At 73.3% G+C, this 56,681-nt stretch carries 53 protein-coding genes and 2 tRNA genes (2 of these 55 running past the window's edge); 25 read left to right on the top strand and 30 right to left on the bottom strand.

Annotation, left to right across the window (positions count from 1 at the left end; translation table 11 throughout):
- The 3 genes from CLV63_RS09200 to CLV63_RS09190 form a co-directional block, all read left to right on the top strand.
- Positions 1-726 carry the end of an ABC transporter permease gene (locus tag CLV63_RS09200; RefSeq protein WP_106582516.1) on the top strand. It extends 912 nt beyond the left edge of the window, so only the last 726 of its 1,638 coding nucleotides appear in the window; its start codon lies beyond the left edge, outside the window; the stop codon is at positions 724-726.
- A gap of 124 nt (positions 727-850) precedes the next feature.
- Positions 851-1,291, top strand: coding sequence for a MarR family winged helix-turn-helix transcriptional regulator (locus tag CLV63_RS09195; protein WP_245928676.1), 441 nt, complete (start codon positions 851-853; stop codon positions 1,289-1,291).
- Positions 1,278-3,761, top strand: a complete 2,484-nt coding sequence (locus tag CLV63_RS09190) for a PEP/pyruvate-binding domain-containing protein (protein ID WP_106582515.1) — start codon at positions 1,278-1,280, stop codon at positions 3,759-3,761. Before CLV63_RS09195 ends, CLV63_RS09190 begins: the two co-directional genes overlap by 14 nt.
- A 40-nt stretch (positions 3,762-3,801) precedes the next feature.
- Here the strand turns inward: CLV63_RS09190 and CLV63_RS09185 are convergent, their stop codons facing one another.
- The 16 genes from CLV63_RS09185 to CLV63_RS09110 form a co-directional block, all read right to left on the bottom strand.
- Positions 3,802-4,986, bottom strand: coding sequence for an FAD-dependent monooxygenase (locus tag CLV63_RS09185; RefSeq protein WP_106582514.1), 1,185 nt, complete (start codon positions 4,984-4,986; stop codon positions 3,802-3,804).
- Positions 4,983-5,462, bottom strand: a complete 480-nt coding sequence (locus CLV63_RS09180) for a GbsR/MarR family transcriptional regulator (RefSeq protein ID WP_170134181.1) — start codon at positions 5,460-5,462, stop codon at positions 4,983-4,985. The genes CLV63_RS09185 and CLV63_RS09180 overlap by 4 nt, the downstream gene beginning before the upstream one ends.
- Before the next feature lie 80 nt (positions 5,463-5,542).
- Positions 5,543-7,117: a fluoroquinolone export ABC transporter permease subunit gene (locus CLV63_RS09175; protein WP_106582513.1), complete on the bottom strand. Its 1,575-nt coding sequence runs from the start codon at positions 7,115-7,117 to the stop codon at positions 5,543-5,545.
- Positions 7,114-8,001: an ABC transporter ATP-binding protein gene (locus CLV63_RS09170; RefSeq protein WP_106582512.1), complete on the bottom strand. Its 888-nt coding sequence runs from the start codon at positions 7,999-8,001 to the stop codon at positions 7,114-7,116. The genes CLV63_RS09175 and CLV63_RS09170 overlap by 4 nt, the downstream gene beginning before the upstream one ends.
- Positions 7,994-8,581 (bottom strand): TetR family transcriptional regulator, encoded by a 588-nt coding sequence (locus CLV63_RS09165; protein WP_211301225.1) that lies wholly within the window; start codon positions 8,579-8,581, stop codon positions 7,994-7,996. Before CLV63_RS09165 ends, CLV63_RS09170 begins: the two co-directional genes overlap by 8 nt.
- Before the next feature lie 83 nt (positions 8,582-8,664).
- Positions 8,665-10,080, bottom strand: a complete 1,416-nt coding sequence (locus CLV63_RS09160) for an Nramp family divalent metal transporter (RefSeq protein ID WP_106582511.1) — start codon at positions 10,078-10,080, stop codon at positions 8,665-8,667.
- Between the two features lie 97 nt (positions 10,081-10,177).
- Complete coding sequence (locus tag CLV63_RS09155; RefSeq protein WP_106582510.1) at positions 10,178-11,338, bottom strand: enolase C-terminal domain-like protein; 1,161 nt, start codon at positions 11,336-11,338, stop codon at positions 10,178-10,180.
- Between the two features lie 118 nt (positions 11,339-11,456).
- Positions 11,457-12,407, bottom strand: a complete 951-nt coding sequence (locus CLV63_RS09150) for a phosphoglycerate dehydrogenase (RefSeq protein ID WP_106582509.1) — start codon at positions 12,405-12,407, stop codon at positions 11,457-11,459.
- Positions 12,404-13,633, bottom strand: coding sequence for a sialidase family protein (locus CLV63_RS09145; protein ID WP_106582508.1), 1,230 nt, complete (start codon positions 13,631-13,633; stop codon positions 12,404-12,406). The genes CLV63_RS09150 and CLV63_RS09145 overlap by 4 nt, the downstream gene beginning before the upstream one ends.
- Positions 13,630-14,403, bottom strand: a complete 774-nt coding sequence (locus tag CLV63_RS09140; protein ID WP_106582507.1) for an HpcH/HpaI aldolase family protein — start codon at positions 14,401-14,403, stop codon at positions 13,630-13,632. The genes CLV63_RS09145 and CLV63_RS09140 overlap by 4 nt, the downstream gene beginning before the upstream one ends.
- A 35-nt stretch (positions 14,404-14,438) precedes the next feature.
- Complete coding sequence (locus tag CLV63_RS09135) at positions 14,439-15,443, bottom strand: aldo/keto reductase (RefSeq protein ID WP_106582506.1); 1,005 nt, start codon at positions 15,441-15,443, stop codon at positions 14,439-14,441.
- Positions 15,440-16,300, bottom strand: coding sequence for an ATP-binding cassette domain-containing protein (locus CLV63_RS09130; RefSeq protein ID WP_106582505.1), 861 nt, complete (start codon positions 16,298-16,300; stop codon positions 15,440-15,442). The genes CLV63_RS09135 and CLV63_RS09130 overlap by 4 nt, the downstream gene beginning before the upstream one ends.
- A complete protein-coding gene (locus CLV63_RS09125; protein ID WP_106582504.1) occupies positions 16,297-17,187 on the bottom strand; it encodes an ABC transporter ATP-binding protein in 891 nt (296 codons plus the stop codon). The genes CLV63_RS09130 and CLV63_RS09125 overlap by 4 nt, the downstream gene beginning before the upstream one ends.
- Positions 17,184-18,137 carry an ABC transporter permease gene (locus tag CLV63_RS09120; RefSeq protein ID WP_106582503.1) on the bottom strand — a complete coding sequence of 318 codons (954 nt, stop codon included), beginning with the start codon at positions 18,135-18,137 and terminating at the stop codon, positions 17,184-17,186. The genes CLV63_RS09125 and CLV63_RS09120 overlap by 4 nt, the downstream gene beginning before the upstream one ends.
- Positions 18,134-19,069, bottom strand: a complete 936-nt coding sequence (locus tag CLV63_RS09115) for an ABC transporter permease (protein WP_106582502.1) — start codon at positions 19,067-19,069, stop codon at positions 18,134-18,136. The genes CLV63_RS09120 and CLV63_RS09115 overlap by 4 nt, the downstream gene beginning before the upstream one ends.
- A gap of 3 nt (positions 19,070-19,072) precedes the next feature.
- On the bottom strand, positions 19,073-20,653 hold the full coding sequence (locus CLV63_RS09110; RefSeq protein ID WP_106582501.1) for an ABC transporter substrate-binding protein: 1,581 nt from the start codon (positions 20,651-20,653) through the stop codon (positions 19,073-19,075).
- A gap of 513 nt (positions 20,654-21,166) precedes the next feature.
- Between CLV63_RS09110 and pdxA the strand changes: the two genes are divergently transcribed.
- Both pdxA and CLV63_RS09100 read left to right on the top strand, forming a co-directional pair.
- Positions 21,167-22,174 (top strand): 4-hydroxythreonine-4-phosphate dehydrogenase PdxA, encoded by a 1,008-nt coding sequence (pdxA, locus tag CLV63_RS09105; protein ID WP_106582500.1) that lies wholly within the window; start codon positions 21,167-21,169, stop codon positions 22,172-22,174.
- A 10-nt stretch (positions 22,175-22,184) separates the two neighbouring features.
- Positions 22,185-22,970 (top strand): DeoR/GlpR family DNA-binding transcription regulator, encoded by a 786-nt coding sequence (locus tag CLV63_RS09100; protein WP_106582499.1) that lies wholly within the window; start codon positions 22,185-22,187, stop codon positions 22,968-22,970.
- Between the two features lie 15 nt (positions 22,971-22,985).
- Here CLV63_RS09100 and CLV63_RS34995 read toward each other — a convergent pair whose 3' ends face one another.
- Positions 22,986-23,111 carry a hypothetical protein gene (locus CLV63_RS34995; protein ID WP_281260708.1) on the bottom strand — a complete coding sequence of 42 codons (126 nt, stop codon included), beginning with the start codon at positions 23,109-23,111 and terminating at the stop codon, positions 22,986-22,988.
- On the opposite strand from CLV63_RS34995, the gene CLV63_RS09090 reads away from it, so the two are divergent.
- A complete protein-coding gene (locus CLV63_RS09090) occupies positions 23,112-23,438 on the top strand; it encodes a hypothetical protein (protein WP_211301242.1) in 327 nt (108 codons plus the stop codon). It abuts the gene before it with no gap.
- Between the two features lie 135 nt (positions 23,439-23,573).
- On the opposite strand, the gene CLV63_RS09085 is transcribed toward CLV63_RS09090, so the two are convergent.
- Positions 23,574-23,649 (bottom strand) — tRNA-Arg (locus CLV63_RS09085).
- 383 nt (positions 23,650-24,032) lie between these two features.
- Here CLV63_RS09085 and CLV63_RS09080 point away from each other — a divergent pair.
- Positions 24,033-25,085: a D-alanyl-D-alanine carboxypeptidase family protein gene (locus CLV63_RS09080; protein WP_245928675.1), complete on the top strand. Its 1,053-nt coding sequence runs from the start codon at positions 24,033-24,035 to the stop codon at positions 25,083-25,085.
- A 55-nt stretch (positions 25,086-25,140) separates the two neighbouring features.
- Here the strand turns inward: CLV63_RS09080 and CLV63_RS09075 are convergent, their stop codons facing one another.
- The 4 genes from CLV63_RS09075 to CLV63_RS09060 form a co-directional block, all read right to left on the bottom strand.
- Entirely contained in the window at positions 25,141-25,557 is a 417-nt protein-coding gene (locus CLV63_RS09075) for an MscL family protein (RefSeq protein WP_106582498.1), read from the bottom strand.
- A 160-nt stretch (positions 25,558-25,717) separates the two neighbouring features.
- On the bottom strand, positions 25,718-26,383 hold the full coding sequence (locus CLV63_RS09070) for an SAF domain-containing protein (RefSeq protein ID WP_106582497.1): 666 nt from the start codon (positions 26,381-26,383) through the stop codon (positions 25,718-25,720).
- Positions 26,384-26,504: 121 nt separating this feature from the next.
- Positions 26,505-26,864 carry an FmdB family zinc ribbon protein gene (locus CLV63_RS09065; protein WP_106582684.1) on the bottom strand — a complete coding sequence of 120 codons (360 nt, stop codon included), beginning with the start codon at positions 26,862-26,864 and terminating at the stop codon, positions 26,505-26,507.
- A gap of 177 nt (positions 26,865-27,041) precedes the next feature.
- Positions 27,042-27,617, bottom strand: a complete 576-nt coding sequence (locus CLV63_RS09060; protein WP_170134180.1) for a 5-formyltetrahydrofolate cyclo-ligase — start codon at positions 27,615-27,617, stop codon at positions 27,042-27,044.
- Positions 27,618-27,802: 185 nt separating this feature from the next.
- Here CLV63_RS09060 and galU point away from each other — a divergent pair, with 185 nt between their 5' ends.
- The 9 genes from galU (at position 27,803) to CLV63_RS09015 (ending at position 35,608) form a co-directional block, all read left to right on the top strand.
- Positions 27,803-28,732, top strand: coding sequence for a UTP--glucose-1-phosphate uridylyltransferase GalU (galU, locus tag CLV63_RS09055; protein WP_211301224.1), 930 nt, complete (start codon positions 27,803-27,805; stop codon positions 28,730-28,732).
- Positions 28,733-28,823: 91 nt separating this feature from the next.
- Positions 28,824-30,035 carry a molybdotransferase-like divisome protein Glp gene (gene glp, locus CLV63_RS09050; protein WP_106582494.1) on the top strand — a complete coding sequence of 404 codons (1,212 nt, stop codon included), beginning with the start codon at positions 28,824-28,826 and terminating at the stop codon, positions 30,033-30,035.
- A gap of 52 nt (positions 30,036-30,087) precedes the next feature.
- Entirely contained in the window at positions 30,088-30,576 is a 489-nt protein-coding gene (gene moaC / locus CLV63_RS09045; RefSeq protein ID WP_106582493.1) for a cyclic pyranopterin monophosphate synthase MoaC, read from the top strand.
- Positions 30,573-31,091 carry a MogA/MoaB family molybdenum cofactor biosynthesis protein gene (locus CLV63_RS09040; protein ID WP_211301223.1) on the top strand — a complete coding sequence of 173 codons (519 nt, stop codon included), beginning with the start codon at positions 30,573-30,575 and terminating at the stop codon, positions 31,089-31,091. Before moaC ends, CLV63_RS09040 begins: the two co-directional genes overlap by 4 nt.
- Positions 31,092-31,312: 221 nt before the next feature.
- Positions 31,313-31,999: a GNAT family N-acetyltransferase gene (locus tag CLV63_RS09035; RefSeq protein ID WP_106582492.1), complete on the top strand. Its 687-nt coding sequence runs from the start codon at positions 31,313-31,315 to the stop codon at positions 31,997-31,999.
- A gap of 489 nt (positions 32,000-32,488) precedes the next feature.
- Positions 32,489-33,151: a divisome protein SepX/GlpR gene (gene sepX, locus CLV63_RS09030; RefSeq protein ID WP_106582491.1), complete on the top strand. Its 663-nt coding sequence runs from the start codon at positions 32,489-32,491 to the stop codon at positions 33,149-33,151.
- Between the two features lie 65 nt (positions 33,152-33,216).
- Positions 33,217-33,290 (top strand) — tRNA-Ala (locus tag CLV63_RS09025).
- Between the two features lie 461 nt (positions 33,291-33,751).
- Positions 33,752-34,027, top strand: a complete 276-nt coding sequence (locus tag CLV63_RS09020) for a hypothetical protein (RefSeq protein ID WP_106582490.1) — start codon at positions 33,752-33,754, stop codon at positions 34,025-34,027.
- A gap of 243 nt (positions 34,028-34,270) precedes the next feature.
- Entirely contained in the window at positions 34,271-35,608 is a 1,338-nt protein-coding gene (locus CLV63_RS09015) for an MFS transporter (protein ID WP_245928674.1), read from the top strand.
- Positions 35,609-35,651: 43 nt separating this feature from the next.
- Here the strand turns inward: CLV63_RS09015 and CLV63_RS09010 are convergent, their stop codons facing one another.
- Entirely contained in the window at positions 35,652-36,908 is a 1,257-nt protein-coding gene (locus CLV63_RS09010) for an ROK family transcriptional regulator (protein WP_106582488.1), read from the bottom strand.
- Between the two features lie 258 nt (positions 36,909-37,166).
- Here CLV63_RS09010 and CLV63_RS09005 point away from each other — a divergent pair, with 258 nt between their 5' ends.
- From CLV63_RS09005 to CLV63_RS08995, 3 genes are read left to right on the top strand one after another with little or no spacing between them, the layout of a single operon-like run.
- On the top strand, positions 37,167-38,366 hold the full coding sequence (locus tag CLV63_RS09005; RefSeq protein WP_106582487.1) for a Gfo/Idh/MocA family protein: 1,200 nt from the start codon (positions 37,167-37,169) through the stop codon (positions 38,364-38,366).
- Positions 38,363-39,520, top strand: coding sequence for a xylose isomerase (xylA, locus tag CLV63_RS09000; RefSeq protein ID WP_106582682.1), 1,158 nt, complete (start codon positions 38,363-38,365; stop codon positions 39,518-39,520). The genes CLV63_RS09005 and xylA overlap by 4 nt, the downstream gene beginning before the upstream one ends.
- A 35-nt stretch (positions 39,521-39,555) precedes the next feature.
- Positions 39,556-40,566 carry a sugar phosphate isomerase/epimerase family protein gene (locus CLV63_RS08995; RefSeq protein WP_106582486.1) on the top strand — a complete coding sequence of 337 codons (1,011 nt, stop codon included), beginning with the start codon at positions 39,556-39,558 and terminating at the stop codon, positions 40,564-40,566.
- A gap of 8 nt (positions 40,567-40,574) precedes the next feature.
- Here the strand turns inward: CLV63_RS08995 and CLV63_RS08990 are convergent, their stop codons facing one another.
- Complete coding sequence (locus CLV63_RS08990) at positions 40,575-40,895, bottom strand: sec-independent translocase (protein ID WP_106582485.1); 321 nt, start codon at positions 40,893-40,895, stop codon at positions 40,575-40,577.
- Positions 40,896-41,068: 173 nt separating this feature from the next.
- Between CLV63_RS08990 and CLV63_RS08985 the strand changes: the two genes are divergently transcribed.
- Positions 41,069-41,944, top strand: coding sequence for an ion transporter (locus CLV63_RS08985; protein ID WP_106582484.1), 876 nt, complete (start codon positions 41,069-41,071; stop codon positions 41,942-41,944).
- Positions 41,945-42,032: 88 nt separating this feature from the next.
- Here CLV63_RS08985 and CLV63_RS08980 read toward each other — a convergent pair whose 3' ends face one another.
- Both CLV63_RS08980 and CLV63_RS08975 read right to left on the bottom strand, forming a co-directional pair.
- Positions 42,033-42,236 carry a cold-shock protein gene (locus tag CLV63_RS08980; protein ID WP_106582483.1) on the bottom strand — a complete coding sequence of 68 codons (204 nt, stop codon included), beginning with the start codon at positions 42,234-42,236 and terminating at the stop codon, positions 42,033-42,035.
- A 256-nt stretch (positions 42,237-42,492) separates the two neighbouring features.
- Positions 42,493-44,127, bottom strand: a complete 1,635-nt coding sequence (locus CLV63_RS08975; RefSeq protein ID WP_106582482.1) for a dolichyl-phosphate-mannose--protein mannosyltransferase — start codon at positions 44,125-44,127, stop codon at positions 42,493-42,495.
- Between the two features lie 139 nt (positions 44,128-44,266).
- On the opposite strand from CLV63_RS08975, the gene rsmI reads away from it, so the two are divergent.
- Positions 44,267-45,136 (top strand): 16S rRNA (cytidine(1402)-2'-O)-methyltransferase, encoded by an 870-nt coding sequence (gene rsmI / locus CLV63_RS08970; protein WP_245928673.1) that lies wholly within the window; start codon positions 44,267-44,269, stop codon positions 45,134-45,136.
- A 92-nt stretch (positions 45,137-45,228) separates the two neighbouring features.
- Here rsmI and secD read toward each other — a convergent pair whose 3' ends face one another.
- Entirely contained in the window at positions 45,229-47,946 is a 2,718-nt protein-coding gene (secD, locus tag CLV63_RS08965; RefSeq protein ID WP_106582480.1) for a protein translocase subunit SecD, read from the bottom strand.
- 113 nt (positions 47,947-48,059) lie between these two features.
- Positions 48,060-48,449, bottom strand: a complete 390-nt coding sequence (locus tag CLV63_RS08960; RefSeq protein ID WP_146165535.1) for a hypothetical protein — start codon at positions 48,447-48,449, stop codon at positions 48,060-48,062.
- Between the two features lie 275 nt (positions 48,450-48,724).
- Between CLV63_RS08960 and metG the strand changes: the two genes are divergently transcribed.
- Both metG and CLV63_RS08950 read left to right on the top strand, forming a co-directional pair.
- Entirely contained in the window at positions 48,725-50,542 is a 1,818-nt protein-coding gene (gene metG / locus CLV63_RS08955; RefSeq protein ID WP_106582478.1) for a methionine--tRNA ligase, read from the top strand.
- A 115-nt stretch (positions 50,543-50,657) separates the two neighbouring features.
- Positions 50,658-51,581 carry a TatD family hydrolase gene (locus tag CLV63_RS08950; RefSeq protein ID WP_106582681.1) on the top strand — a complete coding sequence of 308 codons (924 nt, stop codon included), beginning with the start codon at positions 50,658-50,660 and terminating at the stop codon, positions 51,579-51,581.
- 66 nt (positions 51,582-51,647) lie between these two features.
- Here CLV63_RS08950 and CLV63_RS08945 read toward each other — a convergent pair whose 3' ends face one another.
- The gene (locus CLV63_RS08945) at positions 51,648-52,751 is read right to left on the bottom strand and encodes a CaiB/BaiF CoA transferase family protein (protein WP_106582477.1); all 1,104 of its coding nucleotides are present in this window, start codon (positions 52,749-52,751) and stop codon (positions 51,648-51,650) included.
- A 359-nt stretch (positions 52,752-53,110) separates the two neighbouring features.
- On the opposite strand from CLV63_RS08945, the gene CLV63_RS08940 reads away from it, so the two are divergent.
- Positions 53,111-54,310: a resuscitation-promoting factor gene (locus CLV63_RS08940; protein ID WP_245928672.1), complete on the top strand. Its 1,200-nt coding sequence runs from the start codon at positions 53,111-53,113 to the stop codon at positions 54,308-54,310.
- A gap of 560 nt (positions 54,311-54,870) precedes the next feature.
- Positions 54,871-55,899: an ArsR/SmtB family transcription factor gene (locus CLV63_RS33160; protein ID WP_170134179.1), complete on the top strand. Its 1,029-nt coding sequence runs from the start codon at positions 54,871-54,873 to the stop codon at positions 55,897-55,899.
- A 12-nt stretch (positions 55,900-55,911) separates the two neighbouring features.
- On the opposite strand, the gene CLV63_RS08930 is transcribed toward CLV63_RS33160, so the two are convergent.
- Positions 55,912-56,681 carry the end of a thioredoxin domain-containing protein gene (locus CLV63_RS08930; protein ID WP_146165533.1) on the bottom strand. It continues 1,084 nt past the right edge of the window, so only the last 770 of its 1,854 coding nucleotides appear in the window; the start codon falls outside the window, past its right edge; the stop codon is at positions 55,912-55,914.

The raw sequence follows: 56,681 nt of genomic DNA, 5'->3' as shown, positions 1-56,681 counted from the left end.
TGGCGGTCGACCCGCGGTCCGCTCGCCGCCTGGCTCGGGGCGGTCGCGGTCATGGGCGCGGCAATGGGCTACGTGGGTGCGGGGGCGATGGCCGAGTACGCCGACGCGGAGTGGGTGCGCGTCCTCGCCGCAGGGCTCGGCGTGCCGCCCGCCGACAGCTTCTTCGTCTACGTGGTGTTCGTCGCCGTGTTCCCGATCGCCGCGCACGCCATCCTCACCGCGTTGCGCATGCGCACCGAGGAGGCCGCGGGCCTGGGCGAGCTGCTGCTGTCCGGTCCCACGGCGCGCACCCGCTGGGCGCTGGCCCACCTGGGTGCCGCGTTCGGCTGCCCCGTGCTGCTGCTCGCGACGTTGGGCGCCGCCGTCGGCGCCGGTTCGGCGCTGGCCGGCGGCCCGGTCGGCGACATCGTGCGGTTCGCCGCGTTCACCGTCACCCTGGTGCCCGCGGTGTGGGTGGTCGTCGGCGCGACCGTTCTGGCGTTCGGCCTCGCCCCGCGCGCGTGCGCCGTCGTCGCGTGGGCGGTGCTGGGGGTCGGCATCGGCACCGAGATCGCCGTCAAGCTCGGCGTGCTGCCCGAGTGGACGTTCCTGGTCGTCTCCCCGTTCGCCCACGTGAACCCGTACTTCCAACCGGTGCCGGTCGGCTATCCGCTGCTGGTGCTGCTCGCCGCGGCACTCACCGCTGCGGGCCTGGCAGCGCTGCGCCGCCGCGACCTGCCCGCCTGAACGTCCACCCCGGGCCTGGACCGGGCCGGGACGGCGGCGCCGGACGGACGCGCGAACGCCTCTGGACGGCGCCGCCGCGGCGGCGTAGGTTGAATGCTAGTTGGCAACTAATGCGGAGGCGCAGGTGGATGATCGGGAGCGTCTGCTGGAGCTGCTGGGCTCCATGCGGCGCGACATGGTGCCGGGCCTCATGCAGCTGCACGAGGACGACGACCTCCGCTTGCTGCATTCGGCGATGCTCCACGTGTTGGACCGCGGCGGCCATCCGACCGTGAAGGAACTGGCCGCCGCGGTCGGCCGGTCGGAGTCCCGGACGAGCCGGGTGGTGGACCAGTTGGTGCGGCGCGGGCTGGTGGAGCGCTACGAGGATCCCGGCGACCGCCGCGCCCGGCGGCTGCGCATCAGCGACGAGGGCACCGCACTGCTGCTCCGCATCCGCGAGGTGCGCAACAACGCGCAGATGGAGCTGTGGGACTACCTGACCGAGGAAGAGCAGCAGGTCGCCATGCACGCCATGGAGCTGTTCGCCAAGGCCGCGAGGAGGTACCGGGATGACCATCATTGAACTCGACCGCGTCGATGCCGGCATGATCGGGCTGGTGGGCGGCAAGGCCGCCGGGCTGGGCGCGATGATCCGGGCGGGGGAGCGCGTCCCCGCCGGGTTCTGCGTCACGACCGACGCCTTCGACGCGGCGTCGAGCGTCCAGGCCGGGCCCGATTCGGGCGGTCTCGGCCCCGGACTGCGCCGCGCGATCGCCGACGCCTACGCGGAACTGGGTGCGGGCCCGGTGGCCGTGCGCTCCAGCGCCACCGCCGAGGACCTGCCCGACGCCAGCTTCGCCGGACAGCAGGACACCGTCCTCGGCGTCGAAGGCGTACCCGCGCTGCTCGACGCCGTCCAGCGCTGCCGGGACTCCCTGCACAACGAGCGCGCCACCGCCTACCGCGACGCCAACGGAATCGACCACGCGGCGGTGCGGATCGCGGTCGTCGTGCAGCGCATGGTCGACGCCGAGGTCGCGGGGGTGCTGTTCACCGCCAACCCGGTCACGGGCAGCCGCGAGGAGATGACGGTCGACGCGGCGCCGGGACTCGGCACGGCGGTGGTCGACGGCAGCGTCATCCCCGACCACTACGTCCTGAACGGCGCTACCGCCGCGGTGGCGCGGGACGGGTGCCTCGATGCCGCGCGGCGCGAGGCCCTGCACGCGGCCGGCCGGCGCCTCCAGGACCGCTTCGGGTCGCCCCAGGACATCGAATGGGCCTTCGACGCCGACGGCACGCTCTGGCTGCTGCAATCACGGCCGATCACCACGCTGTACCCGCTCCCGCCGGCGAACGGCCGCCCCCTCCCGCGGGTCTACCTCAACATCGGACCCATCCAGGGCATGCACCGGCCGTTCACACCCATGGGCATGGCGGTGCTGCGCATGGGAGCCGCGACCGTCGTCAACGCCTCCGGCGGCCACGTCGACCCCATCGACGGCCCCGACGGGGTCGTCGACATCGGCGGACGCATGTTCATCGACATCACGGCCGTCGTGCGCAGCGAACGCACCCGCAAGAGGCTCGCGGTGCAGATGATGGTCCAGGGACCGCGCGTCGCCGCTGCGGTCGAGCGGGTCCTTGCCGACGCGCGGTTCTCCCCGCAGCGCGGGCTCCCGTTCCGACCGGGCGCGGTGGCGCGCGTGGCGCTGCGCTACGCCTTCCCCGCGCTCAAGGGGCTCGTGGGTTCGCTGGCCCGCCCCGAGGCGGCGCGCGCCGGGGCGTTCCGCGGCGCCGAGGAGATCCGCGTCCGCGTGCAGCCTCCGCCGGGACCGGCGACGGCGCACGAGCGGCTGCGGTACTGCACCGGGAACGGCGACGTGCTCATGGGGCCGGCCATGCTCCGCACGTCCTGGCCGATCCAGGCCGGACTCATCGCCGCCAAGGCCCCGGTCGCCCTGCTGAAGGGCGTGGCGGGCGAGTCCGAGATCGACACCGTGCTGCGCGGCATGCCCCACAACGTCACCACCATGATGGACCTGGAGCTGTGGCGGCTCGCGTCCGGCGCCGCAGCGCACCGCGACCTGCTGACCGCGACCCCCGCCGCCGAACTCGCCGCCATGTACCGGGACGGAAGCCTGCCCGACATCGGCCTGGCGGGATTCCTCGCGGCCTACGGGCACCGCGCGGCCGCCGAGGTCGACGTCGGACTGCCCCGCTGGGCCGAGGACCCTACCCCCGTCTTCGCCGCCATCGCGAACTACCTGCGGGTCACCGACCCCGACCAGGCGGCCGACCGGCGCTTCGCCGCCGCGGCCCGCGAGGCCGAGGAGAAGATCGGGGAACTGGTGGCCCGCGCGCGCCGCACGCGGCCGGTGCGTGCCGCACTGGCAGGGTTCCTGCTGCGCCGGGCCCGCGCCCTCGGCGGCCTGCGCGAGCTGCCCAAGTTCGCCTGGATCCACCAACTGGCGGCGATGCGGCCGCAACTGCTGCTGGTCGGCGCGGAACTGGCCGACCGGGGCCTGCTGGAGACCGGCGGGGACATCATGTTCCTGGACTTCCGCGAGGCGATGGCGGCCGTCGACGGCGCCGACCTGCGGGAGCGGGTCGCCGCGCGCCGCGCGGCCTACGCCAGGGAGATGCGGCGCCGCCACGTCCCCGACGTGCTGCTCTCCGACGGAACCGACCCCGAGGCCATCGCGCCCCGGCCCGATTCGGCCGACGGGAGCCTTCAGGGCATGTCCGGCGCCCCGGGCACCGTCACCGGACCCGCGCGGGTGATCCGCGACCCGTCCGGCGCGCACCTGGAACCGGGCGAGATCCTGGTGGCACCCTCCACCGACCCCGGGTGGACCCCCTTGTTCATGACGGCGGGCGGGCTGGTCACCGAGACGGGTGGGCCCAACGCCCACGGCCCCACCGTCGCACGGGAGTACGGCATCCCCGCGGTCATCGGCATCGCCCGTGCCACCGAGATCATCACCACCGGGCAGCGGATCACCGTCGACGGCTCCGCGGGAACGGTCGCCGTCGAGCCGGACGGCGCCTGAGGGAGCCGGAGCGCCGGCGGCCGGTGCGGCGCGTCCGGTGTCAGGCGGGCGCGCCGGAACCGGGCTCGGGCAGGTCCGGTGGTGTCCATCCCCAGAGGGCGGAGAGGGCCCGGGCGGACCAATCGGGCCACCGTTTCGACGGGACCAGGGAAACCGCGGCGACGCGGAAGCCGTACGCGAGGCGGCTGGACGAGAGGTTGCTCCGGGCGTTGCGGGCGGCCTCCTTCGCGACCCACTGCGACCGGGGCCGCCGTTCCCGGTCGTAGCGGAGCAGCGCGGCGTCGATGTCGGCTGTTCCGGCAAGGGCCGCGCCGAGGACCACGGCGTCCTCGATCGCCTGCCCCGCGCCCTGTCCGAGGTCGGGGTACATGGGGTGGGCGGCATCGCCCAGCAGCGCCACCCGGCCCTTGACGTAGGTCGGCAGGGGGGCGAGGTCGGTGATGTCATGGTGCAGGACGGCCTCTGGGGGCGTGGCCGCGAGGAGCCGCCGCACCTCGGCGTGCCACCCGGCGAGGCGGCGGCGCAGTTCGGCCGGTTCGTCGCGGTGGCGGATCCCCTGCGCGGCGGCCCGGGCGACGTGGGCCCAGTAGACCCGGCCGCCGCCGACGGGCATCGCCAGGAAGTAGCCGCCGCGGCCCAGGGTCATGGACCCCTCGACACCCTCGGCGCGGGCGATGCCCCGCCACACCGTGTGCCCGCGGAACCGGGGCGGATCCGCCCGGGGCCACAGCAGGCGCCGGGCGGTGCTGTTCGCGCCGTCGGCGGCGACGATGAGGTCCGCACGGGTCTCCACGCCGTCGACGACGGCCGCGGCGGCCCCGGCGCCCGTGCGGACGTCCGCGACCCGCGCGGCCGGCCGCACCCAGGACGGGGGTACCGCGTCCAGGAGGACGCGGTGCAGGTCGGCCCGGTGGAAGCCGAGCAGTGGCGTCGGCGTTCCGGGCACGACCCGCATGAGGTGGCGGCCGGAGGGGGTGCGCAGATTGAGGGTGCCGTAGAACGGCCGTCCGGCGGCGCGGGCCCGTTCACCCACGCCCAGGGCGTCGAGAGCGCGCAGCGCGTTGGGCGCCTGCGACATGCCCGCCCCGATCTCACTGAGAGCGCTGCCGCGCTCCAGTACCGTCGCGGTCCAGCCGATGCGGCGCAGCGCGACGGCCGCCGCGAGGCCGCCGATCCCGCCGCCGATGACGACGGCGCGGCGCTCCGGGCCGCCGATGGCGGTCATCGCCGGCCGTCCGGGGCCGCCGGGCCGCGCAGCCCGGCGGCGAGGGTCTCTTCGAGCCGGCCGAAGACCTCGTGGGCGTCCCTGACCCGCTGGGAGCGGCCCGGCGCGGCGCCGAGCAGGTCGATCCCATCGGAGGCGATGGCGCGGAAGGCCCCGAGGGCCGCGATCTGGCGCTGGACGACTACGTCCCACGCGTCCTCGACGAGCCGGTAATGGGCCGTGCGCCGCCCCGGCCGCGTCACCCGCTGGACGAACCCCAGGGCCGACAACTGGCGCAGGTTCGTGGTCATGGAGCCGCGGCTGGCGCCGATCGCCGCGGCGATCTCGCCCGCGGACTGCTCCGCCGGCTCGCACACCATCAGCCAGCCCAGGATCCGCCCGGTGATCGGCGGGAGGCCGTCGACCTCGGACAGATGGTTCGCCATGCGCTCCACCCAGGCCAGGAGCCGCTCCCGCTCGGACTGGGGATCCGCCATTACTCCTCCTTGCGACTGTAATTTTAGTAATGACTAAAATTAGAATCAGAAGCGCACGCCGGTCAACCCTCCGCGGTGCCTCAAGAGTCGAGGCGTGCCCGTGCCCGGTGGGCGAGCAGCAGACCGGCCACCACCGCGGCGGCCGCGCCGCAGAGCACGGCCGCCCCTGCGGGAAGCAGACCGGGGGCGTGGCCGGACAGGGGGAGCAGCGCCCAGGCCGGGGGCACGGCGAGCACCGGCCACCACCATGGGGAAGGCAGGGCCCACACGAGGCCGGGCAGCAGGACCGAGAGTGCCCCGACACCCTTGAGCACCACCAGCGCCTCGACCTTGTTGCCCGCGAACGCGGCGGCGGCGAGAACGATCAGCGGGGCGTAGCCCGCTGCCAGGACGACCGCCGCGACCAGGCCCGGCGACGCCGGGGGCGCGAGTCCGGACAGCGGCACCGCCGCCGCGAGCCCGATCGCCGAGAACGCGGCCGCCACCGCCATCCGGTACCCGAGGTAGCTCCGCAGGGTCAGCGGGGAGACACGCACCACCAGCAGCGTGTTGTCGTCGATGTCCTCGGCGACCCGCAGCGCGACGACGGATCCGAGCATCGTCGGCACGTGCAGCAGCACCAGCGCGCCGAACAGCGGTGCGGCGTAGGGGGTGAGCCCGACTCCGTAGGCGCCCTGAACGTAGGCGTCGACCGGGGGGAATCCCCACCGCAGCGCCAGAGCCAGTGGCACCGGCGCCGCCGCGACGACGAGGAGGAGCGGGTCCCGGCCCGTGCCCGCGAGGTCGAACCGCGCGAAGCGCAGGACCGCGCGCACCGCCCCGCCCCGCCGCCCATCGGCGGTGTCGAGCGGGCGCCCGTTCCCAGGGCGCGCCGCCGGCCGGGTGCGGTCGAAGGCCGGAAGCGCCGCCGCCCACCGGACCGCGGGCGGCGGCGCGGCGGCGGAGTGGTCCAGGCCGCCGGCGACCGCCCGGGCCGCCCACCGGCACGCGGCTCCCGCGCACAGCGCGGCATAGGCCACCGCGAGCCCCAGCCGGATTTCGTCCAGCGGCCCCGGCGCCCCGCTGATACCGAGCCGGATCAGCTCGGCACCCGCGGTGGTGGGCACCGCGAACAGCAGGGGGTGCTGGAGGCCGACGGACAGGTGGGCCATCGGAACGGCGATGAGCGGGACGACCGCCGGCGGAACCGCCAGCAGCGACCCGCCCAGCGATCGCGCGCGGGCCCCGATGGCGAGGCACACGGACACCAGCAGGACCGAGGACAGCGCTACACCCGCGGCCGCGAGCCCCAGTGCCGCACCGGAGCGCTCCATCGGGACGGCCGCGGCGGTGATCGGGACCGCCATGGCCGCGGCCAGAGCGGTGAGGACGGCGATCCGCGCCGCCGCCGACTCCCCCGCGCGCAGCGGCGTGACCGTGCGTGCGGCGCCCATCCCCTCGACGCGTTCGAACAGCAGCAGCGCGACGGCGAACAGCGCCCCGAACCCGGCGGTGTCCAGGAAGAGCAGGAAGGGCGCCACCGCCGCCGAGACCGGCGCGGGAAGCGCGGCGAGCACGCCCGTCCAGAGCAGGCAGAGCACGGCCGCGACGGCGACGACGCCGTAGCGCCGCGCCACTTTGAACTCCAGCGCGACCGCGGCGCGCAGCCGCTTCACAGCCGGACCTCGGTGACCGCGGCGAACACCTCGTCCAGGGTGGCCTCCCTGGTGTGCAGCGTCTCGACGGAGCCCGCGCTCACCAGCCGGGCCAGTTCGCCGTCGGCGGCCAGGTCCGCCAGGTCGAACGCGCGCTGGTGCCGGCGCCCGCCGAGGCGGTACTCCGCGACGACGCCGGGGCGTCCGTGCCGCAGCTTGAACCCGTGCGGGGTGTCGATCGCGGCGATCCGCCCCGCGGCGACGAAGGCGAGCCGGTCGCACAGCCGGTCGGCCGTGTGCATGTCGTGGGTGGTGAGGAAGACGGTGGCGCCCCGGTCGGCCTCGGCGCGGATGACCTCGCGCAGCATCGCGGCGTGCACCGGGTCCTGGCCGGAGGTGGGTTCGTCCAGGAACAGCAGGCGCGGGCGGTTGACGAGTGCGCGGGCCAGGTTGAGGCGCATCCGCATGCCCTTGGAGAACGTCGCCGCCCGGCGGTCCGCGAACTCGGCGAGGCCGACGCGGTGGAGGAGTTCCGCCGGATCGGCGACCGCCCCCCGGTACAGCGACGCGAACGCACTGAGGTTCTCGCGGGCGGTCAGGCGGCCGAACGCGGCCGGAAGCTCGAAGCCGACGCCGACGTGCTCGAAGTAGTCGTCGCCCCACGCCTCCAGCGCGCGCCCGAGGACGTGCACCTCGCCGTCGAAGCCGCGCAGCAGCCGGGTGAGGACGCGCTGCACCGTGGACTTGCCCGCTCCGGAAGGGCCGAGGAAGCCGAAGACCTCCCCGGCGTCGACGGTGAACGTCATCGCGTCCACCGCGGGATCCGCCGCCGCCCGGTAGCGGACGCGCAGGTCCTCTACAGCGACGGCGGCGCCCCCGGGAATGGGCGATCCGTTGTCACCCATCGCGGGTGCCGCACGCGCCGAGGGCCGAGAACGCCTCGTCCATGAGGTCGGGCAGGTGCGCCGTGCCGCCGCCGTCGACCCATGCGGTGATGGCCGTGGTGAGGGCGGCGGTGCACGCCGCTGCGACGACCCGCGTCGCCAGAAGGGGGGCGTCGACGTCGCCGGGGCCGCTGAGGCCCCGCTCGAACGCGGTCTGCGAGCCGCGCAGGTTCTCGCCCATGCGCGCACGCAGCGCCGGGGTGGTGAGTTGCAGGCGGGAGCGGAGCAGCAGGGTGTCGCGTTCGGTCTCGTAGACCGCCGGGACCGCGGTCATGACCGCGTCGCGCACCCGCTGCACCGGCGGCGCGGCGGCGGGTTGGGAGCGGACGAGCTCTTCCAGCATCGGGTCGTAGTCGTCGCGCAGGACGACGTCCTCCTTGGTGGGGAAGTACCGGAAGAACGTCATGTGGGAGACGCCGGCCGCCTCGGCGATCCGGGCGACCGTCGTCTCCTCGTATCCGTGGTCGAGGAACAGCCGGAACGCCGCCTCGCGCAGCGCGGCACGGGTCCGCGCCTTCTTCCGCTCACGCCAGTCCGCCATGGCCGCCCGGATCACTCGATGAGTTAGTCAATAACATGTTAGAGAATAACACCTCATGATGATCCGAAGCCGCCCGCCATCCATCAGGCGGCGATGCCGAGGCCGAACACTTCGAGGACGCTGTAGACCCCGAGCGCGGCGATGGCGGCGCTGCTCAGGACCAGGGCCGCCGTGAGCCACCGGTTCGCGCGGAAGCGCGGGTCGACCTCTGTCGAACGGAGCCGCCAGACCGCGATCACCACCGCCAGCAGGAAGATCCCCGAGGCGATCCCGCCGATCTGCACCATGAGCACCGGCGACTGGACGAACAGGAAGGACAGGGCCCACAACGGCTGGAAGATCCAGGTCAGCAGGCGGATCGTCCGTTGGCGCACGGCGACGTCGGCCCAGTCGATGACGCCGAGCAGCCCGAGCGTGTTGGTCCACAGCCGCGGCACACTCGCGGTCGAGCCGATGTTGGTGGACCACAGCACCGCGACGGCGCCGGCGAGGAACACGTAGAGCCCCCAGGGGCCCATGGTGTCGGAGTACATCCGCGCCAGCGTGGAGATCATCGCGTTGCCCTCCGGCACGAGGTTCTGCGGATGCAGTACCGAGGCGCCGATGACGTAGAACGCGAGGGTGCACAATGTGCAGACCAGCCACGAGACCATGACGTCGAGCCGCATCACCCGCAGCCAGCCCTCGGCGCGGCGGGCGCGCTCCTCGGAGCCGTCGTCGGGGCCGGTCCAGCGCGCGTAGCCCTTCTCGATGCACCAGTAGGTGTAGGTCGTCATCTCGTCGGCGCCCACTCCGGTCATGCCGAACATCGCGACGGCGATGCCGATCGTCCCGGCGGGGATCGCGAAGCTCAACCCGGTGCCGAGGTCGGCCGCGCCGTAGCCGAACTCGGTCAGCGGCAGGCCGAGTGCCAGCCCGACCGTGGAGAAGGTGAAGACGCCGACGGAGGCCGCGGCGAGGCGCTCGACAACGCTGTACCTGCTGCTTTGCAGCAGCAGGATGGTCGTGACGACGATGATCCCGGTCCACACCGCCAGGGAGGGGAACCCGAGCGGTTCGCCGTAGATCGGCCACAGGATCGACAGCGCCGCCGCGGTGCCGCCGATGATGCCGCCGCGTTGCAGCATCTTGGCGAAGTCCATGCCGATCCACAGCCAGTTGATCCACCCGACGCGGCCGATCCGCGGCCCCACCTGGCTGTAGCCCTGGAGCGCCGTCTTCCCGGTCAGGATGGTCCAGCGCGCCAGCTCCATCTGCACCCACACCTTGACGGCGGTGCTGATGATCACCAGCCACAGCAGGACGAACCCGGCGCGGGCGCCCAGGGAGGTGGTGACGATCAGTTCGCCCGAGCCGACCACCGCCGCCGACAGCACCAGGCCCGGACCGAGGTAGCGCAGGCGTCCGGCGAACGTGGTGGGCGCCGCGCGGACATCGTCGGCTCGCAGCGTGTAGGGATCGGCGGGCGGCGCGGCGCCCGTCTCTTCGGTCTTCTTCATGGTGGCGGTGCCTTCGCGTCGGTTCCGATGCCGGGGGTTCCCGGGGGGAGGGGGCGGGCGGTGCCGCTCCGCGCGGGTGACGGGGAGCGGGGCGGCCTCAGCGGTACTCGCGGGTCTCGACGGTGTGCGCCTCGATGGCGTCCCAGTCGTAGCTGACACCGAGGCCAGGGCCGTCGGGAACGGGGACGCAGCCGTCGGCGCCGATGGCGGTCAGCCCGTCGCGGTAGCCGTCGGCGTAGACGGCCTGGCTCCGGCCGATCTCCGCGGACTTCGGGTGCACGAAGGACATCTCGTAGTAGTTGGTGTTGCGGATGGACGCCATGAGCTGGCGCTGGGCGGGGCCGGGCGTGTGCAGTTCGACGTCGAGTCCGAGCCCTTCGGTCGCGTACGCGATCTTCAGCGCTCCGGTGATGCCGCCGTCGTACTCGGCGTCGGCGCGCACGAAGTCGGTGCCGCCGCCCACCGCGAAGTCGATGTGCTGTTCGAGGCCGCGCACGTGCTCGGTCTGGAGCAACGGGGTCCTGATCAGCTCGCGGAGTCGCCGGTGGCCCTGGAGCGAGACGCCGGTGTCCTTGTAGGGGTCCTCCAGCCACAGGTAACCGGCGTCGTCGCAGGCCCGCCCGACCTGGACGGCGTGCGCGAAGGTCTCCAGCTTGCAGCCGGGGTCGAGCATGAGGTCCATGTCGGGGCCGACCGCGTCGCGCACCGCCGCGATGGTCCTGACGACCTCGGGGACGTCGTAGTCGTCCCAGACGTGCAGCTTGTAGGCCCGGTAGCCGAGTTCCTTGCACTGCACCGCGAAGTCGGCGTAGGCGGCGGCGCTGTCGAGGCCGCCCGAGCGGTCGCCGGCGGCGGTCGAGGCGTAGGCCGGCAGCCGGGTCTTCCACCCGCCGAGGAGGGTGCGGACGGGCACGCCGAACGCCCGGCCGGCGAGGTCCCACAGGGGGATGTCGATCAGCCCCATGCCCATCTTGTCGAACTTGCGGAGCTGGCGCTTCACGTCGTTGTAGATGCGTTCCCGCTGGAACGGGTCCTTGCCGATGAGGTAGCGGCCGAACATGTCGACCTGGGCCGCGGCGATGGAGTTGCCGCCGACGTATTCGCCGACGACGCCCTCGTCGGTGTAGATCCGCACCGCGTAGGCGCTGACGGATTTCCGGCTGCCCGGCTCGTAGACCAGGGAGAATCCGGTCGGATGCTTGGCGAAGTCCCGCATGTCGAACGTCGCCTTGTCGATGCGGATGCGCTCGATCTGCACGTGCCTGCTCCTCTCGGCGGCCGCCGCGCGGCCGCGCCTTGTTCGCCGCCCCGTGGGGCGCGGCGCGGCCGGGGCCGCGCGCCGGATCCGGCCGCGCCGCGCCGTGCCGGGGTGCCTGTCAGGCGGCCTCGTTGCGGGGTTCGGCGCCGCGCAGGACCCGCACGACGTCCTCGGCGACGAGCACCCCCATGGTCCGGTTCGCCTCGTAGCTGCACGCGCCGATGTGCGAGGTGAGGACGAGGTTGGGCGCCGTCCGCAGGGCGCTGTCGCCCAGCGGTTCCGCGGCGAAGGCGTCGAGCGCCGCGGCGCCGAGGTGCCCGCTCCGCAGCAGGTCGGCGAGCGCGTCCTCGTCGACGAGCCCGCCTCTGGCGGCGTTGACGAGGCAGGCGCCCGCCCGCATCGAGGCGAGCCGGGTGCGGTCCAGCAGCGGCGGGGCGCCCGGTTCGGCGGGCAGGTGCAGGCTGAGGAAGTCGGACCCCGATACGCATGCGTCCAGTTCGACGGGGCGCGCATGGTGCTCGGCGAAGACGCCGGGCGGGAGGTGGGGGTCGTGGGCGACGACGGTCATCCCGAACGCGTGCCCGTAGCCGGCGAGCAGCCGCCCGATCCGGCCGAAGCCGACGATGCCGAGGGTGCGCCCGGCGAGCTCCGGTCCGAAGAGTTTCGGCCAGGACCCGGCGCGGACGGCGGTGTGCGCGGTCCCGATCTGCCGCGCCGCGCTCAGCATCAGGCCGAACGTCAGCTCGGCGACGGCGCGGGAGTTGCCGCCCGGCGCGTACACGACCCGGATGCCGCGTTCGCGGGCGGCGGCGACGTCGATGGTGTCCACGCCCACGCCGTGCTTGGCGACGACCTTCAGCCGGGCGCCCGCGTCGAGCACCTCCGCGGTCACGGGGTCCATGCCGACGATGAGGGCGTCGGCGGCGGGGACGCGTTCGAGGAGCTCGCCCCCTGGCAGCGCCCGGTCGTCGTAGGGCCGGACGGCGGCGGTGCCGGCTGCGGCGAGGATCTGCCACGGGTCGTCCGAGAACCGGCCGAAGGTCGGGGTGGTGATGAGGGCCGTGGTCACTCCGGCGCACCCCCGCCGCCCGCCGCCCAGTCGCGGTCCACCCGGACGTGCTTGATGGCCTGCCGGAAGTAGGTGAACGCGATGTGCACGGCCCCGTCGCCGGTCTGGACGACGGAGGGGTAGGACAGCTCCCGGTTCCGGCCGCCGCGCGAGTCGTTGGTGATGCAGTACCCGTCGCCGACCTCGACGTCGCGCCGCACCGGCCACGTGCGGCCGCCGTCCGGCGACAGCGCGAGCGTCAGCGGCGCCCGGGGCGCGCCCCAGAACGCGGTCCGCCCGGAGCCCGGTGCGGGGGCGGCGGCCGGGGCCGGGGCGGGCGCCGCGGCGAGGCCGTCGGCGCCGATCTCGTCGTAGAGCGACGTGCGCCGCTCGGTGGCGTCGGCGGCGCTGCTCGCGTTGTACACGAGCGCGATCCGGCCGTCGTCCAGCCGGGTCGCCTGGATCGAGGAGTTGTTGTTGGGCAGCGCCGTCGGCACCGGGGCGCTCCAGGTGCCGCCCCCGTCGTCGGACCTGCTCTCGTACACCGCGTCGGCCCACCGGCTGCGGAACAGGGCGAGCAGGGTCGCGCCGCCGGTCGGGACGATGTTCATGTGCACGCGCCCGGTGCTGTCGGGGATCTCTTGGTGCCGCCAGGTGGCGCCGCCGTCGTCGGAGACCAGCAGCCCGCTGGTGTCGTGGTCGCCGACCCACCTCCCCTCGGTCGGCCGCACGCAGTGGAAGACCGGCAGCAGCCAGCGCCCGGAGTCGAGCACCACGACGGGTTGGCGCACGAACACCCCGCCCGCGGGCGAGGCGGGGACCAGCGTGCGCGGCGGGGACCAGGTGCGGCCGTTGTCCGCCGAGGTGCGCACCCTGACTTCGGCGGTGTCCTGGTCGCCGGCGTGCTGGGCGGTGTAGAGCAGCCACAGTTCGCCGCCCGGCGCAGGGAACAGCAGCGGGTTCTGCTCCGACCGGGTGCCGTCGTCGGACAGCCGCACTGGCCGCGACCAGGTGTCGGACCCGGCGGCCAGCCGCGAGAACCACACGCTGATGTCGGCCATGCCCTCCTGTGTGCCGCCGAACCACACGCACCCCAAATCGCCGTCCGGGAGCGGGCACAGGTTCGCGGCGTGCGCCTGGACGGTCGGCGCCGGGAGGAAGGCGTCGCCGCGCCGCGGGTCGCCCTCGGCGGGGCGCACCCTGCCGTCCGTGGGGAGGGCCGCGCCGGCCGCGGCGGGCGTGCTCACTGCGCACCGTCCGTCCGTGCGGCGTCCAGGTGGGCCGCCGCGGCCTGTTCCAGGTGGACCAGGTCCGAGGCGACCGTGGCGAAGGTGAACCCCTCGGCGAGCCGCCGCGCGGCGACCGCGCCGCCGGGGGTGTGGATCCCGGCGGCGATCCCGGCGGCCTCTGCCGCCGTGCGCACCCGGAGCACGGCGGCGTCGAACACGTCGTCGACGCCGGGATCGGTGGACGTCGTGCCGCCGACGGCGAGGCGGAGGTCGGAGGGGCCGACGTAGATGCCGTCGAGGCCAGGAGTCGCGCAGATCGCCTCGACGTCGGCGAGCCCCTGCGGCGTCTCGATCATCGCGAGGACCAGGCAGGCGGCGTCGGCGTCGGCGGGTGTCGGGCCGACGCGCAGCATCGAGCGCATCGGCCCGTAGGACCGGATGCCGTGCGGGGGGTAGCGGGCGGCGGCGACGGCTTTCGCGGCGTCGTCGGCGGTGTTGACGAGGGGCACGATCACCCCGCCCGCCCCGGCGTCGAGCGCCCTGCCGATGGGTGTGGGGTCGTTCGCCTCGACCCGCACGAGGCCGACGGATGCCCCGCCGGCGTCGACGGCGAGCAGGCCGTTCAGCATCCCGGAGTAGCCGAAGAGGCCGTGCTGGGCGTCGAGGGCGACGTAGTCGTAGCCCAGGCGGGCGAGCCGTTCGATGGCGACGGGCGCGTCCATCAGCGCCCAGTAGCCGACGGCCTTCTCGCGGTTGCGGATCTTGCGGGCGAATTCGGCCGCTGTCATGGACGGCTCCTTCGTGTCGGTTCGGTGTGTGCGGGTCATCGGTTGTAGGCGGGCATCGGGCCGTTCAGCGCGGCGCCGACCGCGTCGCATGCCGCGACCAGGTCGGCGGGCAGCGGGCCGGCCGCGGCCGCTGCGAGGTTCGCCTCCAGGTGCGCCACGCGGGAGCCGCCGAGCAGCAGCGCCCCCGTTGCGGGCTTGGAGAGCAGCCAGCGCAGCGACAGGTCGGTCAGCGGCAGCCCGGCGTCCTCGGCGATCCGGGACAGCGCGGCGACCGCGTCGAACAGCGCCGGGTCCCAGTAGCGCTCGCGGTACATCGCGGCGAGGCGGGAGTCGCCGAACCGCCCGGCGGAGGGGGCCTCGTCGAACCGGTGCCGCCCGGTCAGCAGCCCGCCGCAGAGGGGGTTGTAGACCATCGTGAGCAGGCCGGTCACCTCGGCGAACTCGACGTACTCGGCTTCGATGCGGCGCGCGAGCAGGTTGTAGAGCTGTTGGGCGACGACGGGGCGCGGCGCGCCGGCGTCATCGGCGGCCCGGTTCAGCTCGCCGATCTGCCAGGCGGCGTGGTTGGAGACGCCGAGCGCCCCGATCTTCCCCTCGTCGACGAGCGCCGCGATCGTGCCGAGGGTCTCGGCCAGCGGCGCGGCGCGGTCGGGCTGGTGCAGGTAGAACAGGTCGACCCGATCGGTGCCGAGCCGGGCGAGGCTCCCTTCGAGCCCGGCGCGCAGGCCCTGCGCGGACAGCGGCGTGTGCGCCCCGGCGTCGGGGTGCGGGATCCCCGCCTTGGTGGCCAGGACGACGCGGTCCCTGCGGGTGGCCAGCAGGTCGCGCAGGATCTCCTCGCTCGCGCCGCCGGCGTAGCCGTTGGCGGTGTCGATGCCGGTCACGCCCGCGTCCAGGGCGGTGTCGAGCATCCGCGCGGCCCCGGCGGCGTCGACGGTGTCGCCGAACGTCATGGTCCCGAGGACGAGCGGCGACAGCGGCGTGTCGACGCCGGGCAGCCGGGTGGGCGCGGTGTTCGCGGCGGGCGTGCCGGCGGTCATGGTGCGGCTCCTTCGGTCGTGGGGGCGAGCGCCGCGGCGAGCACGGCGCGCGGCTTGCGCCCCTCGATGGCGGACGGGTCCAGTGCTGCGGCCCGGAGGGCGCGCGTGTAGGGGTGCTCGGGCGCGGCGAGCACCCTGGCGGTCGGCCCGCGCTCGACGATCCGGCCCCGGTTCATCACGAGGACGTCGTCGCTGATCTCGCGGACGACCCCGAGGTTGTGGGAGATGAACAGGTACGTCAGCCCGCTCTCCCGCTGGATCTCGCGCAGCAGCGCGAGGACCTGCGCCTGCACCGAGACGTCGAGCGCGCTGGTGGCCTCGTCGAGCACCAGGACGTCGGGGCGGCTGGCGAGCGCCCGGGCGATCCCGATGCGCTGGCGCTGGCCGCCGGAGAACTCCGGCGGGCGGCGGTCGAGCGCGCCGGCGGGCAGCCCGACCCGGTCGATCAGCCCGGCCGCCTCGGTGGCGCGCTCGGCCTTGGACCGGACGCCGCGCTGCCGCAGCGGTTCGGCGACGATCTCGGCGGCGGACAGGTGGGGGTCGAGCGATCCGTAGGGGTCCTGGAACACCATCTGGATCCGCGGCCGGAGCGGGCGCAGCCGCCGCTCGGGCATGCGCGCGATGTCGTGCCCGTCGAGCAGGATGCTGCCCCGGGTCGGGGTGATCAGCCGGACCAGGGAGCGCGCGATCGTGGACTTCCCGCAGCCCGACTCGCCCACGATCGCCAGTGTGGCGCCGCGTTCGACGGCGAACCCGACGCCGTCGACGGCGCGGAACACCCCTGCGGGAACGGCGTACTCCACGACCAGGCCGTCCACCTGGAGGATGGGCGTCGCCGGTGCTGTCGCCGCGTTCATCGGTCTCCCTCCGGTGCGGTCGCCGCCGCCGTGCCCGCGCCGTCCCACGGTCCGAGCGCCGGTACGGAGCGCAGCAGCGCGCGCGTGTACTCCTCGGCGGGGTCGCCGACGATCTGCTCGGCCTCGCCGCTCTCGACGAACCGGCCGCCGCGCATGACGTGGATGCGGTCCGAGACGAGGCGGGCCACCCCGAGGTCGTGCGTGATCATCAGGATCCCCGCCCCGGTCTGCTCTTGGAGTTCCAGCAGCAGGTCGAGGATGCCGGCCTGCACGGTGACGTCGAGTGCGCTGGTCGGCTCGTCGGCGATCAGCAGAGCGGGTTCGCACGCCAGCGCCATGGCGATCAGCACGCGTTGCAGCATGCCGCCGGAGAGTTGGTGCGGGTACCTGCGCAACTGCTGCTCGGGGTCTGCGATGCGCACCTGGGTGAGCAGGCTGACGGCGCGGTCGCGCGCCGCCGACCGGTCGAGGTCGCCCCGGCGCAGCCGGACGGTCTCCAGCAACTGGCGTCCGATGGTGTGCACCGGGCTGAGCGCGGTCATGGGGTCCTGCGGGATGAGGGACACGGCGCGGCCGCGGACCTCCGCTGCGGCGCGCGGGTCGGCGACGGTGTCGCGGCCCTGCACCAGTGCGTGGCCGGAGAGCACGGCGAGGTCGTCGGGCAGCAGCCGCAGCAGGCCCATGGCGGTGGTCGATTTGCCCGAACCGGACTCGCCGATGATCGTCACGGTCTCGCCGGCGCGGATCTCGAACGACACGCCGTCGACCGCACGGACCACGCCGGCCTCGGTGATCAGCTCGACTTGCAGGTCGGACACCCGCAGCAGCGGGACTTCGGCGGGAAAGCCGTCCCCTGGCCCGGGTGCGCCCGTCGCGGTGGCGGTCATGCCGCGGCCTCCGTCCGGGGGGTCTTGGGGCGCCGGGAGCGGTCGCGCAGCCCGTCGCCGATCAGGTTCACGCCGACCACCAGCAGCACGATGAACAGTCCGGGCAGCGTGACGAGCCACCACGACGTGGTGACGTAGTCCTGCCCGTCGGAGATGATGCGCCCCCACGTCGCGAACGGGCGCTCGGGGCCGGCGCCGAGGTAGCTCAGGGCGCTCTCCAGCAGGACGGCCTGGGCGAGCAGCAGCAGGACGACCAGCGTCGCGCGCTGCACGATGTTCGGGAGGACGTGGCGGACCAGGACCGACACCCGGCCCAGGCCGAGCACCCGCGCGGCGTCGACATAGGGTTTCTCGCGTTCGACGATGACCAGCGACCGGGTGAGGCGCGCGATCTCCGGCCACTGGGCGATGGCGATGACGAAGGTGATGACCGGTACCGACGGCCCGAACAGCGCGACGACCAGCAGCAGCATCATCAGCAGGGGAAGCGACATCTGCGCCTCCAGCAGCCGGGACAGCACGGAGTCGACCCAGCCGCCGAAGTAGCCGGCGGCGGCACCGGCCAGGATCCCGATGATCCCGGAGACGACCACGGCGAGCAGGCCGATCGTCAGCGACACCTGGCCGCCGTTCAGGACCCGGGCGAGCAGGTCGCGGCCGAGCTGGTCGGTGCCGAACAGGTGGCCGTCGACCAGGGGCGGGAGGCGCCGCGCGTCGAGGTGCTGCTCGTCGGGGCCGGGGATCGGCAGCACCCGCGCGAGCGCGACGGGGACGACGACGAGGAGCGTGCACACGGCCCCCGCCCAGAGCTTCGCCGCGGCGGCCCGGCCGCGCCGCACGGCGCCGGAGCGGGCGAGGTCGGCGGCCGTCACCCGGCTCGGGCGCGCCGCGCGCCCGCCGGGGGTGTGCGCGGCGGGTTGGTTCGCCGCGGGGCGTGTTGCGCCGGTCATCGTCGGACCGCCTTCCCGATGCGGACCCGGGGATCGAGGAGCGGGTACGCGAGGTCGATGAGGAGCTGGACGAGGACCGCCAGGCCCGCGGTCACGAGCACGGTCGCCTGGATCAGCGGGTAGTCGCGCGTCTCCAGGGCGCGGACGACGAGCGACCCGACACCCGGCCAGGCGAACACGACCTCCACGACGACCACGCCGTTCAGCATGGCCGCGAAGCGGGTGCCCAGCGCGGTGAGGACCGGGATCGCGGAGTTCGGGATCGCGTAGCGCCATGTCAGCGCGCGTTCGGAGACGCCGCGGGAGCGGGCCGCCACGAGGTAGGGGGCCGCGAGGTTCGCGCCCATCTCGCGGCGGACGAGCCGCGAGATCAGCGCGACCTGGAGGAGCGCGACGGTGATGGTCGGGAGCACGATCCCGGACCAGGTGGCGAAGCCCGAGGCCGGCAGGACCGGGAACAGGACGGCGAACACCGTGAGCAGCATGACGCCGCTCCAGAACTCGGGCATCGACTGGGCGGCGATCCCCGCGACGTTCACACCGGCCTCGCGCCGGGTGTCGGCGCGCCGCGCCATCCACACGCCGAGCGGGATCGCGGCGAACGCGGTGACGAGGATCGCCGACGTCGCGAGCGTGGTCGTGTACGGCAGCCGCGCGATGACGACGTCGAACGCCGGCGCCTGGAAGGAGTAGGAGGTGCCCAGGTTCCCGGTCAGCATGTCCCTGACGAACACCAGGTACTGGGTGGGCAGCGGCTGGTCCAGGCCGAACTGCTCGCGGACGCGGGCGAGGTCCTCTGTGGTCGCCATCGGTCCGGCGAACGACGCGGCCGGGTCGCCGGGCGCCAGCCGGATCAGCACGAACACCGCGGAGACCGTGAGGAACACCGTCAGGGCGCTCTGCCCGAGGCGGCGCAGGATGTAGCGGACCATGGGTCACCCCTCCAACCGCGTCGCGGCGAGGTCGTAGGAGTTGCTCGCTTCGAGGGCCAGGCCGCGGACGCGCCGCCGCCGCGCCAGCACCGAGTTGGGCACGAACGCCCACAGGCACGGCCACGTCCGCCAGACCGCGTGCTGGGCCTGTGCCGCGAGTTCCTGCCGCGCCTTCGGGTCGGTCTCGTCGTAGGCGCGGTCGAGGATGTCGGTGACCTCGGGGACGACGTAGCCCTGGTAGGTGTCGCGGGTCTTCTCCTTCTCCGCGGTGCCGCCGAACATGCCCTGCACGGTCGCCAGCGCGAGCCCGGTGGGGCTGGCGAACCCGTTGCCGATGACGTCCCAGTCGCCGCCGCGGCCCTGCCGCCACTGCGGGATGTCGCCGCCGGGTTCGAACTGCTGGAGCGTGACGCCGACGCCCGCGTCCTTGAGCATCTGGAGGACGGCCTCCATGACCGTGGTGTCGCCGGCGAACTCGCCGGTCTCCCAGATCAGCTTCAGCGTCAGGTCGCCGGGGCCGATCCCGGCGGCGGCCAGGAGCCCGCGCGCCTTGCGCGGGTCGTGGACGTAGGCGCCGGTGGCGACGGCGCCGGTGAGGGCGCCCGACACCACCCCGTCGGCCTGGGTGACCGAGCCGACCAGGACGTCGTCCACGAGGGTCCGCCCGTCGATCGCGAAGGTGAGGGCCTCGCGGACCCGGACGTCGGACAGCGGGTGGTCGTCGGGCTTGCGGAAGTTGTAGAAGAGCTGGTTGATCCGGGTGCCGGGGACGCTGTCCATCGCGATGTCGGGCAACCCCGTGAGCTGCTCGGCGGAGTCGGGGGAGATCGTGTCGATCACGTCCACCTCGCCGCCGCGCAGCGAGACCACCCGGCTGGACTCCTCGGGCAGGAACCGGACGTCGACCGTCGGGACGGCCGGCCGGCGCGCTCCCCAGTAGCGGTCGTTGCGTTCGAGCGTGTAGGTGCCGGTGCCGCGGTTCGCGGCCGTCACGACGTAGGGACCCGATCCGATGCCCGACGGCAGCTCCGCCGCCTCGTTGGCGTCGCCCGGGGTGATGAGGATGTTGGCCATCAGGTAGTCCAGGACCGGCAGGGGGCGCTCGGTGTGCAGCAGGAAGACCCGGTCGTCGACCTCCTCGACCTGCGGCCACTCGGGGAAGAAGGAGGCCAGGAACGACCCGCTGACCTGCTTGTACATCGACAGCGCCGTGGCGACGTCGCGCACCAGCACGGGGCTGCCGTCGGAGTAGTGGACGCCCTTGCGCAGCCGGACGGTCCACTCCGTGGGTGCGGTGAGTTCGAAGCGGTCGGCCAGCACCGGTTCGGGGGTGAGATCGGGGCCGATCCGGGTCAGCGCCTGCCGGACCGCGCGCTGCACGGTCACGGCGGCGTCGAACTGGTTCAGCTTGTTGTCGAGGGACACCAGGGAGCGGTTGAGGGCGAGCGTCATCGCCCCCGCCGATTGGGCCCCGGTCGGCCCGGCGCATGCGCCGAGCGGGCCGAGTGCCGCGGCCGCGCCCGCCGCGCCGCCCAGCCGCAGCAGTGCGCGGCGGGAGAGTCCCGGCGGTCCGTGCTGGCTCATCGTCGCCCTCCCGTGCACGTCCATCGCGCTCACCGGTGGGGGAGAGCGCCGCGGTTCGGGTGCCGGGGCGGCACCGCGGAGGTTGTTGCCTGCGTCACAATGACACGATTGCGTGTTGTGCGCAAGAGTTCGGGCGTGACTCGCGCACGGAGTGGGAGAGGTGTCGACGGGAACGCGTGCCTGCCGTCGGCGGCGGACATCCCAGGGGTGCGACCGCGGCGCGGCCGGATCCGGAGGGAACCGGATACAACGCAGCTCAGTGCGGATTTTGCGGGCGGGGAGCGAACCGATCCGCCGGTCCGCTGCGGTTCTCCCGCGCTGTGGGGGATGCCGCCCCGAAAGCGGCGATCTTCGGACAGGGTCTCGATTTTTGCGCACAACGCGCAGTACGGTGATCGGGATCTGCGTGAAGCAGGATCCTCGCGCGTCGCATCGCCAGGGCATTTTCCCGGTTGCGCACCGACGCAACGATCACGTCCGCACCGTCGGCGCGGGCCGAGTGGAAGGCTGCACATGACCAACGACCCCCCGTTCCTCGCCGTCACCATGGGCGACGGCGCAGGTGTCGGCCCGGAGGTCACCGTGGGCGCGCTGCTGGCGGAGGAGACCGCCCTGGCCTGCCGGCCCATCGTGGTGGGCGACGCCGAGCGGCTGCGCCGCGCGCTCCGCGTGCGCGGCGAGCGGGCCGAGGTCGCGGCCGTCGAATCGGTCGGCGACGCCGTGTTCGCGCCCGGCCGGATCAACGTCGTCGACCTCGGCCTGCTGCCGCCGGACCTGCCGTGGGGCGAGGTGTCGCCCGTTGCCGGCGACGCCGCCTACCACTACGTCCGGGTCGCCACCGAGTTGGCCGTCTCCGGCGCGGTGCAGGGGATCTGCACGGCGCCCCTGAACAAGGAGGCGCTGCGGGCGGGCGGCCACGCCTTCCCCGGCCACACCGAACTCCTGGCCCACCTGACCGGGACCGAGGAGGTGTCGATGATGCTGTCGACGCCGACGGTGAAGGTCATCCACGTCACCACGCACATCGGCCTGATCGACGCCGTCGCCCGGATCGAGCCCGGCCTGGTCGAGCGCACGGTGCGGCGGGGCGACGACGCGCTGCGGCGGTCGGGGGTCGCGCGGCCGCGCATCGGAGTGTGCGCCATCAACCCGCACGCCGGGGAGAACGGGCTCTTCGGCTACGGCGAGGAGGCCGCGAAGATCACCCCCGCCATCGAGCGGCTCCACGACGCGGGGATCGACGCCCGCGGGCCGCTGCCGGCCGACACCGCGTTCTTCCTGGCCGGGCGGGGCGACTACGACCTGATCGTGGCGATGTACCACGATCAGGGGCACGGCCCCGTCAAGGTCCTCGGCATCGAGGCCGGGGTCAACATCACCGTGGGCCTGCCGGTGATCCGCACGTCGGTCGACCACGGAACGGCGTTCGACATCGCGGGGACCGGCCGGGCCGGTGTCGGTAGCATGATCGAGGCCCTGCGCCAGGCGGCCGAGTTGTCGCCCTCCCCGCCGAGGAAGTGAGTAGACGCCGATGCCCCGTGGAACACAGGCCCGGCGCGAGGCGATCGTCAGGCTCGCCACCACCTCCGGTCTCGCCAGTGTCGAGGAACTCTCGGCCACCTTCGACGTGACCCCCTCCACCATCCGCCGCGACCTCGCCCAACTGGAGTCCGCGGGGGAACTCGCGCGGACCTACGGCGGCGCAATGGCGATCGTCGCCCACCCCGAGGCGTCCCTGCGGCAGCGCCTGGGGGAGGCGTTCGAGGCGAAGAGCGCCATCGCGAAGTGGGCCGCGGCGCAGGTCGGCGCGGGGGAGACGGTCCTGCTGGACGCCGGGTCGACCGTCGGCGCGCTCGCGCACGAGCTGCGGGGCGCGCGCGACCTCACGGTGGCGACGACCGGCATGACCGTGCTCGAGGAGCTGGCCGGCGCCGAACGCGTGCACGTCGAATGCCTCGGCGGCACACTGCGCCGGCTCAGCGCCGGATTCGTCGGACCGCTCGCCGAGGCGGCGCTCAGCCGCATGACGTTCGACCGCGTGTTCCTCGGCGCCGACGGCGTCACCGCCGACGACGGAATTTGCGAGGCGAGCCTCCAGCAGACCCGGCTCAAGGAGCTGATGACCCGCCGTTCCGACGCGGTCTACCTGCTGGTCCACGCGGCCAAGCTGGGGCGGCGGCCCTTCCACGCGTGGGCGCGGATGCCGGAGCGCTGGACACTGGTGACCGACGCCGCGGCCGAGCCGTCCGCGCTCGCGCCGTTTCGCGCGAACGGCGTGCAGGTGGTCGTCGTCGGCACCGACGGCTCCGCGATATAGCCCGGAGCCGGCGTGTCATCGCGCGCGGTGCTGCCGCGGGCTGATGCCGACGACGGGGTCGCCGTCGGCCCGGGCCGGCGTGCCGGCGCCGGGCCGGGACGACCATGCGCGGACGGCGCCGAGCAGCAGGAGGTCCAGCAAGTGGACCGTCGTTCGGGCGGGGTGCACTACGCAGAACTTCAGCGAGGCCGTCCTCGTCGAACAGGTCCGGTCCGGTGTGGTCGCGCTGCCGGCCGGATCCACGAGGTCACCGGGCCGCGGCTGCTCACCTTCGCGGCAGCCGTCGCCGAGATCGCGACGCAACTGGCCGACCTGATGGCCGGGGTCCTCGACGGCCGCAGGGCGGCCGTGACCGACACGGTGCGGCGCGTCCTCGGCCGATCACCCCGCGACTTCGCCGAGTACGCCCGCACGACCGCCGCAACGGGAGCCTGGGACCCGCGTGCCGGGGCCGCCGGTGCGCACTGACGTGCGGTCGCCACGCCCTGCCCGGCCGGTTCCTGGTCGGGGGACGTGCGGCAGACGCCGGTGACCATTGAGACTGAAACTGAGACTGAGCACACCGGAAAGGGCGGACTCCTTCGTCATGCACGCAGGTCGCGGTGGTGGCCCCAGCAGGATTCGAACCTGCGGCACCCGCTTTAGGAGAGCGGTGCTCTGTCCCCTGAGCTATGAGGCCGGATCGTGGTTCAAGGGTAGCGGAGGCGCGATGGTGGTGCGGGACGGGAAGGCGACTCCGGTGGGACGGGTAAGGTTGGCGTTGATCGCCGGTGAGCTTGATCACTGGGAGGCGCCGGTGCGCCGTGGCGGCGAACCGGGTCGGCACTCCGCGTGACGGGCCCATGGTGCGACGATCCCGCCGCGCGGTACCGCGCGCGGCGCTGGGCCCGCGCCTTCGCGAGAGTCCGTCCGGTTGTGGACATGTAGTACGTTGCGTGGCGGCCAGGCGTTATCGAGGAGAGGCAGTCGGAGGAAAACCAGGTGCCCTTCGTTCCCGGTTCGACGCGGCGGGGTTCCGCCGGGTCGCCAGGCGGGATTTCGCCCGCCGCAGAGCCGCGCCCCGTGTCCCGCGCGCGGCTCGCCTTCGGTGTGTGCATGGTCCTGGTGTTCGCGCTCTTCCTGATCCCCGGCGCGCAGACGGCCTTCGACCCGGCCGGCGACGCCGCCTACGCCGACAACGACCTGAAGTCTTTGAAGGACCGGGCGGAGAAGTCGAAGGACGAGCTGGAGAAGGCCACCAAGGCGTACACCAAGCGCGAGAAGGCCCTGGAGAACGCCCAGGACGACCTGGTCAAGACCCTGCACAAGTTGCAGCAGACCGAACTGAAGCTCTCCGACATGCGCGAGCCGCTGGCCAAGCTCGCCGTCACCATGTACAAGCAGCCCGACGTCGGCGCCGCGAGCCTGGTGACCTCCGGGTCGATCACCTCCGACCTCCAGGCCGAGTCGCACGTCCTCAAGCTCTCGGAGAACCAGGAGGCGCTGCTGGAGGAGGCCAACGGCCTCAAGCGGCAGCAGCAGGGGTACACGACCAAGGCCCAGGACCTCCAGTCGTCCACCCAGTTGGAGAAGGTCGAGCTCAAGGACGACCTCGACAAGCTGAAGAAGCAGTCTAAGACCAGCACGGACAAGCTCCTCAAGGAGTTGAAGGACCGCGGCCTGTCCGTCGAGGCGTACGAGGCGGGCGTCGAATGCGACCCCGACAAGGGCGCCGCGGCGGCCGACTACCCCAACGGCCTCCTCCCGCAGGACGCCCTGTGCAAGCTGCACGAGGGCGACCACAAGCTCCGCGCCGACGCCGCCATCGACTTCCTCAAGATGAACGAGGCGTACAACGAGGAGTTCGGCACCGACATCTGCCTGACCAGCTCCTACCGCGACCTCGCCAACCAGCAGCGGGTCTACTCCGAGCAGCCTCCCGGCAACGCGGCGGTCCCCGGCACCAGCAACCACGGCCTCGGCCAGGCGGTCGACCTGTGCGGCGGCGTGCAGAACGAGGGGACACCCCAGTTCAACTGGCTTGAGGCGAACTCCACCGAGTTCGGCTGGTTCCACCCGCAATGGGCCTACTCCAGCCCGTACGAGCCGTGGCACTGGGAGTACAAGACCGAGTAGCGCGCGGCGTGCGCTGCGCGGCGGCCCCGCGCAGGGCCGCCGCGCAGCGGGGTGTTCAGGGCGTGGGCATCGTGACCTCGGGGGTCACCTCCGTGGTGCAGTACGCGCAGCGGGTCGCCGCCTTGTCGATCTCGCTCATGCACTCGGGGCACGGCCGGTGGGTGGCCTCCTCCTTGCGCGCGAAGCGGTCCATCAGCTTGGTAGTGGGCAGCACCACCACGAAGTACAGGACCGCCGCCGTCAGCACGAAGGTGATGGCGGCGTCGACGAACGGCCCCCACACGAACTTGCTGCCGTTGATGGTGAAGGACGCGTTGCCGAACTCCGGGACGCCGCCGAAGATGCCGAGCAGCGGGGTGATGAAGCCTTCGGTGAAGGCGGTGATGAGCTGCGCGAAGACGGTGCCGATGACCACCGCCACTGCGAGCTGCACCAAGTTCCCTTGGAGCAGGAACCTCCTGAATCCGTCCATGCCTGTTCCGTCCTTCGTACCGTGTCGAGTCGTCGTCGGGCGCCGCGCACCGCGCGGAACGCGGGGGGCGGGCGCCGGCCCGTGCCGCCGGGGCGCCGGGCCCGGTGGGGGAGGGGCGCCCGGCGGCATCGCGGCACCGTCCACCGCCATGAGTGAACGGTCAACCTCGGATGGTAACGGAGAGCCGCCCGGCGAGTGTGCCGATCGCCAACCGCCGCGCCTCCTCGCGGGTGGCGGCGATGACGATGAGGGCGCCCGGCTCGCCCTCGCCGGCCTGCTCGCGGGGGAGAGCGACCACGGGGCGGTCCGCGGCGACGACCTCGGCGGTGGCGGCGGAATCGGCGTCGACCTCGGCGGCGAGGGGGTCCTGCGCGGCCGCGATGACGTCGACGCGGGTGCCGGGGCGCAGCAGGGCGGCCGTGCCGCGGTCGGCGATGCGCACGGGGGCGGCGACCAGCGCGGCGCCGTAGCCGGCGGTGAGCGGCTCGGCGATGCGCGCCCCGGTGAACACCTCGCCCTTGCGCATCGGGGCGGACAGCGACGCGCCGCGGGGCGGTGCGGTCGGCGGCAACGCGCCGTCGGGGACGGTGCCGCGCTCCTGGCTGCGGGTGGCGAAGTCGGCGCCGGAGAGCGGCGCGAGGGCGTTGAGGTCGCGGGCGGCGACCAGCACCTCGGCGGTCGCGGCGGGCGGCGGGCGGATCAGCAGCAGCGCGCCGACGAGGGCGAGCGCGGCGCAGGCGGCACCGGCGGCCCTGCGCCGGCGCGCCGCGGCGAGCGCCGGGCGGTGCAGGGGCGCGGCGGGGCCGCGCCGCAGGAAGGACGGCATGGGCGCACGGTAGGCGGCCGACGCGGCAAGGTGCGGCGGCCGTCCACAGCAGCCCGGTACGCAGCGGAATCGGGCGCGGCGCGGCGCCGCGCCGAGGTAGCGCCCGGGCCGGGCGGCGGGGTCAGGCGACCTTGGTCGAGGACTCCGACGAGGCGGACGACGAGGACGAGGACGCGGACGACGAGGTCGACTCGGCCTTCGCGGGGGTCGACGACTTCTCGCCGTCGGAGCTCTTCTCGGCGGACTTCTCGCCGCCACCGGACTCCGAGGAGCCGGACGCGGCGCCCGACGACGCGGTGGAGCGCGAGGCGCTGTCGGTGCGGTAGAAGCCCGAACCCTTGAACACGATCCCCACCGCGGAATACACCTTGCGCAGGCGCCCTTCGCACGCGGGGCACACGGTGAGCGCGTCGTCGCTGAAGCTCTGCACGACCTCCAGCGTCTCGTCGCACTCGGTGCATGCGTACTGGTACGTAGGCACGGACTCCTCCTCGTTGGCACTCTCGCGCATCGGCTGCTAAATAGTACGCGCACCGGCGGCGGGATGGTGACATCGGGGGAGCCGTGCCGCCGCGCGTCCGCGTCGTCCGCCGGTACAACACGGGACCGGCGCGGCGGTGTTCCCGCCCCCGCGGCGGTCGGCCGCCCGCGGCCGCCCTCAGAACCGGACTGCGCCGCCGCCCGGTGTGATCACCCCGCCCACACGGCGGTCGTGCGGTTCCGCGGGGACGTCGTCGACCAGTTCTGTGTCGTAGATCACCGCGAGGGTGAGGGTCTGCGGCCCGGTGTGCGCCAGCGCGCGGTCGTAGCAGCCGGCGCCGCGCCCCAGCCGGATGCCGCGACGGTCGACCGCCAGCGCGGGGCAGACCACGCCGGCCGCGCGGCGCACCGCGTCGCTGCCGTAGCGCGGCCCGGTGGGCTCCATGAGCCCGTGCCCGGCGGGGGCGAGGCTGTCGGGGCCGTCGTAGCCGGCCCAGTCGAGCTCCCCGCCGGGCAGCAGCACCGGCAGCAGCACATAGGCGCCGCGCTTCCACAGGGCGGTGAGGAGCTTGCGGGTGCCGGGCTCGGTCCCCACCGAGTAGTACAGGGCGACGGTGCCGCCCATGGTGAACTCCGGCAGGTCGACCAGCGCGTCGCGGATCGCGGATCCGGCGGCGTCGCGCACCCGCGCCGGCATGTCCCGGCGGGCGGCGAGCAGCCGCCGGCGCATCTCCTGTTTCGTCTCCCCGTTCATGTGAGGAGAGTCTGGCAGCACGCGCCGCCGCCGGCACCCCGGCGTCGATCCGGGGAAAGAACGGGGAACCCGCGGTGAACGGCGGGAACGCGGGCCCGACCCCACCGGCGCTGCGGCGTCCGGGCCGCCGCATGACCCCTCACGCAGGGGACTCCGGGCACCGGGCGGTCCCCTACAGTGCCGTCATGGCTGATACGCGACGCCCCGGTAGCCCGGTGACCAAGGCCGTGGTGCCCGCCGCCGGGCTGGGGACACGGTTCCTGCCCGCGACAAAGGCGACCCCGAAGGAGATGCTGCCGATCGTCGACAAACCGGCGATCCAGTACGTCGTCGAGGAGGCGGTCGACGCCGGCCTCGCCGACGTCCTGATGATCACCGGGCGCAGCAAGCGCTCCGTGGAGGACCACTTCGACCGCGCCTACGAACTGGAGGAGGCGCTGCGCCTCAAGGGCGACGACGAGCGCCTGCGCACCATCCGCGAATCGGCCGGGCTCGCCCAGGTCCACTACGTCCGCCAGGGCGACCCCCGCGGCCTCGGCCACGCGGTGCTGTGCGCTGCGGCGCACGTGGGCGACGAGCCGTTCGCCGTCCTGCTCAGCGACGACCTGATCGGCCGCAGCGAGGCGCTGCTGCGCCGCATGATCGAGGTGCGCGAGACCTACGGCGGCAGCGTGGTCGCGCTCATGGAGGTCGAGCCGGAGCAGGTCTCGCTGTACGGGTGCGCGGCGATCGCGCCCACGGCGGAGGACGACGTGGTGGCGGTGACCGACCTCGTGGAGAAGCCCTCGGCCGAGCAGGCGCCGAGCCGGTGGGCCGTCGTCGGCCGCTACATCTGCGACCCCGCGGTCTTCGACGTGCTGCGCGACACCCCGCCCGGCCGCAACGGCGAGATCCAGCTCACCGACGCGCTGCTGGAGCTCGCCCGGCGCGGGCCCGACGAGGGCGGGCCCGTCCACGGGGTGCTGTTCCGGGGCCAGCGCTACGACACCGGCAACCGGCTCGACTACCTGCGCACCGTGGTGGAGTTCGCGTGCGCCCGGCCGGACCTCGCCGAGGACTTCCTGCCGTGGCTGCGCCGCTTCGTGGCCGACCACTCGCCGGGGCCCGCCGACTGATACCCCGGGACTCCCTGGCGATCCGATGCGGCGAACGCGCGCTCTATGGGCGATGCTGGACGGCGAACGGAAACGGGGTGGACTGGCGCAGATGAAGAGCGTAGAGCAGCACACGACCGACCTGCTGGACCTGGTCGAACCGCTGGAACCGATCCGGATCGAGCTGCTGCGGGCGCAGGGCGGGGTACTGGCCGAGGACGTCACGGCCCCGGTGTCCCTGCCGCAGTTCGACAACTCGGCCATGGACGGATACGCCCTGGTGGCGGCCGACATCGCCGGGGCGGGCGCCGACACCCCCGTCCGGTTGCCCGTGGTCGCCGACATCGCGGCCGGCGACCCGGGCACGCACGCCATCAGAACGGGGATGTGCGCGCGCATCATGACCGGTGCCCCGATGCCGGCGGGCGCCGACGCCGTGGTCCCGGTCGAGTGGACCGACGGCGGCGTCGCCGAGGTGCTGATCAGCCGCCCGGCCAAGGCCGGCAACGCGGTCCGCCCGGCGGGCGGCGACGTCGAGAAGGGCGCCGGGGTCCTGCGGAGCGGGGCGCACATCGGCCCGGCCGAGATCGCCGTGCTCGCCGCAGTGGGGCACCCGGACGCCCTGGTCCACCCGCGGCCCCGTGTCGCTGTGCTGTCCACGGGCGAGGAGCTGGTCGAACCGGGCACACCCATCGGCCCCGGCCAGATCTGGGAGTCCAACGGCTACATGCTCACCGCGGCGGCGATCGACGCCGGCTGCGCGGCGTTCCGGCACGGGTTCACCGGGGACGACCCGTCGACCGTGCTGGCGACCCTCGGCGACGTCCTCCCGCACGCCGACATCGTCGTCACCACCGGCGGGGTCAGCATGGGCGCCTACGACGTCGTCAAGGAGGCGCTGACCCAGCTCGGCACCGTCCGCTTCGAGCAGGTGGCGGTGCAGCCGGGCAAGCCGCAGGGCGCCGGGACCGTGCACGGCACGCCGATCGTCACACTGCCGGGCAACCCGGTGAGCTCCTTCGTCTCCTTCCACCTGTTCGTCCGGCCGATGCTCGCCAAGCTGAGCGGCCGCGCGCCCGAAGGGCTGCCCGCGCTGCGCGCCCCGCTGGCGGCGCCCGTCCGCGACTCGCCGCAGGGCCGCCGCTCCTACCTGCGGGCGCAACTGGAGTATGCCGCCGACGGCGGCCTCGCTGTGCGCCCGGTGGCGCGGCAGGGCTCGCACCAGCTCGCCGCGCTCGCGTCCGCCGACGCCCTCATCGTCGTGGACGAGGCGGCCACCGAACTGCCGGCCGGCCGCGTCGTCGACGTCCTCAGGCTGCCCTGACCCCGCCGCCCGCCCCGAGAACCCCCGCCCTCGAACCAGAAAGCGCCCCAGCATGCCCGAACCGCACGATTCCGGCCTCACCCACCTCGACGCGTCCGGCGCGGCACGGATGGTCGACGTCTCGGCGAAGGAGGTGACCGCCCGCACCGCCACGGCGACCGGCACCGTCCTCGTCGCCCCCGAGGTGGTCGCGGCGCTCCGCTCCGGCGAGGTCCCCAAGGGCGACGCGCTCGCCGTGGCGCGCATCGCCGGGATCCAGGGCGCCAAGCGCACCCCCGACCTGGTGCCGCTGTGCCACCCGATAGCGGTGCACGGGGTGGACGTCGCAGTGGAGGTCGTGGAGCGGGGCGTCGACATCAGCGCGACCGTCCGCACCGCCGACCGCACCGGCGTCGAGATGGAGGCGCTCACCTGCGTCATGGCGGCCGCGCTCGGCCTCGTGGACATGGTCAAGGCGCTCGACCCCGAGGCGGTCGTGACCGACGTCCGGGTCGAGGAGAAGACCGGCGGCAAGACCGGGTACTGGCGACGGTCCCGGTGAGCGGCCCGGCGCACGGCGCGCGGGTCCTGGTCATCACCGTGTCGAACCGGGCCTCGGCGGGGGTCTACGCCGACACCTCCGGCCCGCTGCTGGTGGAACTGCTGGCGGCGGCGGGCTGCGCCGCCGAAGGCCCGGTGGTGGTCCCCGACGGCGCACCGGTCGCCGAGGCGCTGCGCGGCGCGCTCGCCGACGGCTACGCCGCCGCGGTCACCAGCGGGGGGACCGGCCTGAACCCCAACGACGAGACGCCCGAGGTGACCGCTCCGCTGCTGCGCTACGAGATCCCCGGCATCGCCGAGGCGCTGCGTGCCGAGGGCCGCGCGAAGGGCGTCCCGACCGCGCTGCTGTCGCGCGGCCTCGCCGGTGTCGCCGAGCGCGACGGCCACCGCATGCTGGTCGTGAACCTGCCGGGGTCCAAGGGCGGGGTGCGCGACGGCATGGCGGTCCTCGGCCCGGTGATCGGCCACGCCGTCGACCAGATCCGCGGCGGCGACCACCCGCGTCCCGTCGACTGAGGCGGGCGGCGCACGGCGGCCGTCGCGCGGCGGCCGGTGCCCGGGGGCGCCGTGCGGGCGGCCCCGCGGGCGGGGTGGGATACTGGTCCGGCGCCGCGACGGCGCCGGCGTACGGTTTCGCATCCGCCGGGTGGGCGCCCGATCCGGCGGCGCCCGGCGGCCCGCGAGGCGGCCGGTGCGGACCGCGGCGCGGTCGTGTGCTCGGACGAGAGGAAGCGGCAGTGAACCGGATCCGCGGCTGGCCGGTGTCCCTGGAGGAGGGGCTGGTCGGCCTGCGTCCGCTGCGGCTGCGCGACGCAGCGGCGCTGCGCGAGAGCCGCACCCGCAGCGCCGAATGGCTGCGCCCGTGGGAGCCCACCCACCCCGAGCTGCCGTTGCAGAGTTCCGGTCTCGCCCCGTACGTCGCGATGGTCCAGGCGGTCCGCCGCGAGGGGCGGCACGGTGTCGCCATGCCGTGGGCCGTGACCTACGACGGGGTGTTCGCCGGCCAGCTGACCGTGGGCGCGATCGTGTGGGGGTCCGCCCGGTCGGCGCAGGTGGGGTACTGGGTCGACCGGGCGTTCGCCGGCCGGGGCGTCACGCCCACGGCGGTGGCCCTCGCCGTCGACCACTGCTTCTTCGCGGCGGGGCTGCACCGGATCGAGGCGAACATCCGGCCCGAGAACCGCGCGAGCCGCCGGGTCGCCGAGAAGCTCGGGTTCCGGGCCGAGGGGGTCCGCCGCCGCCAGCTGCACATCGACGGCGCATGGCGCGACCACATCTGCTACGCCCTGACCGTCGAGGACGTCCCCGGCGGACTGCTCACCCGGTGGCGCGAGCACCTGCGCGGCGGGCGGTTCGACGCGTCGGCCCCCGAAGCGGACGACGCCTCGATCCCGCCGCTGCCGCCCGACCCCCGGCTGCCCTGAGCGCGCCGCCGCGGCCGGAGCGGCGCCCGAACGCCGCCGCCGCGGGTCGCCGCACTCGGATCGGCGCGCGATAATCGCCGGACCCGAGCGTTCCCGGACCGGCGCGGAATCGGTCCACTACGCTCCGTTTTCAGCCATAACTCATTGCATTGAACGTTATGACCTGCACGTTTCCTGATGCGATGACCCGTCAGGGAAAGAGGAAAGACTGTAATCTCACGACACTCCGGTCCGAATACTGCGCATTCGCGGACACCGGGTCGTACCGTGCGGAACGTAGACGCATTCACGATGCAGACAAGACGCCCATTCGGTACGAGGGGGGCCGGGCATGCTGCCGAGCCGGGCGGCATCGCACCGTAGTCCCGCGGACACGATCGGCCGGGCGTCCGACCGCTCCGCTTCCGTGCGATGGGCGGCACCGGTCGCATCGGCGGCGCGTCGGAGGCTGTGGGGACTGTCCGGTGACCGGCTGTGCGAGGAGGGGCGATGAGCAGCTCTCCCCTGTACCTTGCGATCGTGGTGGTCTGGGCGATCGTCCTCGTGCCGATGCTGCTGCGGCGCGACGCCGCCGACCCCGCCGCCGACTCGCTGGACCGCACGGCACCGCGGTCCGCCGAGGACGCCGACGACTCCGACCTCGACACCGAGGAGCACGGCGACCCGGACGACGCGGCCGATGACGGTGCCGCCGCCGCCGACCGCGATGCCGAGGACGACGGCTCCGCCGACGACGGCGCCGAGCCGGCCGAGAACATCGACCCCGTCCCGGGCCGCGCCCCCGCTGCGCCCGTCGTCAGCAGGGCGGGCGTCATCGCCCGGCGGCGGCGCCGCACCTCCGGGCTGTCGGCGCTGCTGATCGCCACCGCGGCCGCCGTGGGCGCGGACCTCGGCCCGTGGTGGGTGCTCGTCCCGCCGTCGGTGCTGCTCCTCGGGCACCTGGCGCTGCTGCGCGAGGCGGCGAAGGCCGACACCGAGCGGCGGGCCGCCGAACGGGAGTACCGCCGCCGGCGCGCCGCGCACCTGCGACGCCGTGCCGCCGAGGCCGAGGCCGCCGCTGCGCGCGAGGCCGAGATCCTGGAGTTCACGGCCCGCCGCGACCAGGTCTACGACCAGAACGCCGACGCGCACCTGCGCGCCGTCGGCGACTGAGCCCTGCGCCCGGCGAATCCGTTTCGAGTACACGCCGTGAACTGCTAGTCTTTTGAGCGTCTCAAGGGGCTGTAGCGCAGTCCGGTAGCGCACCTCGTTCGCATCGAGGGGGTCAGGGGTTCGAATCCCCTCAGCTCCACGTTTTCCCAGGTCAGACTCTTAGGTCGGGCCTGGGATTCGTTGTTTCCGGGTCCCCGATGCGCTTCCGGTCCGCTCCTGGTGCGCCGCCGGCGCGCGCCGCGCGGGGCGCCCCGCCCGGTCGCGGCTTCCGGCCCGCCGGTGCCGTCCGCCCTGCGCAGCCGCTCCCGGGCCGCGGCGCGGCGTCCGTACGGTGTACCACCGCCCGGCGCCCCGCGCGCCCCGGCCGCGTCCGTCCCCTCGTGCCCCATCCGATGCGCCCGCCCCGGCCGCCCCGGACCCCAGTGGTGTCGGCGCAGGTCGGACGGTATTCGACCGGCCCGTGAACAGAGCCCGGCCGCCCGGATGCACCGTGTTCGCGGGCTATCTGTACAACGTCGTAAAAGTCGGATTGGTTCATACTCGGGGCTTGTGGGATGAGTGGGTGATAAGTCATCTTTATAAGTGGGGATGGAGTCAGGTTTGACCGAAGGGTTCGTCGTGCTCAAGAAGCTCAGCGCGGTGCTGGCCGTCATGATGGCAGCGCTCCTGTTCGCCGCGGTTCCGGCCTCTGCCGACGTCGTCACAGCCAGTGGTGGTTTCAGTTGGTGGAACGTTGAAACGCTCGGCGGTGGATTCAGCTGGTGGAACGTTGAAACGTTCGGCGGCGGTTTCAGCTGGTGGAACGTTGAAACGCTCAGTGGTGGTTTCAGCTGGTGGAACATCGAGTCACTCAGCGGCGTCCTGCGCCTCTGGTGACCGCCTCCGCGCCGGACCACGGGTCGGCGGGCGCCGTCGGCCCCGGGCCGTTGCGGCGGTCACTGCGGGTACCCGGCCCCGTTAAGGGCCGGGTACCCGCTCCCATGTCCGGGGCCGCGGAGTAGGGTGCCGCGGTGACCGGAGCCGCACGGGCGGGTTCCGCGGTTCGCCGCCGCTCGGACGTGCACGAGCCCCGCCCGCTGTGCCCGGCGCGTGTCCCCACAGCGGAAGGAGCCGGCCGACGTGTCGGTTGAACCCGGTGCACCCGGCGGGTCGGCTGCGCCCGCCCCGGAGCCCTCGCCACCCGCCCCGATGCGGCGCATCGCGGTCGCCAGCTTCATCGGCACCGCGATCGAGTTCTACGACTTCTACATCTACGCCACAGCGGCGGCGCTGGTCCTCGACTCTGCGTTCTTCCCGGAGCTCGACCCGGTGGCCGGCCGGGTCGCGTCGTTCTCGACGTTCGCCGTCGCGTTCATGTCGCGCCCGCTCGGCTCCATCCTGTTCGGGCACTGGGGCGACCGCATCGGCCGCAAGTCGATGCTCGTCGCGTCGCTGCTGGTGATGGGCTTGTCGACGGTGGCGATCGGGCTGCTGCCCGGCTACGCGACCGCGGGCCTGCTCGCCCCGGTCCTGCTGGTCCTGCTGCGCTTCCTCCAGGGCATCGGGCTCGGCGGGGAGTGGGGCGGGGCCGCGCTGCTGGCGACCGAGCACGCGCCCCAGGGCAAGCGCGGGATGTACGCGATGTTCCCGCAGCTCGGCCCGCCCGTGGGCTTCATCGCCGCGAACGGCCTGTTCCTGCTGATCGGCCTGGTCCTCACCGACGACCAGTTCGTCGCGTGGGGCTGGCGCATCCCGTTCATCGTCAGCATCGCGCTGGTCGCCGTCGGCCTGTACGTCCGATTGCAGATCGCCGAGACCCCGGTGTTCCGCCGGACCATGGACGCCCGCCAGGTGGCGCGCGCCCCGTTCGTGGACCTGCTGCGCAACCAGTGGCGCGAGGTGCTCCTCGGCTCCCTCGCCATGGCGGTCACCTACTGCCTGTTCTACACGGCGACGGCGTACGGCCTGTCGTACGCCACCGACCCGGCCGGGCTCGCGATGGACCGCAACACGGTCATCCTGGCCACGATGATCGGCGCGGTCGGCATGGCCATCGGGACCGTCTACGCCTCGATGGCGTCGGACCGGCGCGGGCGGCGGCCCACCATGATGCTGTTCACGGTCATCGCCATCGTCTACGGCGGCTTCATGTTCCCGCTGGTCGACACCGGCAGCCTGCTCGGGGTGACCGCAGCCTTCACCATCGCCCTCGTCCTCATGGGCCTGATCTTCGGGCCCATGGGCGCGTTCCTGCCGGAACTGTTCCGCACGCGCTACCGGTACAGCGGTTCGTCGCTGGCCTACAGCCTCGGCGGCGTCCTCGGCGGCGCCGTGCCGCCGCTCATCGCCACCTCCCTCCAGGCGACCCCGCTGGGTTCCACCGCCGTCGGGCTGTTCGTGTCGGCGGTCGGCGTGGTGTCGCTGCTCGCACTGTGGGCGCTCAAGGAGACCAAGGACACCGCGATGGCGGACGGCTAGCATCCGGGCACCCTGCGGCGCCGCGCGCGCCGCAGGGGCCGCCTCAGGGCGGCGCGGGCGCGCGCTCGGGCAGGGGGAGCCGCCCCCGGTCCAGCGCGTCCACGAGGGCGCTCGCGCCGCCCCTGGCGGCGGCGGTGAGGCCCAGGCCGGAGGTCTGCACCCGCCCGGGCCGGTCCGGGGCGAGGCTGTGCGCGGCGACCGCCGCAGCGCAGGGCGGGCCGAGCCACGGGGCGAGCGGCACGAAGTAGCCGCCGAGGATCACCGCCGCCGGGTCGATCACGTTCACCAGTGCGGCGGCGCCCCGCCCCAGCCAGGTCCCCGCCCGCCGCAGCGCGCGCCGCACCGCGGGGTCGCCCGCCTCGGCGCGCGCGACCGCCGCGTCGACCGCGCGGGACAGCCCGGCGCCCGAGAGCGGGCCGTCGGGCATCAGGTCGGGGACGGCGTGGCGCAGGACCGCCTCGACCCCGGCCAGCGCCTCAAGGCAGCCGCGCCGGCCGCAGCCGCAGCGCGGCCCGCCGCGCAGCAGCGGCACGTGCCCGATCTCGCCGGTGTACCCCGACGAGCCGCGCAGCAGCGCCCCGCCGGTGAGGATCCCCGCCCCGACGCCGACCTCGCCGGTGATGTAGACGAGGTCGGGGGTCCCCGCGAGGTGGCCGCCCCGGTACTCGGCGATGACGCCGAGGTTCGCGTCGTTGTCGACGTGCAGCGGCATCGCCGGCAGCCCGGCCCGCGCCATCAGCCCGGCGATCCGCTCCCGCAGCGGGAACCCGGTCCAGCGCAGGTTGGGCGCGTTGGTCACCACGCCGCTCGGCGCGTCCACGAGACCCGGCACGGCGACGCTCGCCCCCAGGACGGTGCGGCTGCGCAGCAGCGGGTCGGCGACGGTGTGCGCGAGCAGACCGGTGATCCGCTCGGCGCACGCCTCGGGCCCGGCCGAGCGGGCGTCGAACGCCGCGTGCCTGCTGAGGAGCACGCCTTCGAGCAGGTCGACGGCGACCACCGTCAGGTAGTCGACGTTGACCTCCAGGCCGACGGCGGCGATGCTGCGCTCGTCCAGGGCGAGCCCCACCCCGGGCCGGCCGACACGACGCTCCGCGGGGGCGCCCACCTCGCGCACCAGGCGGCGCGCCGCGAGGTCGGCGACGATGCTCGACACGGTGGACTTCGTCAGCCCGGTGGCGGCCGCGATCTCGGCGCGCGAGCAGGGCGCCGCGGCGCGGATGGTGCGCAGCACGGTCCCGAGGTTCGCCTCGCGGACCCCCTGCGCGCCCGCGGGGCCGATGGTCGGTGTGCCCGGCATCGCTGCGCGAGGCCTCCCTCCTCCCCGGCGCGCCGCCGCTGTACGAGCGACCCTCCGGGGTCCGTCCGGCGCCGCGGGGTGACATCGCGGTGACCGGAGTATTGACACTGTGTTCGTCCAATAACCAAACTAATCCATGAGCCGGGGCCCCCGTCCAGCGGCGGTTTCGGTCACCGAGAGGCGTTCCGACCCCTCATCCGCGACGGCTGCGCCGCGGACCGCGGCACCCGCCGCGGCACGGCGCGGGAAGGCAGAGCGATGACCGGAACCGCGCCCGCCGCCCCCATCGGCGTCGGCATCGTCGGCTACTCGTTCATGGGCCGCGCCCACTCCCACGCCTGGCGCTCCGCCGGGGCGTTCTTCGACCTGCCGCTGCGCCCCGCCATGACCGCCCTGGTCGGCCGCGACCCCGAGAAGGCGCGCGCCGCGGCGGCCGAGCAGGGCTGGCGCGACGTCGAGACCGACTACAAGGCGCTGCTGGGCCGCGACGACATCGACGTCGTCGACATCTGCACACCCGGCGACACCCACCCCGAGATCGCCATCGCCGCCCTCGACGCCGGCAAGCACGTCCTCTGCGAGAAGCCGCTCGCCAACACCGTCGCCGAGGCCGAGGCCATGGCGGCCGCCGCCGAGCGCGCCGCGGCGCGGGGCGTGCGCAGCATGGTCGGCTTCAACTACCGCCGCGTCCCGGCCCTGGCCATGGCCCACCGCCTGGTCGGCCAGGGGATCCTGGGCACCGTCCGGCACGTCCGCGCCCAGTACCTCCAGGACTTCCTGGTCGACCCCGAGTTCCCGCTGGTCTGGCGGCTCCAGCGGGAACGCGCCGGGTCCGGTGCCCTCGGCGACATCGGCGCGCACATCGTGGACCTCGCCCAGCACATCACCGGGCAGCACATCACCGGCGTCTCGGGGACGCTGGAGACCTTCATCCGCGACCGCCCGCTCGCCGAGTCCTCCGACGGGCTCGCGGCGCGCCCCGGCGAGCAGCGCGGCCCGGTGACCGTCGACGACGCGGCACTGTTCACGGCCCGCTTCGACAACGGCGCCATCGGCTCCTTCGAGGCCACCCGCATGGCGGCCGGCCGCAAGAACGCCATGCGCATCGAGATCAACGGCTCCGACGCCAGCCTCGCCTTCGACTTCGAGTCGATGAACGAGCTGCACTTCCACGACCACACCGAACGCGCCGAGACCGCCGGCTTCCGCCGCATCCTCGTCACCGAACCCGCCCACCCCTACATGGCTGCCTGGTGGCCGCCCGGCCACCTCATCGGCTACGAGCACTCGTTCACCCACGAGGTGAAGGACTTCATCGAAGCGGTCGCGGCGGGCACCGACCCCGTCCCGTCGTTCGCCGACGGCCTGCGCGTCCAGCGGGTGCTCGCGGCGGTCGAGGAGAGCGCGGCCAACGCGAGCGTGTGGACCCGCACCGACCCGGAAGGCGCACCGAGATGACCGACTACCGGCCCGTCCCCGAGGACAGGTTCAGCTTCGGCCTGTGGACCGTAGGGTGGCGCGGCGCCAACACCTTCGGCGACCCCGTCCGCCCCCCGCTCGACCCCGTCGACGCCGTGTACGGCCTCGCGGACATCGGGGCCTACGGCGTCACCTTCCACGACGACGACCTCATCCCGCCCGGCAGCGGTGCGGCAGCCCGCGACCAGGTCCTCGCCCGCTTCGGCAAGGCCCTGGACGACACCGGGCTGGCCGTCCCCATGGTCACCACCAACCTGTTCACCCACCCGGTGTTCCGCGACGGCGGGTTCACCTCCAACCGCCGCGACGTCCGCCGGTACGCCATCCGCAAGGTGCTGCGCACCATCGACCTCGCCGCGAGCCTGGGCGCCGCCACCTTCGTGTGCTGGGGCGGCCAGGACGGCGCCGAGTCCGAGGCGGGGAAGGACGACAGGGCGGCGCTCGACCGGCTCAAGGAGGCGTTCGACATCCTCTGCGGCCACATCAGCGAGCAGGGCTACGGCCTGCGCCTCGCCATCGAGCCCAAACCCAACGAGCCGCGCGGCGACGTGCTCCTGCCCACCGTCGGCCACGCCCTCGCGTTCATCCGCGAGCTGGAACGGCCCGACATGGTGGGCGTCAACCCCGAGGTCGGCCACGAGCAGATGGCCGGCCTGAACTTCGCGCACGGCGTCGCCCAGGCGCTGTGGCACGGCAAGCTGTTCCACATCGACCTCAACGGGCAGCGCGGCGTGAAGTACGACCAGGACCTGCGCTTCGGCGCCGGCGACCTCAAAGAGGCGTTCTTCCTGGTCGACCTGTTGGAACGCGAAGGCTACGCGGGCCCGCGGCACTTCGACTTCAAGCCGCCGCGCACCGAGGACATGGACGGCGTGTGGGCCTCGGCGGCGGGCTGCATGCGCAACTACCTGATCCTCAGGGACAAGGCGGCGGCGTTCCGCGCCGACCCCGACGTCGCAGCGGCGCTCGCCGCCGCACGAACGGCCGAACTGGCCGAACCCACCCTCGCCCCCGGCGAGGCACTGGCCGACCTGCGCGCCGAGGAGATCGACCTCGACGCCGCCGGCCCGCGCGGCTACCACTTCGAACGGCTCGACCAGCTCGCCCTCGACCACCTGCTCGGAGTGCGCTGACCCCCCTGACCGAGTACCGAGGAGCGGAGGACCTCATGCCACGTCCCGTGACCCTGTTCACCGGCCAATGGGCCGACCTGCCATTCGAGGAGGTGTGCCGCCGCGCGGCTGAGTGGGGCTACGACGGTGTGGAGATCGCCACCTGGGGCGACCACTTCCAGGTCGACCTGGCGCTCTCCGACGACACCTACGTCGCCCGCAAGCGCGAGGTCCTCGACTCGCACGGGCTCCAGGCCTGGGCCGTCTCGGCGCACATGGTCGGCCAGGCGGTGTGCGACGCCCCGATCGACGACCGCCACCGCGCCATCCTGCCCGGGCGGGTCTGGGGCGACGGCGACGCCGAGGGTGTGCGCCACCGCGCCGCGAAGGAGCTCAAGGACACCGCACGCGCGGCCGCCCGCCTCGGCGTCGACACCGTCGTCGGGTTCACCGGATCCTCGATCTGGTACACGCTCGCGATGTTCCCGCCGACCCCCGAGCACATGATCGACCGGGGCTACGCCGACTTCGCCGAGCGCTTCACCCCGATCCTCGACGTGTTCGACGCCGAAGGGGTCCGCTTCGCACACGAGGTGCACCCCACCGAGATCGCCTACGACTACTACTCGACCCGGCGGGCGCTCGACGCCGTCGGCAACCGCCCGGCGTTCGGCCTGAACTGGGACCCCAGCCACTTCGTGTGGCAGGACCTCGACCCGGCCGGGTTCATCCTCGACTTCGCCGACCGGATCTACCACGTCGACTGCAAGGACGCCAAGGTCCGCACCGGCGACGGGCGGCGCGGGCGGCTCTCCTCGCACCTGCCCTGGGGCGACCCGCGGCGCGGCTGGGACTTCGTGTCGACCGGGCGCGGCGACGTGCCGTGGGAGGACTGCTTCCGGGCGCTCAACACCATCGGCTACGACGGGCCGATCTCGGTGGAATGGGAGGACGCCGGCATGGACCGGCTCATCGGGGCGCCCGAGGCGCTGGAGTTCGTCCGCGGCATGGCCCGGATCGAGCCGCCCAAGGCGTCGTTCGACGCCGCGTTCGGCTCAGGGGGCTGAGCGCGGGCTCAGGTCGCTTCGTCGTCGAAGGGAGGGCGGCGGCCGTTCAACCGCGCGGCGGGGCTGCGCGGCGCGGGCGCGTCGTCGTCCTCCTCCTCCCAGAAGTGCTTCTGCACGAAGCGCTTGGGATTGAGGTCCTGCACGTCGAAGTCCTTGAACTCCGGCCCCAGGCCGTCCTGGATGTCGTTCTTGGCGCTGTCGGCGAGCTTCCTGAGCTGGCGCAGCGCGCGCCCCGCCTGGGCGGCGGCCTTCGGCAGCTGGTCGGGGCCGAAGACGAGCAGCGCGAGCACGCCGAGAACGATGAACTCACCAGCCCCGATGTTGAACATGCCGCTCCTGACCGTGGTCCTCCTGCCCTACGAAGGTTAGCCGGTCGCGCCGCGGCGGGGTACAGCGCGTCGCCCTCTCATTCGGGCCGGGGACCGCGCCCGCGGCGCACACACGGCCGACGGCTAGGGTGGCGTGGTTTCTCCCACAAAGCGCAGCCGGGCGGAGGGTGATTGTGGCAGGGGGCGGGTTCCGCGGCCGCGCGGTCGCGGTGGTCGACAGCGGATGGTTCCAGAACACCGTCATCGCGGCGATCGTCCTGAACGGGATCTCGCTCGGGCTGGAGACCTACGAGGACGTCTTCGGCCCCTACACCGCCTACTTCGGGATCGCCGACCGGGTGTTCGTCACCCTCTTCGTGACCGAGCTGCTGGTGAAGGTCTACGCCCGCGGGTGGGCGTTCTTCCGCGACCCCTGGAACTGGTTCGACCTGTTCGTCGTGGGGGTCGCGGTGGTCCCCGCCACCGACGGGTTCTCGGTGCTCCGGCTGCTGCGTATCCTGCGGCTGCTGCGGCTCATCAGCGTCATCCCGCAGATGCGCGAGATCGTCTCGGCGCTGTTCCGCTCGGTCCCCGGCCTGAGCACCGTCATCGGCCTGCTGTTCGTCATCATGTACACCTCGGCCGTGCTCGGCGAGAAGCTGTTCGAGGACATCTCGCCGCACTACTTCGGCGACCTCGGCACGACGCTCTACACCTTGTTCATGCTGCTCACCACGGAGAACTGGCCGGACATCTCCGACTCCGTCATCGAGGAGGCGCCCTACGCGTGGGTGTTCTTCGTGGTGTTCATCGTGGTCAGCGCATTCATCGTGCTGAACCTCATCCTCGGCGTCATCGTCACCTCCATGGAGCAGGAGGTGAACGCCGAACGGTGGGAGGAGGACCAGGAACTCGAACTCGCCCAGCACGAATCGGTGATGGCGCAGCTCGGTGCGCTCACCGAGGAGGTGGCGCGGCTCAGCGCGCAAATGCGCGCGATGGGAGTCGCGGGGGAGTTCGCAGAGGAGGGCGGTGGAATGGGGAAACAGAACAGCCCTTCGCCCGAATGACGGGCAAAGGGCCGAACAAGAACAACGTCGACAGGCGCGAATTGACGCGATCAACCAGGACGATCCCGCGGCAGCGGGGCCGGCCTCGTTAGAGCGCGCGCACGTTCGACGCCTGCGGGCCCTTGGGGCCCTGCGTGATCTCGAACTCGACGGACTGGTCCTCTTCCAGGTTCCGGAAGCCGGATCCCGCGATCGCCGAGTAGTGCACGAACACGTCCGGGCCGCCGCCCTCGACGGCGATGAACCCGAAACCCTTTTCAGAGTTGAACCACTTCACGGTGCCCTGAGCCATCTGCTCTCCCTTTGGGGACTACAAACGGGACCGCACCCTGCTGGTCCCGGGTTGCCGAGCGCCCATCCCCGGGAGTTACCGCCCAAATGACCAAGCGCCCACGTGAAGTTCCGCGACGCTTATTGGTGCATCCTTGGAAACTACAACCGCAACCAGGTCCAGACACTACCAGGAGGGACCCGGCGATGCCGAGGGTTGCACCGAGGAAATCGCGCGCGCGGACCCCGCCGTTCTACGGGCCGCACGCGCCGGGAATTCACTTCGGTCCGGCATTCCCGTAGATCCACGTCTCGGCCCACATCCGCTTGGCCCACTGCTCGTGCGGGACGACCTCGGCGCTGAGGATCGGGTAGAAATACGCGAAGTTCGCGATGATCAGCAGGAGCACCACGCCGTACAGCACGCCGCCCGCGACCCGGGTCCACGGCGCGTACCGGGGGTCGCCCACCTCACTGCCCATGGCCAGGCCCAGCGCCAGCACGATCGCGATGGCGAGGAACGGCACCACCGGCAGCGCGTAGAACACGAACATGGTGCGCTCGGGGTAGGCGAACCACGGCAGGATCCCCGCCGCGACCCCGAGCAGCGCCGCGCCGGCCCGCCAGTCGCGGTAGGTCATCCACCACGACAGCATCACGATGAGGGCGATGATCGACAGCCACCACACCGCGGGGGTCCCGATGCCGAGGATCGCGCTCGCGCACTTCGGGGCGCCGCACGTGGTCTGGTCGCCGTCGAAGTGGAACGCCACCGGTGTGCGCATGATCAGCCATTCCCACGGCTGCGACGCGTAGTCGTGCGGGCTCGACAGGCCGTTGTGGAAGGCCATCATCTCGCGGTGGTACTGGAGCAGGCTCCGCAGCGGGTTCACCACGGCCAGCACCCAGTCCGGCAGGGCCGCCCAGAACCCGTCGGAGTGCTGCGCGCCCCACTGCCGCGACCAGCCCATGGACGTGACCAGCCATCCCGCCCAGCTCGCGACGTAGACGACGACCGCCACCACAACGGTCTGGAAGAACGCCGGGATCGCGTCGACGAGGAACCAGCGCTTGACCGTGCCCTCGCGCTGCCCCGCGGTGCGCCGCGCCCCGTAGTCCCACGCGACGGTGAGCAGCCCGAATGCGGCGAGGTACCAGATGGCCGACCACTTGGTGCCGCACGCGAGCCCCATGCACACGCCCGCGCCGATGCGCCACCAGCGCACGCCCAGCCACGCGGCGGAGGTGCGGCCGGAATCGGCCAGCTCGGCGAGGCGGGCCCGGGTGCGGTCGCGGTCGACCACCAGGCAGCCGAACGCCGCGAGCACCCAGAACAGCATGAAGATGTCGACCATGGCGATGCGGCTCATGGTGAAGTGCAGGCCGTCGAGCGCCATGATCAGGCCCGCCGTGCAGCCCAGCAGCCACGAGCGGGTCATGCGGGTCGCGATGCGGCACAGCAGCAGCACCGAGAGCGCACCGAACAGCGCCGCGGCGAACCGCCACCCCGTGGGCGACATGGAGGCGCCGAACGGCAGCCAGCCCCAGAACGAGTCGCCGAGGGCGATCATCCACTTGCCGACCGGGGGGTGGACGACGAAGTCGGCGCCGCCGCGCCAGATGTCGTGCATGCCCTGGCCGAGCAGGGCGTCGGCGTTCTCGACGGTCTCGTGCTCGACGCCGTAGCGGCGGAGCGAGAACGCGTCCTTGGCGTAGTAGGTCTCGTCGAAGTAGATGCGGCCCGGCTCGCCCAGCCTGATGAACCGCAGCGCACCCGCGAACAGGGTGACGATCACGGCGCCGAGCCAGCCGATCCACGCGGGGAACGCGGCGGCCGGCGCCATGCGGTCGCGGACGGGCGCCCCGTCGCTCGGTCTCGGATCGGCCCCGGTCATGAGGGCTGTGGTGGTCATCGCGGCCCATACTAGGTCGAGGAATGGTGGCAGCGCCGGACGGCGGGCGGGCCTCCCGATCCGCCGCCCGGACCCGGGCGCGGCCCGGCAGCAGACGCCCGGCAGGGCCTCAACCGTAGCGGCAAGGAACGGGTGGAACGTGACGGAAACCGGCACCGGCGCCGCTGCGGCGGACACAGCGGGAACACTGATTCTCGCGGGGCTGCCCATCGGGAACGCGGCCGACACGCCGCCGCGGCTGCGCGCCGCGCTCGAAACGGCCGAGCTGGTCGCCGCCGAGGACACCCGGCGGCTGCGGCAGTTCGCCGCCCGCCTGGGGCTGCGGATCGGCGGCGGGCCCGGCGCCCGGGTGGTGTCCTACTACGACGCCAACGAGTCCCGGCGCGCCCCGGAGCTGCTCGCGGCCCTGCGGGCGGGGACCGACGTCCTCCTCGTCACCGACGCCGGGATGCCGGGGGTGTCCGACCCCGGGTACCGGCTGGTCACCGCATGCGTCGACGCGGGCGTGCCGGTGACGTCGATCCCCGGGCCCACGGCGGTCACCACCGCGCTGGTGCTGTCGGGGCTGCCCACCGACCGGTTCTGCTTCGAGGGGTTCGCCCCGCGCAAGGGTGCCGCCAACCACTTCGCCGCGCTGGCCGGGGAGCGGCGCACCATGGTGTTCTTCGAGTCGCCGCGCCGCCTCGGCGCCACCCTCGCGGCCATGGCGGCGGCGTTCGGCGCCGACCGCCGCGCCGCGGTGTGCCGGGAGCTCACCAAGACCTTCGAGGAGGTGCGCCGCGGCCCGCTCGGCGAGCTCGTGGAATGGGCCGCGGGGGAGGTGCGCGGCGAGATCACCATCGTCGTCGCGGGGGACGACCCCGCCTCGGTGCCGCGCGAACCCGCGGACCTCGCGGCCGCCGTCGCCGAACGCGAGGGTGAGGGCGTCCCCCGCAAGCAGGCCATCAGCGACGTCGCCAAGCGGCTCGCCGTCCCCAAGCGCGCGGTCTACGACGCCGTGCACAAGTAGCCGCGCGCAAGGCGTGCAAGGAGCGGGAAACGGGGAGCCCCCGCACGGTCGCGACCGTGCGGGGGCCCTGTTCGTTCCGGAGGTTCCGGGCGCTACACCACGGCGCCGTCGGACTCCTCCCGTGCGGTCCGCAGCTCCTTGCGCTGCTTCGTCTTCTTCTCCCTGACCTCGTGCGGAGGCGGGGTCCGGTCGTACTTCTGCAACCAGATCGACAGCGGTGTGCCCACGAAGACCGTGGACACCATGCCGGAGATCAGGCCGACCAGCATCGCGATGGAGAAGTCCGTCAGCGACGACCCGCCGAGGAACGCCAGCGCCCCCAGGATGAAGATGGCGCCGATGCCGGAGTTCACCGTCCGCGGCAGGGTGTGCAGGATCGCCCGGTTGGCGATCTCGCCGAACTTCGACTTGGTGTCGTGCGCCCATTCGTCGCGCACCCGGTCGAACACCACCACCGAGTCGTTCACGGAGAACCCGACGACACTCAGGATGGCGGCGAGGAACACCCCGTCGATGGGCTTGCCCAACCAGCAGAACAGGCCCACGACCACCACGACGTCGAACACCAGTGCCGCCATCGTCGCGGCCCCGAAGGACCATCGGAACCGCCAGGCGAGATAGGCCATTTGCAGGGCGAGCGCCGCGACCAAGGCGATGAGCGCCTTGTTGCGCAGCTCGTTGCCCATGCTCGGGCCGATCTTCTCGTCGCTGACGCGTTCGGTGTCGCCGGCGACCGCGCTGAGCGAGTCCTGGATCTCCTTGGCCTCGCCGTCGGAGATCTGGCCGGTGCGCACCGAGATGTCGCCGTCGCCCGACTCCTGCACGACCGCCTCGGGGAACCCGGCGTCGGAGACCGTCGAACGGGCGTCGTTGACGCTGATGCTCTCCTGGGTGTCGAAGTCGAGCACCCGGCCGCCGGTGAACTCCACGCCGAGGTTCGGCGGGCGCACCAGCATGCCCAGGACCGCGATCGCCGTGACCAGGCCCGCGATGCCCAGCCACAGGGTGCTGCGCTTCATCAGGTCGGGGTTGCGCTCGACCAGCCACTTGCGGACCTTGCTGATCCGCGAGATGCCGGTGATGTCCGGGTGCTTGCGGGAGAACGAGCGGCGCACCGCCCACTGCACGAACACCCGGGCGATGACCAGCGCCGAGATCATCGACGCGAGGGTGCCCAGGCCCAGCGTGACGCCGAAGCCCTGCACGGTGCCCGTGGCGAGGAAGAACAGCAGGGCCGCCGCGATGAGCGTGGTGACGTTGGTGTCGAGCACCGCGCTCCACGCCTTCTTGGTGCCTTCGACGAACGCCTTCTCCAGGTTCGGCGGGATCGCCCGCCGCTTGCGCTTGGACAGCACACCGGCTTCGGCGCCGTCCCCCTTGTCGCCCTTGTCGGAGCCCGCCGCGTCGGACATCCCCGCCGCCTTGTTGGCGGCGTAGACCTTCTCCTGGCGCTGGTACTCCTCGCGCGCCCGCTCGAAGATCAGCACGTTGGCGTCGATCGCCATGCCGATGGCGAGGACGAACCCCGCCAGGCCGGGCAGGGTGAGCGTCGCCCCCAGTGCCACCAGCGCCGCGTACGCCAGCAGCGTGTAGCAGGCCAGCGCGATGGAGGCGAGGAAGCCCACCAGGCGGTAGGCCGCGCAGATGTACAGGGCGGTCAGCAGGATGCCGATGCCGGCGGCGATGGCGCTGGCCTCGATGGCGTCGGCGCCGAGCGTCGGCCCGACGGTCTGGCGCTGGACCTCCTCGACCGGCAGCGGCAGCGAGCCGCCCTCGATCAGGACGGCGAGGTCGGTCGCCGAGTCCTTGGTGAAGCTGCCGGTGATGGAGGTCTGGCCGCCGCCCATGCCCGCATTGCAGCTGAACTCCTGGTTCACCTCGGGCGAGGAGATGATCTTGTCATCGAGCACGATGGCGACGCGGCGCTTGGGGTCGCCCTGCGGGTTGCAGGCCGCCTCCCCGGTCAGCTTCTTCCAGTCGTCGGGCCCCTGCCCGCGGAAGTTGACGTTCACCATCCAGTTCGACTGGAACTCGTCCAGCGCCGCCTCGGCGCTGCCGACCTGGTCGCCCTTGATGGCGGTGGCGCCGAGCTGCAACTGCTGCTGGCCGGACTCGTCGGGCAGCGTGAGCTTGACGTCGTCGGGGTTCTCGGCGGGGGCTCCGCCGCCGCCCTGCTGGCCCTGCTGTTGCTGCTGGAGGAGCTGCTGGAGCTCCTCCTCCGACATCTCGGGCTGCTCGCCGCCCTTCGGCTCGCCGCCCTTCTTCTCGCCCGCTGCGGGGGCGTTGGCCTCGTCGGCGGGCGCGTTCTGACCGTCGCCGGGCGCGGGGGCGCCGCCACCGGGTGCGGGTGCGCCGCCGCCCGGGACGGGGGCGCCGCCGGGAGCGCCGCCGCCCGGCATGCCGCCGGGCATCCCGCCCGGCATGCCGCCCTGCTGGGACGGTTCGACCCCCAGCACCGGGTGGAAGGTCAGCTGCGCGGTCTGGCCGATGAGCTCGGCCGCCTCAGTGGGGTCCTGGACGCCGGGCAGTTCGACGACGATCCGGTTCTCGCCGGAACGCGACATGGTGGCTTCGCTGACACCGAGGCTGTCGATGCGCTCGCGCAGCACCTCGATGACCTTGTCGGTGTTCTCGGCGTTCGCCTGGGTATCGGGGCCGTCCTGGGTCTCCAGGACGATCTGGGTGCCGCCGCTGAGGTCGAGCCCCAGCTTCGGCGGTACGAACCACGCCGCGCCGAACGCGGCGAGAACGATGGCCAGGGAGATGAGGCCGCGCAACCAGCGGCTCCCTGATCCCGTTCGACTGGACAATGGAAAAACGACCTCTCACGAGCACGGGGGCGGGAAACCCGGGCAAAAGCCGGGCAGGACTGCACCACTGAGCGGGAGCGCGCGACGGACCGCGAAGGTGCCGCCGGCGTCCCCTACACCGCGCGCGGAGGGGCGCGTCCCAGAGGCAGGTCGGAGTCGTCCGCGGTCGGCGGCGCGTCCACTGCGAGCGCCGGTGCGCTGCGGGCCCACGGCGCGCCCACCCCGGGCAGCCGGACGTGCTCCGGCGTGTGGCCGTCGGGGAGGTCGCGGGTCGCCGGCCGCTGGTCGCCGCCCCACTTGGCGAGCGCCTTGGAGATGGACGCGGAGTCCTGCGTGGGCACCACGAAGGCGTGCGAACCCGGCTCGGCGGTGTGCGCCGCCGGAGCGGGCGGCGGGGCCGCCGCGATACCGGCGAGCCCCAGCGAGGGCAGCACCGGCGCGCATAGGGTGACCATGACCGAGACGAGCACAGCGGCGAGTACACGGGTCGCCCGTGGGCCCACCGTGACCACCGCCTTCGATCGGGAGGCACCCTGCCGCCGTCGGACGTCGCACGCGCGCGGGGTGCCGGCCGCGCTTACCAGAACCGTCGGACGTCACGCACACACTACAGACGCCCGCCCCCGCCTCCGCCCACCCGAAGCAAAGGACCAGCCACCCCGCCCCACTCACACCCAGCCCCGCGGTGCCCGCGAAGCAGCGGCGCGCGGCGCCGGATCGGGCCGTTCGGGGGTGGGACGCGGGCCGGTGCGGGGCTCGTCGGCTCTAGGCTGGGGCCATGTCGTCTACTCGCCACATCCTGACCGCGGTGGCCTGGCCCTACGCCAACGGCCCCCGCCACATTGGACACGTTTCCGGGTTCGGAGTCCCCTCCGACGTCTTCTCGCGCTTCCAGCGAATGTCCGGCCACGACGTGCTCATGGTCAGCGGCACCGACGAGCACGGCACCCCCGTGCAGGTCCTCGCCGACCAGGAGGGCGTGTCGGCGCGGGAGCTCGCCGACCGCTACAACAGGGTCATCGCCGAGGACCTGGTGGCGCTCGGGCTGTCCTACGACCTGTTCACCCGCACCACCACCGCGAACCACTACGCCGTGGCGCAGGAGCTGTTCACCGGTCTGCTCGACAACGGGTACGTGTTCACCAAGACCACCCAGGGCGCCATCTCGCCGTCCACCGGTCGCACCCTGCCCGACCGCTACGTCGAGGGCACCTGCCCCATCTGCGGCTACGACGGCGCGCGCGGCGACCAGTGCGACAACTGCGGCAACCAGCTCGACCCCATCGACCTGATCGACCCCCGGTCCAAGATCAACGGTGAGACCCCCGAGTTCGTGGAGACCGAGCACTTCATGCTCGACCTCCCCGCGTTCGCCGACGTCCTGGGCGAGTACCTGCGCTCGAAGTCCGACACCTGGCGGCCCAACGTCCTGAAGTTCTCCCTGAACCTGCTCGACGACATGCAGCCGCGCGCCATCACCCGCGACCTCGACTGGGGCGTGCCGATCCCGCTCGAAGGGTGGAGCGACCAGGCCAACAAGCGGCTCTACGTGTGGTTCGACGCGGTGGTCGGCTACCTGTCGGCGTCCATCGAATGGGCCAAGCGGTCCGGCGACCCCGAGGCGTGGCGCGCGTGGTGGCAGGGCGACGGCGCCGAGTCCTACTACTTCATGGGCAAGGACAACATCGTCTTCCACGCCGAGATCTGGCCGGCGATGCTCCTCGGCTACAGCGGCGCGGGCGACAAGGGCGGCGAACCGGGGGCGCTGGGCGCGCTGAACGTGCCCACCGACGTCGTGTCCAGCGAGTTCCTCACCATGGAGGGACGGAAGTTCTCCTCATCCCGGCGCGTGGTGATCTACGTCCGCGACTTCCTGGAGCGCTACGACGCCGACGCGCTGCGCTACTACATCATCGCGGCCGGCCCCGAGACCCAGGACACCGACTTCACCTGGGCCGAGTTCGTCCGGCGCAACAACGACGAACTGGTCGCCGCCTGGGGCAACCTGGTGAACCGGTCCATCTCCATGGCGGCGAAGAACCTCGGCGAGATCCCCGAGGCCGGCCCCCTGACCGACGAGGACCGCCGCGTCCTCGACGCGTCGCAGGCCGCGTTCGCGACGGTAGGCGCGCGGCTCGACCGCAGCCAGTTCAAGGCCGCCATCCAGGAGGCCATGCGCACGGTCGCCGAGGCGAACAAGTACATCTCCGACAGCGCGCCCTGGGCGCTGAAGAAGACCGACCCCGAGCGCATGAAGACCGTCCTGCACGTCGCCCTGCAACTCGTCAGCGACGCCAAGACGCTGCTCACCCCGTTCCTGCCGCACACCTCCACCAAGGTGCACGAGATGCTCGGCGGCACGGGCGTGTGGACGGGCATGCCCCGGCTGGAGGAGGTCACCGACTCCATCGGCGGCGAGGACGGCACCTCGACGTACTCGGTGATCACCGGGACCTACGCCGGGAACGAGGCCCGCTGGGAGTCGGTGCCCATCGTCCCCGGCACCCCGCTGTCGCCGCCCACCCCGCTGTTCACGAAGCTCGACCCCAAGATCGTCGACGAAGAACTCGCCCGCCTCGAAGAGGCGGCCGGCTAACCACCACCGCGGCCCCCGCCCTCGGAAAGAGAGCGGGGGCCGCGCCGTGTCCCGGCAGCGCACCCACGGGACTCCGGTCACCCCGCGTACGGCCACGCGCATAGACTCGGTGGCCGTGAGCAAGAGCAAGAACCAGCGGGCCGCTCGTGATCGGAACCGGCATGAGGCGCCGCCGGCGCCTGAGCCGCTGCGGGTCGCGGTGGCCGACAGCCACACCCACATGGACATGCAGGCCCCCGATGTCGCCGACATCGTCGCCGCCGCGGCGGCGGTCGGGGTCACACCGCTGATCCAGGTGGGCACCGACCTGTCCGGGTCGCAATGGGCGGCGCGGGTCGCAGAGGAGTACCCCACCGTGTGGGCCGCCGTCGCGCTGCACCCCAACGAGGCGCCGCGCATCGTGCACGGCGACGGCGCCGCAGGGGTCGAGGCCGACGACACCGACTGGGCCGCCGACCGGCGCCCTCCGGGTGGCGCCGAGGCGCTGGACGCCGCGCTCGCCGAGATCGACCGGCTCGCAGCGCTGCCGCAGGTGCGGGCCGTGGGCGAGACCGGGCTCGACTACTTCCGCACCGGCCCCGACGGCGTCGCCGCCCAGCAGGTGTCGTTCCGGCGGCACATCGCCATCGCCAAGCGGCACGGCAGGGCGCTGATGATCCACGACCGCGACGCCCACGACGACGTCCTGCGCCTGCTGGAGGAGGAGGGCGCCCCCGACACCGTGGTGTTCCACTGCTTCTCCGGCGACGCCGCCATGGCGAAGACCTGCGCCGAGCGCGGCTACTTCATGAGCTTCGCCGGCAACGTCACCTTCCCCACCGCCGAACCGCTGCGCGAGGCCGCCGCCGCGGCACCCGCCGACCTGGTGCTGGTCGAGACCGACGCCCCGTTCCTCACCCCCAAGCCCTACCGGGGCCGCCCCAACGCGCCCTACCTCATCCCGCACACCCTGCGCGCGCTCGCCGAGGTCAAGGGCATGGCAGAGGACGACCTCGCCGAGGCGGTCGCCGCCAACACCCGCCGCGCGTTCGCGCTCTAGGCTCCCCGCGCGGACGGAGGCGGCGCCGACGCCGCCGGACGCCCGTGGAACCCCGGCACGCCCCGGCTAGTCCCCGGCGAGGCCCCATCGTCGGAGGGACTGCTCCAGGTCGGGTTCCGGGAAGTCGGAGGCGCGGGTGTTCGCGCCCGGGGTGCGGGTGAAGCGGGGGGCGGGGCCGGGGGCGCGGCGGTCGGCGTCGTGCCGCACGGTGCCCCGCGCCTTGATGTGCGGGTGCTCGGGGGCCTCCGTCATCGACAGGACCGGGTAGGTGCAGGCGTCGACCTGCTCGAACACCGCTGCCCACGCGTCGCGGGTGCGGGTCTTGACGGCGTCGGCGAAGCGGCGGCGCAGCTCCGGCCAGCCCGACCGGTCCCACTGGTCGGGCAGGTCCGCCGCCGACAGGCCGACCCCCTCCAGGAACGCCGCGTAGAACTGCGGCTCCAGGCAGCCCACCGACAGGTACCCGCCGTCGGCGCACTCGTACACGTCGTAGAACGGTGCGCCGGTGTCGAGGTAGTTCGCGCCGCGCTCGTCGCTCCACCCGCCGGCGGAGTGGTCTTCGTACATCATCGACATGAGCAGCGCGCTGCCATCGACCATCGCGGCATCGACCACCTGGCCCCGCCCGGACGACTGGCGCTCCACCAGCGCGGCGAGGATCCCGGTGGCGACGAGCATCGCGCCGCCGCCGAAATCGCCCACCAGGTTCACGGGCGGCACCGGGGCCTGCCCCGCGCGGCCGAAGGAGTGCAGGGCCCCGGTCAGCGCGATGTAGTTCAGGTCGTGCCCGGCCCGCTCGGCGAGCGGGCCGTCCTGGCCCCACCCGGTCATCCGCGCGTACACCAGGCGCGGGTTCGCCGCGAGGGACTCGTCGGGGCCCAGGCCGAGGCGTTCCATCACCCCCGGTCGGAAGCCCTCCAGCAGGACGTCGGCAGCCGCGATGAGCCCGCGCGCGGTTTCGGCGCCCTCGGGGGTCTTCAGGTCGGCGCCGAGCACCGGCCGCCCCGCACTCATCTGCGGCCGCGCCGCCCCCGTGGCCACAGCGGCGGCGGCCCGGGGCCGGTCCACCCGGATGACGTCGGCGCCGAGGTCGGCCAGCAGCATCGCCGCCATGGGGCCGGGGCCGATTCCGGCGAACTCCGCGACGCGGACACCGTTGAGGGGACCCATGAACGCAACCTCCGGGATTGAGGGCCGGCGAAGAAATCGGATTACCCCATTCTCGGGGGTCCGCACCCTCGGCGGCGCCGCCCGTCGGCCGCGCCGCTGGTAGCGGCGGTCGGCGCACGACCCGCGGTGTGCGGTTACGGACTTTCCGTAACCGTCATTGGGTCTGACGTGATAATTTCCGTGGCGTGGGGCGGCCGCTCCACGCGATCCGTGCCGGTTCCCGCGCGGACGGCCGTAGAGTCGCCGCCAGGGGCCCGCCGTCCAGCAGACCCCGCTCGCTCCACGGACGGCCGGAGATGCTCCCTCCCGCCGGGACACGCCCCCGGCGTCCCTCGCCCGCGAAGGAAAGCCAACACATCGTGTCCACTCCTCCCGAACCGTTTCCTGCCCCCGAGGGCCCGCCCCAGGGCCCCCGCAGGGGAGCGCGCACACCGTCCCGGATCCCCGCGCTGCTGCGCTCGCGCGGCTTCCTCATCGGCGCCGCCGTACTGGTCGTCCTGCTGCTCGCGGGCGGCGGAACGGCGTTCGCCATGGACAAGCGGATCACCCTCACCGTCGACGGCAAGGACCGCACGGTGCACACGTTCGGCTCGTCGGTCGCCGACGTCCTGGAGTCCGCCGAGGTCGAACTCGGCGAGCACGACAAGGTCGTGCCCGCGGCGGGGACCCAGGTGAGCCGCGGCCAGGACGTCGAGGTGCGCACCGGCCGCAAGTTCACCCTCGAACTCGACGGCAAGGCCAAGTCGCACTGGGTCACCGCGTTCACCGTCGACGAGGCGCTGAAAGAGATCGGCAAGCACAAGGAGCCGATGTCGCTGTCCGTGAAGCGCACCGCTGCGGTCCCCAAGTCCGGCCTCGAGGTGACGGCGCGCAGCGCACGCGACCTCGTCATCCAGCAGGACACCAAGAAGAAGAAGGTCTCCAGCACCGAGCCCACCGTGGGCGAGGTCCTCAAGGAGAACGGGATCGACCTCGGCAAGTACGACAAGGTCAAGCCCAAGGCCGCCACCGAACCCACCGACGGCATGGTCATCAAGGTCATGCAGGTGATCGGCAAGCCGAAGACCAAGGAAGTGCCCATCGAGGCGGGCGTCCAGACGCGCGAGAACGACGACCTCCCCAAGGGGGAGAAGAAGGTCGTGCGCAAGCCCAAGGACGGCAAGAAGAAGGTCACCGTCGCGACGGTCATGAAGGGCGGCAAGAAGACCGAGCACGTCCTCAAGGAGAAGGTGCTGAAGAAGCCGGTGAAGGGCATCACCGAGGTCGGCACCAAGGAGGAGGCGCCCGAGGTCGACTCCGACGTCGGCGGCCCCGCCGACTCCCTGAACTGGGCCGGCCTCGCGCAGTGCGAGTCGGGCGGCAACCCCAAGGCCGTGAACTCCGCGGGCGGCTACTACGGCCTGTACCAGTTCTCCGAGCAGACCTGGGCGTCCACCGGGGGCAGCGGGCTGCCCAGCGACGCCAGCCCCAGCGAGCAGACCATGCGGGCGAAGAAGCTCTACAACATGGTCGACGGCAACTGGCAGAGCCAGTGGCCGGAGTGCGGCAAGCACCTGTAGCGGACGCGGGTCCGGGCGGCGCGGCGATGTGCGCGCCGCCCGACCCCGCGCGGGAGGCGCCTCCGTCCCCCGTTGGACATTCGCGGAGGCGACCCCCGTTCACCGGCGACCCCCGTTCACCGGTGGATCGGCGCACCGGCGGTCCGGGTAGCGGCCGGGTGCCCCCGTCGCGGGCACCGCGGCGCGGGCGTCTGCGGTGCCGGTCCCGGCGCGCCGCCCGTTCAGGGGGCCGCCGTCCCGGACCGGCGGCACCGCCCCTCCGCCCGGTCGGCGACGGGTCCCGTGCGCCGATACCGGCCGGTGACCGCACCGGCACCCAACGTTCCACGATCGGGGCGGCACCGGTCCACGAACTTCGATCACTCTCTAAGTTCCCAGGTGAGAGCGTTCAAAAGCCGAGTAGTGCCAGGACACCCGGGCCGCCCGCACGCGCGGCGACGGATCCGGTTCCCCGAGCCACCGGCCGCGACCGGCCAGGGGACCGGTGGAACGCATCACCGCCGAGGCAGCGCCCAACGGGTGACGTCGCCGCCGCACCGGCGTTGACAAGGGAGACCGCGTTGCTGCGTTTTCATTTCTCCGACGACCGCAGGGAGCCCGTCGCCTCGGCCCCGGCGCCCGACCCGATGTGGGAGGTCCTGCTCAGCCTGCACCTGCTCCTCGGCGCCGCCGGCGGCACCGCGTACGAGCGGTGGCGGGCGGGGGTGTACGCCCGCATGACACCGGGCATGTGGGCGCTGGCGTCGCTGGCGCCGCCCACCGGCTACTCCCCGGACTTCCTCACGCCCTACTGCGAGGGCGACGGGCTCGACCGCGGAATCGACGCCCTGCTGCGGACCCCGCGCCGCCGCGTCCACGACGACCTCGCGCACCTCATCGCCGAGCACGGCGGCTCCGGCGTCGCCGGCGGCCTGATGCGCGACGGGTCGGCGCTCACCGGGCTCGCCCGCGCGGTCCGCTCCTACTACGGGCTGGCCCTCGCGCCCCACTGGGACCGCATCGACGCGGCCGTGGCAGTGGGCCGCGCGCCGGGCGGCGGCGGACTGCCCGTCGCGTTCGGACCGCACGCGCAATGGCGCGGCGGCGTGCTGGAGGTGGCCTACCCCGACGAGCGCGACGTGTGGCTGCGGGGCCGGACCCTGACCCTCGTGCCGTCGTTCTTCTGCCGCAGGTACCCCATCACGGTGCTCGACCCCGAGCTGCCGCCGGTGCTCGTGTACCCGGCGCATGTCCCCGCCGACCCGCCCGGCCGCAGGGACGGCACCGCCGCGCGCGAACGCCACGCCCTTGCCCGGCTCCTGGGCCACACCCGCGCGCAGGTGCTGGAGGGCGCCGTCGCGGGGAGCACGACGGGCGAGCTCGCGCGCCTGCTCGACATCTCCGAGCCCACGGTCAGCGTCCACGTGGCCGTGCTGCGCGACACCGGGCTGATGACCAGCAGCCGCAACCGCAACCGGGTCCGCCACGTCGCGACCGACCAGGGACGCAGGCTGCTGGGCGACCTCGCCGACGACTTCGCCCACATCCTCGACGCGCCGCCCGCGCGCGGCGGCCCGGTCGCCGCGGGGCGCCGCGGGGCGGCAGGGTAGGGCCGCGCCCGCTCAGTCGGCGAGCGTGCCCGCCCCCGCCGCGCCGACGGCCTTGCGCAGCGCGGCCGGGCGGTCGGCGTCCTGGAGGCGCCCGTTGATGTAGACCGACGGGGCGCCGGAGAACGCGTCGCGGCCGTCGCCGGGGGCGTAGCGCTTGTTCACCGCGGTGGTGGCGTCGAGGACCTGCGCGACGTAGGTGTCGTCCAGGAAGCCGTCGTCGACGCCGTTGTCGGCGCCCCACGCGGCCAGCTCCTCGAACGGCATCGTCTGCAAGCGCTCGGCGCCGAAGTGGACCCCGCCCTTCTCGACGAGCTCCTCGACGTAGGACACGTACTTCTCGGCGGCCTTGCCCTCGGATTCGACCCGGTCGGCGAACGCGGGGTCGTCGATCCCCGCCTCGGCGCCCCACTTCTTGAGGTCGGCGGTCGTGAAGCCCTCCTCGCCCTCGGCGGGCTGGTTGGCGAACAGGACTTCGCTGTACTCGACGAACCTGCCGTGGTCGGCTGCCGCGCGGGCGGCGGCCCCGGCGCGCAGCGAGTTCGCCGCCAGCGGGTCGAGCCGCTGGGCGAAAACGCTCACCGGCCGGTAGTGGACGACGGCGTCGCCGTCGGCGGCGAGCCCGGCCAGCGCGTCGCCGTTGCTCTTCATGAACGTGCGGCACTTCGCGCACTGGTAGTCGGTGTAGACCTCCACGACGGGCAGGTCGGCGCCGAGGTCGCCGGTCGCGATGCTGCCGTCGTCGCGCACCGAGCCGTCCTCCGACGCGGGCCGGGCGGTCGGGG

Source organism: Murinocardiopsis flavida, from assembly GCF_003014485.1.
GTDB classification, from domain to species: domain Bacteria; phylum Actinomycetota; class Actinomycetes; order Streptosporangiales; family Streptosporangiaceae; genus Murinocardiopsis; species Murinocardiopsis flavida.
This window is presented reverse-complemented; position numbering and strand designations above follow the sequence as displayed.

Coding starts and splice junctions, on each gene's coding strand:
- CLV63_RS09115 (WP_106582502.1), bottom strand. CDS start 19,069: ATGGTCCGCTACATCCTGCGCCGCCTCGGGCAGAGCGCCCTGACGGTG.
- CLV63_RS08945 (WP_106582477.1), bottom strand. CDS start 52,751: ATGGGTCCCCTCAACGGTGTCCGCGTCGCGGAGTTCGCCGGAATCGGC.
- CLV63_RS09010 (WP_106582488.1), bottom strand. CDS start 36,908: ATGCCGGGCACACCGACCATCGGCCCCGCGGGCGCGCAGGGGGTCCGC.
- CLV63_RS09135 (WP_106582506.1), bottom strand. CDS start 15,443: ATGACCGCCGGCACGCCCGCCGCGAACACCGCGCCCACCCGGCTGCCC.
- CLV63_RS09185 (WP_106582514.1), bottom strand. CDS start 4,986: ATGACCGCCATCGGCGGCCCGGAGCGCCGCGCCGTCGTCATCGGCGGC.
- CLV63_RS09180 (WP_170134181.1), bottom strand. CDS start 5,462: ATGGCGGATCCCCAGTCCGAGCGGGAGCGGCTCCTGGCCTGGGTGGAG.
- CLV63_RS09075 (WP_106582498.1), bottom strand. CDS start 25,557: ATGGACGGATTCAGGAGGTTCCTGCTCCAAGGGAACTTGGTGCAGCTC.
- CLV63_RS08995 (WP_106582486.1), top strand. CDS start 39,556: ATGCCACGTCCCGTGACCCTGTTCACCGGCCAATGGGCCGACCTGCCA.
- CLV63_RS08975 (WP_106582482.1), bottom strand. CDS start 44,127: ATGACCACCACAGCCCTCATGACCGGGGCCGATCCGAGACCGAGCGAC.
- CLV63_RS09190 (WP_106582515.1), top strand. CDS start 1,278: ATGACCATCATTGAACTCGACCGCGTCGATGCCGGCATGATCGGGCTG.
- CLV63_RS09070 (WP_106582497.1), bottom strand. CDS start 26,383: ATGCCGTCCTTCCTGCGGCGCGGCCCCGCCGCGCCCCTGCACCGCCCG.
- CLV63_RS09060 (WP_170134180.1), bottom strand. CDS start 27,617: ATGAACGGGGAGACGAAACAGGAGATGCGCCGGCGGCTGCTCGCCGCC.
- CLV63_RS08980 (WP_106582483.1), bottom strand. CDS start 42,236: ATGGCTCAGGGCACCGTGAAGTGGTTCAACTCTGAAAAGGGTTTCGGG.
- CLV63_RS09165 (WP_211301225.1), bottom strand. CDS start 8,581: ATGGCGGACTGGCGTGAGCGGAAGAAGGCGCGGACCCGTGCCGCGCTG.
- CLV63_RS09005 (WP_106582487.1), top strand. CDS start 37,167: ATGACCGGAACCGCGCCCGCCGCCCCCATCGGCGTCGGCATCGTCGGC.
- CLV63_RS09170 (WP_106582512.1), bottom strand. CDS start 8,001: ATGGGTGACAACGGATCGCCCATTCCCGGGGGCGCCGCCGTCGCTGTA.
- glp (WP_106582494.1), top strand. CDS start 28,824: ATGAAGAGCGTAGAGCAGCACACGACCGACCTGCTGGACCTGGTCGAA.
- CLV63_RS09125 (WP_106582504.1), bottom strand. CDS start 17,187: ATGACCGCCACCGCGACGGGCGCACCCGGGCCAGGGGACGGCTTTCCC.
- CLV63_RS09140 (WP_106582507.1), bottom strand. CDS start 14,403: ATGACAGCGGCCGAATTCGCCCGCAAGATCCGCAACCGCGAGAAGGCC.
- CLV63_RS09120 (WP_106582503.1), bottom strand. CDS start 18,137: ATGACCGGCGCAACACGCCCCGCGGCGAACCAACCCGCCGCGCACACC.
- CLV63_RS09130 (WP_106582505.1), bottom strand. CDS start 16,300: ATGAACGCGGCGACAGCACCGGCGACGCCCATCCTCCAGGTGGACGGC.
- metG (WP_106582478.1), top strand. CDS start 48,725: ATGTCGTCTACTCGCCACATCCTGACCGCGGTGGCCTGGCCCTACGCC.
- CLV63_RS09160 (WP_106582511.1), bottom strand. CDS start 10,080: ATGAAGAAGACCGAAGAGACGGGCGCCGCGCCGCCCGCCGATCCCTAC.
- CLV63_RS09110 (WP_106582501.1), bottom strand. CDS start 20,653: ATGAGCCAGCACGGACCGCCGGGACTCTCCCGCCGCGCACTGCTGCGG.
- pdxA (WP_106582500.1), top strand. CDS start 21,167: ATGACCAACGACCCCCCGTTCCTCGCCGTCACCATGGGCGACGGCGCA.
- galU (WP_211301224.1), top strand. CDS start 27,803: ATGGCTGATACGCGACGCCCCGGTAGCCCGGTGACCAAGGCCGTGGTG.
- moaC (WP_106582493.1), top strand. CDS start 30,088: ATGCCCGAACCGCACGATTCCGGCCTCACCCACCTCGACGCGTCCGGC.
- CLV63_RS09100 (WP_106582499.1), top strand. CDS start 22,185: ATGCCCCGTGGAACACAGGCCCGGCGCGAGGCGATCGTCAGGCTCGCC.
- sepX (WP_106582491.1), top strand. CDS start 32,489: ATGAGCAGCTCTCCCCTGTACCTTGCGATCGTGGTGGTCTGGGCGATC.
- CLV63_RS08990 (WP_106582485.1), bottom strand. CDS start 40,895: ATGTTCAACATCGGGGCTGGTGAGTTCATCGTTCTCGGCGTGCTCGCG.
- xylA (WP_106582682.1), top strand. CDS start 38,363: ATGACCGACTACCGGCCCGTCCCCGAGGACAGGTTCAGCTTCGGCCTG.